Raw genomic sequence first — 56657 nt, 5'->3', positions numbered from 1 at the left:
CGGTGCATAGCCGCGCTGCGACTCCGGGTACATCCGGTCGTCGCTGGCCAGTTGCACGCCGCGAAAGCCGAAGCTGTCGAACATCGAGCCGTCGGTAAACGCATCGCCGATGACGAGCTGGCTCTTGAGCGGCGCAATCGAGCGCTGCATGTTCGTCTGCAAGGCCTGGTACTGCGTGCCTGTATGGTCGCTGTAGACGAGGCTGCCGTCATGGTGAAAGCGCCACGGGCCGATGTTCACGCCGGCATTCAGGCCCACGTAGGCCTGGGTGTACGAAACGCCCGCGCCGTCCGAGCGATACGCGTTGGCGTTGTACTGCACACGCGCGGCAGGCACCCCGTCGTCCCAATAGCGCGGATCGACATAGCCGCGAGCCGCACGGCTCATCGCAATCTGCGGCACGCTGATGTCGAGGCGCTGCTCGCCGTTGTCGAACGCGGCGGTGGCGCCCGGAATCAGCGTCGATAGCGGCGCGCATGCGCTGCCCGCGTTGTCCGCGAGAAGTGCGGTGGCCTCCGGCGAGAGCTTGCCCACGTCCACGCCGATGTGCTCCAGCATCGCGCGGTCAAAGCAAGGCTGTACGTCGCCGCGTCCGATCTTGCGCAGCACGGCCTGCGAGCGCCCCGTCCAGACCTCGTTGACGTACAGGTCCACGCGGTAGATGCCAGGTGCCGCAGCATTGCCCTGATTGAAGCGCGAGACGTCCAGCCGCGTTCCGCCCTGCTCATGCAGGAACGCATCGTTGAACTCGACCGAGGCGACCGTCGTATCGGCCGGCGCAGGCTGGGCCGCCCATGCACCGACGCTGGAGAACAAGGAAAGCGCCACCGCACTCACCGGACTGAGGCGCGACGGGATCGGGCAAGTACTTCGATACGAATGCATACAGTCGACTCAGAATTCTGGGCAACAGCCCGCCCTGCAGCTGTGGCAGCTGCATAAAAAGGCTGTTCGGAGTGAGGTGAAGGTCAGCAGCCGGTTACGACGTGTCCTTCCCGGCTGTTCCTAGTTGGCAGCGGATAACGGAGCCTCGCCGTCGATGGGGCCACCCCAATCGCTGATCGCGCGGTAGTGAACTTTCGCGCCCCCCGCAGGAATGCCTTCGCCCACCAGAGGAAACACCGCGCTTGCGCCGGGAGGGACCATGCCGCCGTCGTCGTTTTTCAGGGTCTTGCCACCCGCGCTGACTTCAAGGCTGGCAAACGAAACGTAGTAAGGCGTCGGGTTGCGTGCCTCGATCGCCGGCGTCTTCGCCGATTGCGTGATGCGCCACGAAAGCTGTGCCGGTGCATCGGCGGCTGCGCCTTTGAGGCCGGCCGGACGGTAGAAAAGCTTGATGCGCGTACGGAAAGCCAGTTGCAGCTTGTTGACGTCGGCCAGTTCGCCCGTCGGCTTGGGCGGCACTTCCAGTACGTTGAGCCAGAAGACCGATTCCTTGTCCTGCGGCAATGGCTCACCCGTATAGAGAATTCGCAGGGTCTGCGCTTTGGCGGGATCGATGCGCGCGGCGGGCGGCATGATCGTGAAAGGCACTTCGATGGAGGACGGAGTTTCCTTCGCGTTGCCCGTGTCCACCCACGACTGGACCAGTGCGGGCAGCTTGCCCTCATTGCTCATCTTGACCGTGGCTTCGCTGTCCTGCGAGTTGAAGATGACGCGTGTAGCACCGACTACCACCGACGCATGCGCGCCCAGCGACCCGATGAGGCCCAGTGCGAGCATCCCGGCAGCCAGCACGGATTGGATCGTTCCCTTGGCTTTCATTGCAGCATCCAGCTTTGAAGAGCAGGGGGACGCCCTTCGATCAGGCGTCGCCCCGCAGAGTCGATTAGTTATACGAGATGTCGTAAGTGACGGTCGCGGACACGGAGCCAGCGCCGGCGGCCCCCACCGTGGCGTGGTACTGCGAGTAGTAGTCCAGGTTGGCCGCACCGCTCACGATGGGGACCGACTTGGAGTTCTGCAGGCCCGCGCCGATACCGTCCGATGCACCGACCGTGATGACGCTCGCGTCCTTGTTCAGCAGTTCGACCTGCACGTTGCCGGCAGTGCCTGCATTGATCAGGCGGCCCGTGCCGAGGTCGACGGTGGGGCCGGCTTCAAAAAAGGTGTGCACGTTACCCGTGCCCGTGCAGTTGCTCAGTGCAATGCGAAAGCCGGTGCGGCCCGAGGTCTGGTCGACGGCCGCCAGGGTGGTCGTCGACACCGTCGGCATCGTCACGGTGAAGTTCTGGGGCGCCGTGCCACCGTTGATCTTGCAGGTGTTGGACGTGATTGCACCGGTGAACGTGATCGTGCCGTCGGGAGCAGCGTGCGCGAATTGCGAACCCATGGTGCCAGCGGCAATGATCAGAGCTGTGAAGAGCTTAACTTTCATAGTTAGTTGTCTTGTGAGTCGAAGAATATTGATGAGCCAAGGCGGACCTCGATGTTAGAACGCCGCCCGGATCCCACACTCCTCGGCGCCTGCCAGCGGAATTGCCATGCATTGCCCAAGAGTTGACGCATCGTATCGGCGCGCAGACTCAGGCTCTATAGAACAATTATTAAAATTGGCGAGCCCAATAGAAAAATTCCTAAGTTTCCGGGCGATGATGCTTGTCGACGGGTGCGGCCGTTCGCCACCGTTCGGTGGCCAATCATTTGATCGTTGTCGACTCTCGAAAGATGCCGTAAGGCATACGATGACCCCTACTGTTTCGTAGGGCTTATTCGAGAGGAGGCCGTGATGGTGGCGAGAGGGAAGAGTGATCGACTGAACTGGGGGACGATTGTCAGAGCGACGGTCGCAGCCACAGCGCTCTGCGCATCTGCGATGGTCTCGGCGGCAGAGGGCGGCGTGATTTCGTTTATCGGCTCGGTGGTCGAGCCGCCTTTCGAAGTAATGGCCGCGAGTGCTGATGCGTCGGTGACGCGAGTCGCGGCAACCGTATCCCGATTCGGCGCCGACGCATCGGCGACGACCGTGACGTTCGCCGTTCTCGCCGACAGCAGGCCGAGCGCCAAGGTGTCGATCGAGCCAGTCCAGAATGCAGCGGCGCGTACAGGGTCCGCCGCTTCTGGTTCCGTGACGTCCGTCTTTGCCGACGGCTCAGGCCAGAAGACGGCGCCCGACCGGAACGGTGAATATCACGTTGGACGTGCGGGCGGCGCGCTGTTGCTGACATCCGCGGCGGGCGTGAAATCCACCGTCGCTCCGCGTGTCACGGTAGTGAGCCAGTACAACTGAATCGAATGGATTGGCGTCGATGCTTCTCATCGACGAGGCGACGGCAGACCACGTTGGAACCCGGTGTGCAAACGCGGATGCAACGCTCGCGCAGCAACGAGGCGCAGGCGCGAATGCAATCGGCACGCTTGGCCTACACATGCAAAATGCCGTCGCAGGCGGAGAAACTCAGAAGCTATGCTTTAAGCCCACCGTGACCGACACCTGCTTGTCGGTCGAAGAATTCGGCAGATTGGGAATCTGCGCGTAGTTCGCGGCCTGCCCCGTCACAGGGTTCGTGCCGATTCCGCTTCCCGCCGCCTTCTGGAAAATCCCAACCGCGTAAAGCGTCGTGCGCTTCGACAAGCTGTACGTTGCGCCCAGATTCACCTGATGGAATTTCGGCGAGCCGCTTACATCGGTTTTCATCGAGTTGTAGATATACGCCGCGCCGAGCGTCAGTGCCGGTGACAGCGCATAAGTCCCGTTCACCTCGACGATATCGAATCGTGCATCCGCGCCCTGCGGACGCGTGGCGCTCGCGAAATACAGACTGTCGTCGAGCGTCGTATGCGTATAGACGAGGCCGATCGTCGCCGGCCCGATCGTGTACGAGCCGCCCGCGCCAAACGCCTTCAACGCATGCGCGTTCTGCAACTCGCAGTACATCGCCGTCGGATTTGAACACGCGAAGTCGCCGATATAACCCTGCTCGCCGCCGAGCGCCGCATCGAGCGGATTGTTCAGGTCGAGATAGCCGATGCCGAACGAGAAGGGCGCGTTGTTGTAGCTCGCGGAAACGGCCCAGCCGCGCTTCTGCGAGAAGTCGTCCGCGACGCCGCCCAGCGAGTACGTGCCGCTCACGGAGAAGCCCGCGAAGGTCGGGCTCACGTACTGCACCGCGTTGTTCAGATTGAGCGCGGCGTTCAGGTTGTCGACGTCGCCGATGTGCGAGCCATACAAGGTCGCCCACGTGATGCTCGACGCGTACGGCGCGAGCGCGTTCGTGTACGAGTCGAACTGTCGGCCGAAGGTCAGCGTGCCGTAACGCTCGTTGGTCAGACCGACCCACGCGTTCTGATTGAAGAGCGCGCCCGCTTGCACGAAGTTGCCGCTGCCCGTGAAGAAGCTGTTTTCGAGCTTGAACGTCACGGCCGTGCCGCCGCCGATGTCCTCGCTGCCCGTCAGGCCGAAACGCGACGGCGCGAGATTGCCGCCCGTGAACTGAAAGTTGTGGCCGCCGCCGATACTGCCGTCCGCATGCGTGACCTGCTGGTTGTTCGTGTACGTGATGCCGGCGTCGACGTCGCCGTATAACGTGATGCTGCTTTCGGCGTGCGCGATGCCGTGTGCGGCCATCGACGCGACGAGCGCCGCCACCGCCGCCGCGATCGTGCGCGGCGTCGTCGGATGCTTCATGTCTCTTCCCCTTTGTACTTGCCTTTGTCGTTGCAATCGCGTGACGCGGGCGCTTACGCGTAATTGATCATCACCGACTTGCTTTCCGTGTACTGATCGATGACGGCGCGGCCCAGCTCGCGGCCGAAGCCCGATTGCTTCATGCCGCCGAACGGCATCGCGTTGTCGAGCAGCGAGTGGCAGTTGACCCACACGGTGCCCGCCGCAATGCGCGGAATCAGCTTGTGAATCGCGGACAGATCGTTCGACCAGATGCTTGCGCCCAGACCATACGGCGTGTCGTTGGCGAGCTGCACGGCGCTGTCGATATCGTCGAAGGGCATCGCGACCAGCACCGGCCCGAAGATCTCTTCGCGCACGACGCGCATCGAGTGATTCGTATCGACCATCACGGTCGGCTCGACGAAGAAGCCCGGCTTGTCGATCGCCTTGCCGCCCGCGACGGCGCGCGCGCCTTCCGCGAAGCCCGAGTCGAGATAGCCGCATACGCGCTCGCGCTGCTTCGCGGACACGAGCGGGCCGATCTGCGTCGACGGGTCCATGCCCGCGCCGATCTTCAGGTTCTTCGCGATCTGCGCGACGCCGTCGATCACCTTGTCGAATACCTTGCCGTGGATATAGACGCGCGAGCCTGCCGTGCACACCTGGCCCTGGTTGAAGAAGATCGCGTTGGCGACGCCTTGCGCGGCCTTGTCGATATCGACATCGGGCAGCACGATCACAGGCGACTTGCCGCCCAGTTCCAGCGACATGCGCGTCATGTTGTCGAGCGCCGCGTGGCCGATCAGCTTGCCCGTCTGCGTCGAGCCTGTGAACGCGATCTTGTCGATGCGCGGATCGCGCGACAGCGCAGCGCCTGTCGTGTGGCCGTAGCCGGTGACGATATTGACGACGCCTTGCGGATAACCCGCTTCGACGATCAGTTCGCCGAGGCGCAGCGCGGTGAGCGGCGTGTCTTCAGCGGGCTTCAGCACGACGGTGCAACCCGTCGCGAGCGCGGGGGCGAGCTTCCATGCGGCCATCAGCAGCGGGAAATTCCACGGAATGATCGCGCCGACCACGCCGACGGGTTCCTTGCGTGTGTACGCGAACACTTCGCTATTCGGCATGTACGGCAGGCCCGCATCCATCACGTTGCCTTCGATCTTCGTCGCCCAGCCCGCCATATAGCGGAAGCACTGCGCGGCCATCGACACATCGAGCCCAAGCGCGACCATCACCGGCTTGCCGTTGTCGAGCGATTCGATTTCGGCGAGCTCGCGCGCGTTCGCTTCGACGAGATCGGCGAGTTTGAGCAGCAGACGTTCGCGGTCGGTGGTCTTCATCGTGCGCCACGGGCCCGCGTCGAACGCGCGGCGCGCGGCGGCGATGGCCTGCTGCACGTCGTGTTCGTTCGCTTCGGGCACGCGCGTGAGCACGCTGCCGTCGGCGGGATTCACGACGTCGATCGTGCGGCCCGACGAGGCATCCGTCCACTCGCCGCCGATCAGCATCTTCTTCGGCTTCGCGAGGAACGCTTGCGTCGAGTCGAGCAGCGCAAAGGTGTGATTCGTCTCCATGTCCGTTTCCTTGATTGAAGAGGTTCAGTAGCGGTCCGCGACGCCCGTGATGCCGCGCTCGTGCAGATCGCGGATCAAACGTGCGCGCACGGTTGCGACATCGGAGAAAGCAGGGCGGCGGTGCGCCGTGATTTCATCGGCCGTATAGGGCTTGAAGTCGTTCGGCAGCGCGTCGCGGTTCATCGTCGTGAGCAGCCAGTTCAGCACGTCGGCGAGTTCCTGATCGGAGAGCGCCGAGTTCGATGCGCCCGGCACGCGCATCACGTATTCGCGGCCTGCGGGCAGATGTTCGAAGTAGCCGAGCGAATTCGCGAGCGGTGGCACCTTGCCCGGGATGCCGCCGCCCGTCGCCGTGTGACAGCCCATGCAGTTGAGCACCCAATGCTGTTGCGCGAGCGCGGCATCGGCTTTGCTCTGCGCGTTTGCGGACGACGGCGGCGCGAGCGTCGCGACGCATGCAAGCAGCAGCATCGACACGCGGCGCGCGGCGACGATCCACGGTGCGCCCGCCGAAGCAGCCCGTGCGCGCTTTTGCGTGTGCCGTTGCGGGTACGGTTGCATGCGCTGTTGCATGAGCGGCGGCACGTGCACACGCTGACGGGCACGAGGCACGCGGACGACGTTCATAGGCCGAGTCCCTTCGTGACGACGGCGCGTTGCGCGTGAACGGCTGCGCTGTCCATCGTCTGCGCGCGGGCCGCCTTGATGTCGGCGGCCGTGAAAGGCTTTGCGTCGCGGTGCTGTGCGTTCAGATCGAACACGACGTAGTTCAGCACCTGAGCCAGGTCCTCATCGCTTGCGCTCGCGAAGCTCGGCATCTTGAAGTTGTAGCTCTTGTCGCGTACCTGGATCTCGCCGAACATGCCGTGCACCACCGTCGATGTCAGTTGCGCGCGCCCTTGCGCCGTCGTCGAGTACTTGCCCGGATATTCGGTGAGCGGCGGCGCGAGTCCGTCCTGACCCTTGCCGCCCGCCTGATGGCAAACGGCGCATTGCGCGTCGAACATGCTCTTGCCCGCAGGGTAATGCGCGGCCTGTTGCGCGTGCGCGATGCCCGCCGTCGCAAACGATGCAGCCGCCGCGATGCACGCGGCTGCGATTTTTCCAGCGTGATTTGCGTTCATTGCTTTGCTGCTCCCAGCAGGACCGAAACCGAACAGTGATAGTTCGAATTGCCGTTCGCCATGCACCAGTTGATGTCGTTGTCGAGCGACAGCTTGTAGAGCGGCCTCTCGCGCTCGTTGCGATTGCAGAAGCACTTGCCGCACGAAGTCTTGCCGCAGCAGTCGTTGTACGAAACGATGTAGTCGGAGCCGTCGTGCGGATTGCGGCAGGTGCCGATCCACGTGATCGGCGAAGGCGTCGTGCCTGGCGGGCAACTGCTCGACGTGCCGCCGCAGCAGCTGCACAGCCAGCCGTCGATTGCGCAGTACTTCCAGTAGTCGCAGCTCATAGGGTCGTCGCTCGCACCCGATGCTGCGGCTCCCGATGCGCCCGACGCCGACGACGCCGCATCGGCCGCATACGCGGTGCGATCGACGGGCAAGAGCGGCAGCATCGCCGAGCCGACCAGCACCTTGCCGAGCTTCGCCATCGCACTGCGCCGCGAACTGCGCTGCGCGACGCCGCGCGCCGACTTCTCGAACCATGAATCAAAAACGCCCATATGTTGTTCTCCGCTCAGGTTGAAAGAAGATTCGGCGCATCACACGTGCTGTGCGTGCTGGCCGTGGCGATGGTCGCCGTGCACGAACTCCTGCAGCGACGCGACACCGCGCTCCTTCGCTTCGAACAGGCTTTCCAGATGCTCGCGTGTGTTGACGAGACCCTTCGAACGCACCTTGCCGCTTTCATCGAGCAGGACGGCATACGGCAGCTTGCCGATCTGATACGCCATGCCAAGTTCTTGCGACAGCACATACGGGAAGCGCTCGAGGTTGTGCTTCCGCGCGAAGCGCGTGTGTTCGGCGAGATCGCCGTCGCTTGCGAGCACGATGTTGACGGGCGTCGCTTCGCTGGCCTGCAGCGACGGCAGCAAAGGCAGCAGCTTCTTGCAGACGGGGCACGTCGGCGACAGGAAGAAGAGCAGCGTGGCCTTGCCCTGTGCATCGATGCCGCCCACTTTCACTTGCGAGCCGCGAATGTCGGAGAGTTCGAACGTCGGTGCGATCGCGCCGACGGCGGGCCCTTTGTCGATCATCAGCGCGCCTGTGGGCATGATGCGTTCGTACAGAATGCCGACCTGGCGAACGAGAGCAAGACAGATCGCGCCGAGCGCGAGAACGGCGATCCACAACAGCGCGGTGGAAACGGTGAGAGCGGTTTGCATCATGAATTCCTCAAATGAGAGAGGCGCGGCACGTTGGCGAGCAGCACATCGAAAGTAAGCAGTGCGCAGACGATCAGCAGCACGGCGAAGAAAAGCGTCAGGTAGTCGAACCACACGATCGAACGCGCGGCGGGCTCGATGAATGCGGTGGCGGCGAGTGCCGCGAGCAACAATGCGCGCGCGACATGAAACCAGCCGATGCCGCGCGGCGCGTTCCCTTGCGTTGCGGCTCGCGTTGCGGCGAAGCCCGAGCAGCCGCAGTCGATATCGGTGTGGCCGCGCGCGATGTTGAACGCGAGGCCCGCTGCGAACACGAGCAACAGCGCAGTGAGCGCGATGGCGCCGAACATGCGCGTATCGGGGAACAGCAGCGCGGCGGCGCCGGCCGTTTCCGTGGCCGCGATGACGAACGCGGCGGGCGCCGTCAACGCATCGGGCAACAGTCGATAACCGGCGAGCGCCTGACGGAACACGGCGGGGCGCCGCCATTTGGCGACGGCGCCGAGCAGCACGACAATCGCCGTGCTGGCTTGCGCGCCCGTCGCAAGTACAGGATCGATCATCATCGCGGCCTCACGGATTGACGAGCAGCGTCGACGTATTGCCGATCTGCTTTTCGACGTTGCGCAGCTTGCCCGTGCGCGCATCCATCACGACGAGATCCGACGTGCCCGTGATGCCGTAGAAGAGCGGCTTGTCGTCGTCGCTGACCTGGATCGACGCGAGCGGGTCGATCTTCTGCTGCGACAGATCCCAGCGCGCGATGCGCTTCTTCGTCTGCAGGTCGTACACCCAGATTTCCGTGCCGGGATCCTTGTGCGAGCCTTCTTCGCCCTTGTGCATCGCGATGTAATAGCGATGCAGCTTCGCCTGCACGGCCGTCTGCTGCATGCCGACCGGACGCCAGCCTTCGGTGCGCTCCGCGTCTGTCAGCAGCGACCACGGCTTGCCGAACACGGGCTTGTCGCCGTGGAAATCCGCCGAGCGCACCATGCCGTGAAAAGTCGTGAACAGATAGCCGCCCTGATACGGCGACGCGTTGATAAAGGCTGGGTCCTTGTCGACGTCGATGAACGCATCGGACATCGTGCGCTTCGCTTCCTTGCCGTTCACATCGAGCGTGACGGTCAGCGCCTTGCCGCTTTCGCATAGCCCCGTGAAGCGGTCGTTGCCCGACGGATACGCGAGCACGCATGCCGCCATGTCGATCTCCGACAGCACCTTCTTCGATGCCACGTCGATCACCGTCACGGAAGCGGCGGGCGTGATGTTCGACACGTAAAGGCGCTTACCGTCCGCGCTGAACGTGGTGTTGTACGGCGTCGGAATGTGCTGGCCGTGCTTCGGCGGAATCACGATTTCGCCTGCGTGATCGAGCGTCGCGTTGTCGGTCAGCTCGACGACGTCGGTGCGCTCGCCGTGCGAGCCGCGCGCGAAATAGGTCGTCGAAACGAAGCTCGTCTTGTGATCGGGCGAAATCGCAAAGCCCGGCGCAAAGCCTGCGTCGATCTGGCCGAGCAGCTTCTTTGCGTCGGCGTCGTACAGATAGACGCGCGCATCCGTCATCGACGGCATCGAAATATCGACGACGAATACTTCGTGCGGATGCCACGGCGGCAGCTTCTGCACGGTCAGCTCTTCGGGCTTTTCGATTGCGTGCGCGCTGCCGATGCATGCAGCCGCGAATGACAGCGTCGCCGCGATGCACGCGGTTCGTCGCCTTGTTCTCATGTCGCCTCCAGTGATGATTCACGATGTGTGAGGCGACTTTAGATCGACGAAAAATCAGGCCAGTGCCGAAACCGGCAATGCGTGCGTGCCGATTTGGGATATTGGTAGTCTTGCTGAAAGAGATGTAGGGCGTGTGTTGGCTTGCGTTCGGTGGATTCGTCGGGGGTAAGGGTTTGTCACGAGTGGTTTGTCACCAGCGGCAAGCCTAATGCCCTCGACGGTCACGCGTCACGGTCACATCGCCGTATCGCCGCCGAGCGAAGGCGAGATCGTGCTGTCGCGGTTCGGATCGTCGGCGCTTTCGTTGACGCTTTCGTCGGCGCTTTCGTCGGCGCTTTCGTCGGCGCGAACGGCCGCAACTCAAAGTCGACTCATCGCGCCATGAGCGGGAATCGCGGCCGCGTTCGCGGTCTTGGGCTTGCGCACGATCCGCCTCGCGGGCAGAAAGCGCCAGACGAGCAGCACGAGTGCAAGCAGCGCGGGACACCAGCGGACATTGGTCGCGACGGGCGTCGGATGCGCGAACCGCGCGTCGGTCAGCGGCGCGCGCAGCGAATCGGCAGCGACCAGCCGCTTGTAGCCGAAGCCGAGATGCCCGGCGACGGCTTCGAGATACGTCTCCCGAAGCTCCGACAGTTCTTCGTGGCTCTCGGCCGTGGCGGGCGCGTCGGGCGTCGGCTGTACCTGGCGCACTTCGTCCGCGCGCCAGAAGCCGGTGCGCACGCCGTCGGCGTTCGTCTTCGGTATCGGCGCCGGCTGATCGCCGCCGACGCCGACCAGCCATCCATGCACGAGTCCTTGAGGAATATCGCGCACGCTCGTCTCGTTCGGCGCGACAGGGGGCGCTTCCTGGCCATCGGTGACGAAGACGATATCGGTGTTGTGGCCCAGCTCCGCAGCCGCGCGTATCGCCGAATAGAGGCCGCCTTGCGCGATCACGCTGCTATTCACCCAACGCATCTTGCCCGTGATCTGATCGAGCGAGGACAGCAGCGCGTCATAGTTGCTGCAAACCTCGACGGGCGCGAGCAACAGCAGCGAGCGCTGATTCGAGAACACGCTCCAGCCGATCTCCGATCCGCATGGCAAGTGCTGCAACGCATCGCTCATCGCGGCGCGCGCGAAGTCGAGACGGCTGACCGGCTTGCCGCCCATCGAGACGTCCTCGACATCCATGCTCTGCGTGATGTCGAACGTGACGACGTATCGGAAGATGGGGCGCGTGAACTGCACGGGCGGCATCCACACGGCGGCGGCGAGCAGCAGCGACGCCAGCGGAAGCTGCCACCAGCGGCGCCCCAGATGCGGCAGCGATGTGCGTCGCGGCGCCTTCACGGCAGTTCCTCCGGCGCCGCGCCGCGCACGTTGATGTTGTGCTGCTCCTTGATGTCCTTCTCGTCGTCGGCGGTGTCTTGAGCTTCCGGCGCAAGACGCAGCGCGCGTTCGAGGTTGTAGCGCGCGTCCCAGTCGCCGGGGTCGAGGCGCAGCACTTCGCGATAGCGCGCCTTCGCGCTTTCGAGCATCGGCGGCGAGCGCACGGGCCCTTGCGCGTCGTCGCCCGCGGCTTCGCGCAGATACATGTTGGCGAGATCGTAGAGTGCGATGCGGCCCGTCTCGCTAGATTGCGCGAGCCGCCCGAGATCGTAGTAGAGCTTGCCCGCTTCGGCATGCTGGCCCGCGCGCGCGAGTGCGACGGCTTGCGCGAGCCGCACGGCCGGGTCTTGCTGATTCGCGGCTGTCTTGCTCCACTGGCTCGGCGGCTGCGTGGAGATCGCGGCGATCTCGCGATTCGCGCCGGCCACATGCAGCAGGCGCACCGCGTTGTATCCGGCGACGGCCGCGCAGCACAGCGTCGCCGCGCCGAACATCAGGTGAATGGGCAGGCGCTTCACGACAGACTCCGCTTTTGCACGAACCAGATGCACAGCAGCAACACGCAGCAGAGCAACGCCGTTGCGAAACACCATGCGCTGCCGTCCTGTCGCGGCAGCCGCTCGACGAACGACACGGGCGCGTTCTCGTTGCGCGCGATGTCGGTCATTGCGCGCGCAACCTGTTGAGGGCTGTCCGCCTGGTACAGACGATAAGGTGTCGGCATCGACAGGAAGTAACGATGCAACTCGGCTTCCGGTGAATGGTCCGATGCGGCGAGCCGCGCATGCAGATCGGGGCTGTACACGCCGCTGCGCAGATAGATGAAATACAGCGCGACGCCATTGCGCGCGAGCCCCGCGCGAATGCGCTCGCGCGCAACGTTGTCGAGCAGCGCGCCGCCGTCCGATACCAGCACGATCGCGCGGCTGCTCGTGCGCGCGCGGCCGTCGAACAGCTCGACGGCTGACTGGATGCCACGATCGAGCAGCGTGTCGGGCATGCCGCGCCCGACGGCCGTCGCATTGATAGCGGCGTCGATCACCGTGCGATTGCGCGTGAAGGGCACGGCCAGCATCGGATGCGTGCCGAACAGCATGAACGCGAAGCGGTCGTTGACGCGCTGCGCGACGAATGCGCTGATCGCATCGCGTGCCATCTGGTTCTTCGTTTCACCCGCCGTCGGCGCGTCGGCGACATTCGCGCTGCCGGTGCCCATCGGCGCGTACATGCTGCCGCTTCCGTCCATCAGGATCAGGATTTCGGCGCCCGCTCCCGTGATCCGTTTCTGTTCGCCGGAGAAGCCTGGGCCCGCCAGCCCGACGATGACGGCCGCGAGCGCGAGCATCGCGGCCGCTCGCCAGACGAAGGCGACGACGCCGCCCGCGCGGTCGCGCGGCAGCCACGCGACGTACGAATACGGCAGCATGTCGATGCTCCGGCGCAGCAGCGGCAACGCAGCGAGCGGCAGCAGCGCGAGCGCCCACGGATAGAGGAAGTCGGGAGGCGTGCTCATCGGTGATGACGCTTTTCTGCGCGATAGAGCGCGCGGAACAGCTCGCGCAGCGAAAACGGCGTCGCGACGGGCAGGTCGCCGAAGAAGCGGTCCGACGATCGCTGGAAGAACTGCTCGATCTGCGGCCGAAGCTCGCGCAGATGAGGCGCGTTGTTCGTCAGGCCAAGGATCGAGCCGGCGTGCACGACGCGTCCCGCCGCTTCGTCGAGCGCCCGATGCAGGCCGCGCCATGCGTCGGGGTCCGCTTCGAGCGCGGCGTCGTCGTGCTGGCCGAAGCGGGCCCACGCCTTCGCGAACGGAAGCCGCATCGCGTCGCGCCTGTTGCGCGCGATCCACCAGCCCAGCCACGCGAGCAGCACCGCGACGGTCAGTGCGATCCAGACGGCCATCGCGCGTTCGAGCGGCGCAGTGGATTGCGTGGGAAGCAGCCGGTCGGGCTGAAGCGTCGCGAGGCGTCCCGCGTCGGCGACGCTCAAGGGCGCGAGCGGGCCGATCGACAGTGGACTCTCCGCGATATCGAGCGTCGCGCCCGACGTTAGACGCAATTGCAGCGGCGGCGTCGAAGTCACGGTCGGCGCGCGCGGCGAATTCATCACCTGATAGTCGAGCACGAGCCAGCGGCGGCCATCGGCATCGGTTCTAATCGACGGCGGGCGGCGTTCGAGCCACGCGTTGACGCGGCCTGTCGATGGCATCGCGGAAAGCGCCGCGTCGGTTCCGTGATCGTCGAAGAGAATCTGCTGGGTCAAGATGTCGCCGAGCACATGGCCGAACGCGCGAGGCTGTTGCACGGTGGCAGGTTTAGTCTGCGGTGCTTGTGGCGTTGGTTGTGACGTTGCGGGCGCTGCATGTGTTGTCCGTCCAGCAATGCTTGCGATCATCAGAACAGCTGCAAGCGCAACGAAGTGCGAGCGCGCGCGTTGCGCACATGCGCGCGAAGACTGCATCGACGACGGGACGTCAGCGCGATTCATGCCGTCATCTCGAGAAAGTAGCGGCTGAGCGCCTCGGCATTGAACGCGCCGCGATTGAAGAACGGACGGATGCCATGACGAGCAAACGCAGCGACGATTTGCGCTTGCCGTTCGGCGACGGCATTGCGCCAGCGGTTGCGGACCGAGTCGCGCATCCACATCGTCCGCGCCTCGCCCGATTCGATATCGGCCAGCGACATCCAGCCGTTCTGCGACGGCGGCTCGATTTCGGCGCGGTCCCAGATCACGATGGGGACGACCCACGCGTGAGTCAGCGTGTCGAGCAGTCCAGACAGCGCGTCGAGCGGCCAGTGAAAATCGGAGACGAGAAAGACGAGACACGCGCGCCCCGCAAGACGCGTGACGGCATCGCGCAAGCCGCCCGCGCGCGCGCCCGTTTGCGGCGGCGCCGCCGTTTGCGTAGACGCGCGCAGCAGTTCGCCCATCAGCGCGCCCATGCCGCGCGCGTGCCGCGCGGGCACGAAGAGATCTTCGCGCCCGGTATCGTCGAAGGCGATCATGCCGACGGGATCGCCGATGCGAAACGCGCTGTGTCCGAGGGCCTCGACGAACGTTGCGGCGACATCGAGCTTCGTGTGCGCGGCGCCGAAGCGCATCGACCCCGACACATCGACGACGGCATGCACGGCCACGGCCACGCGCTGCCGGTGAACGCGCACGAGCCACTCGCGCTGGACCGTGCGCACGCTTGCGCGCACATCGATCCGGCGCGGATCGGGATAGTCGAACAGCCGCGTGTGCGCCGCGAACTCCTGGCCGATGCCGACACTGGAGCCGCGATGTCCGCCGGGCCGCGCGCCCGATACGCGCATCGGCAGGCGGTACTGGAACTCTGTCAGCGTGTTCACGGCGCCGCGATCCTCGATACGATCTGCGCGATCAGCGCATCGGCGAGTTCCTGGCGGCGCAGTTCGTAGACGGGCGTGAAGTACACGCGATGGCCGAGCGTCGGCAGCAGCACGCGGTGAATGTCCTCGGGCATCAGATACGTGCGCCCTTCGAGCCACGCGACGACGCGCGCCGCGCGCAGCAGCGCGCTCATGCCGCGCGGGCTCGCGCCGGCGAGGATCAGGCGCTGCATGTCCACGTCCTCGAGCGCGATGTCGAATTGCGTCGGGTTTTCCGTCGCGCGCCAGATGTCGAGCGCGTAACGTTCGATCGCTTCGCTCGCGTGAATCGTGCGCTGAATCCCCGCCGCGATTGCATTGAGCCGTTGCCACGGCAGCACGTCGGGCGCGACGCGCGCGAGCAGCGCTTCCGTGTCGTGAAAGGCGGGGTCGAACACGAGCGCGCGACGCGCGGGCTGATCGTCGGGCGTCGACATGTTCAGCTCGAACATGAAGCGGTCGCGTGCAGCCGCCGCCAGCTCGAACGTTTCTTCTTTCTCGACCTTGTTGCGGTCGGCGAACACGGTCATGTGCGGGAAGCGGTATTCGCGGTCGAACGCAAACACGGAGCGCTCGGCCATCGCGCGCAGCAGCAGCGATTGCACTTGCGGACGCGCGCGGTTGATCTCGTTGAAGAAGAATGTCGCGAGCCGTTCGCCGTGCTTGATCAGCGGGCCCGGCTCGATGCGCGGCTTGCCTTCGGCATCGACATACGTGTGATACACGAGATCGCCCGGCATCAGATCGATCGTGCCTTCGACGCGCTCGAAATCGCCGCCGATCGCTCGCGCGAATGCGCGCAGGATCGTCGTCTTGCCGACGCCGACGCCTCCTTCCAGCAGCGCGTGGCCACGCGCGAACAGCGCGACGTTGATCAGACGGATGGTCTCGCGCTGCCCGATGACAGCGTTCTCCACCTGATGCTCGATATCGAGCGCGAGCTTGCGCCAGTCCTCGAGTAGCTCTTCGCTTTCCATCGGATTCGCCTCTGCGGTCGGCCGTTGTTGAAAGGCGACACGTACGCCAGCGGATCTGAAAGGAAGCGTCGGAGAGGGGCGTGCGCATCAGCGAAAGCGTGGCGCGCACGGTTCGTGCCAGGCGAACGTCGCGGCGCGCCGCGTGACTTCCTGCGATGGCACGTGCAGCGCGGGCGCGCGGCGGCAGCGTTCGCGGCAGGGGCAGTGTGTCACGCCGCCTGCTACAGAGTGCGCCAGGTTTGGCATGTGCGTGAATGGGTGTCCGCTTCGCAATCGCGTATGGATCGCGAGCGGACACCGTTACAACGGCGGCGGCAACGCGTGCCGCCGATCAGATCAGCGTTGTTCAGCGGAGACCCTCGCCGCTGTTTAGCCTCCACCCGCCGAAATGCGCGCCGATTCGCTGATGCGAGCGGATTCGTACGGCATGTCCAGCGACGGTTCCGCATGTTGGAGCACATACGCGCGCCGCATCGGCTTGAGCACGAACAGCGCCAGCAGCGCCGCGACGGCGGCCATGCCGGATGCGAGCATGAACACGGCATGCCAGCTTCCCGTCGCCGCCGTGACGATGCTCGTGAACGGCACGAGCAGCGCGGCCGTGCCTTTTGCCGTGTACAGCAGGCCTGCGTTGGTCGCGGCGAACTTCGGTCCGAAGGTGTCGCCGCAAGTCGCCGGGAAGAGGCTGTAGATCTCGCCCCACGCGAAGAACACGATGCCCGTCAGCACGACGAACGCAGTCGGACTATGGCCGAACTTCGACAGCGCGACAATGCCGATCGCCTCGATCGCAAACGCGACGAACATCGTGTTCTCACGGCCGATGCGGTCGGATACCCAGCCGAAGAACGGGCGCGTCAAGCCGTTGAGCACGCGGTCGATCGCGAGTGCGAACGTCAGCGCGGGCAGCGTCAGGCCGATCAGCGAAACGGGCGAATCGTGCAAGCCGAAGTCCTTGGCGATGGGGCCCAGTTGCGCCGTCGCCATCAGGCCGCCTGCCGCCATCATCACGAACATCAGGTACATGACCCAGAACACGGGTGCGGAGACCACTTCGCGAGGCGTCGCGTTGTGGACGCCGCGCTTGAGCGCGCTCTTCACCGCATTGCTCACATTGGCGAGCATGCTGGCGGGCGGCGCAAGCAGGAAGAGACCGAGCGCGAACACGACGATGCCCTGGCCGAGGCCGAACCAGAGGAAGGTGGCTTCGTATCCGCTGTGCTTGATCATGTTCGCGATCGGCACGACGGTCGCCGCCGAGCCCGCGCCGAATCCGGCCGCCGTGATGCCCGCTGCGAGCCCGCGGCGGGTGGGGAACCACTTGAGCGCATTGCCGACGCACGTGCCATACACGGCTCCCGCGCCGATGCCGCCGATGGCCGCCGCCACGTACAACAGCGGCAGCGACGTCGCCATCGAGTTGATCACCCACGCGAGCGCGCACAGCAGGCCGCCGCCGACCACGACCGGTTTAGGGCCGTACTTGTCGACGAGATAGCCCTCGATCGGCACGAGCCATGTCTCTGTCACGACGAAGATGGTGAACGCGACCTGAATGGCGGCGCGGCCCCAGTGGTACTTCTCGTCGATGGGATTGACGAACAACGTCCAGCCGTATTGCATGTTGGCGATCATTGCCATGCAGATCACGCCGAATACCAGTTGCACCCACGGTGATGCGTACCACGATGCCGCCTGTTCCTGATGCTCCGTCTTCATCTCTGTCTCCTTGGTCGACGGGAGCTGCGCTTTCGCGCTGACTCTCGTCCCATGCTTGATGGTTGCCAACTTGCTTGCCTAATAATTTGCGAAAGCTCTGACCACGCTTCCGATCACCGTCCGCTAAAAATGCAGCGCTGATAGATCCCATACGATATGTGATATATCAAGTAAGTCAAGTGAAAGCGGCAAGGGGTTTTCACCGAGTCGGTTCGTTTGATGAAAGGAAGTTGTAGGTCGTCTTGGCTTATGCTGGGTGAGCAAAAAAAAAGCCCGTCGGCTAGCACAGACGGGCTGAGGACATGCAACGAGACAGGCGTGTTCGCGCATGCCCTGTCGTTATAGATGAAAGTAAAACGTAATGGAAGTTTTTTGTTTGTAAGTGAGTGACGGGAAAATACTTGGGCGCGCAACGATGTTTGACGGGAGCGCCTGCTACGCTTGATAAGGCGCTCGTATCGACAAGCGGTTTTGTGAGGCGGCTTCGGCCATCGGTAGTTACCCTTCGTTGACGCTCGCCGAGTCCAACCGCTAAAGTGTTCGCAATCTGAAAGATTGTGCGATATACGAACAACGCGTGATGCGTGAATGTCGACGCCAAAAGGCGCGGTTTGCGCCGGTTGACAGGATCGAAGCGAAGCACGGAGATCGGTATCGTGCAATATTTCCAGGCACTTTAGGGCGACTGGACGCAGCACAGCAAGCTGCGCCATGTGTAGGAGACAGGCGATGAACCGCACTTCCGTCGTGAACGTTCAGACGTTCATCAACGAGCAGCCATTCGGCGGCTTTCAATGGCTCATTTTCTTCATGTGCTTCGTGATCGTCCTGCTGGATGGTTTCGACACGGCGGCGATCGGCTTCATCGCGCCGTCGTTGCTCACGGAGTGGCATCTTTCCAAGCCCGATCTCGCGCCTGTGCTGAGCGCCGCGCTGTTTGGCCTCGCCTGTGGCGCGCTCGGTTCGGGTCCGTTGTCCGACCGCCTCGGACGCCGCTCGCTGCTGCTCGGCTCGGTGCTCCTGTTCGGCTTTGCATGTCTCGCGTCGGCGTTCTCGTCGAGCATCGGTCAATTGACCGTGCTGCGCTTCGTCACGGGCGTCGGCCTTGGCGCTGCGATGCCGAACGCCGTCACGATGATGGGCGAGTTCTGCCCCGATCGCCGCCGCGCGACGGTGATCAATCTGATGTTCTGCGGCTTTCCGCTTGGCGCCGCGTTCGGCGGCTTTCTCGCCGCGTGGATGATTCCGCATTTCGGCTGGCGCAGCGTGCTGATGCTCGGCGGCGTGACACCTTTGCTGCTCGGTGTCGTGCTGCTCGCCAAGATGCCGGAATCGGTGCGCTTGATGGTGGCGAACCGTCATCCTGTCGAGCGGATTCGCGCGACGCTCGCGCGCATTTCGTCGGCGGCGCTGGATGCCGGTTCGTTCGTGATGACGGAAACCGCGCCGCAAACGGGTGGCAAGGGCGCGGGCGTCGTGCTGTCGCGTTCGTACATCGTCGGCTCGGTGATGCTGTGGGTCACGTATTTCATGGGCCTCGTGATCTTCTATGCGTCGATCAACTGGATGCCAATTCTGTTGAAGGATGCGGGCCTGACGCCGAAGAGCGCGACGCTGATTTCGGCGCTTTTCCCGCTGGGCGGTGTGGGCGCGGTTTTGTGCGGTGTGCTGATGGATCGCTTCAACGCGAACCGCGTGATCGCCGTGTGTTATGCGCTGACGGCCGTCAGCGTCTATTTCATCGGCCAGGCTGCGGGCAATGTCGGCGCGCTCGTGGCGATCGTGTTCATCGCGGGCGTGTTGATGAACACCGCGCAGTCGTCGATGCCGGCGCTTGCCGCTGCGTTCTATCCGACTGAAGGGCGCGGGACGGGCGTGGCATGGATGCTCGGCGTCGGACGCTTCGGCGGAATCGCTGGGTCGTTCCTCGTGGCCGAGCTGACGCGCCGGCATTTCACCTTCTCGGGCGTGTTCGCGACGATCGCGGTCGCGGGGCTGATCGCGTGCGTCGCGCTGCTGATCAAACAGATGGCGCGGCCGCATGGCGTCGATACGCTGCCGAATAAAGTGGAGTCGCTGGGGCATTGATAGAGACGCGAGCGTCACGCCGTCTTCGACCGTGGCGCTCTCTCCGATATTGACTTGTTACGCTGATGCAGTTAGATAACAGGTTCATTCCGTGTCGGAGCGCCGCAAATGAATCCGGAGGTCGATGCCTTTTTAAGCAAGAACAAGAAATGGCAGACAGAGTTCGAGAAGCTGAGAGCGATCATTCTCGACTGTCAGTTGACGGAAGAATTGAAGTGGGGCGTTCCCTGCTATACGTTCGATAAAAGAAACGTCGTTCTGATGCACGGATTCAAGGAATACTGTGCGCTTCTGTTTTTCAAAGGTGCGTTGTTAAAGGACGCGAAAGGCATTCTGATCGCGCAAACCGAGAACGTGCAGTCGTCGCGCCAGATACGGTTCACAGATGTGCGCGACATCGACGCGATGGCCGACGTCCTGAAGTCCTATATCCGCGAAGCCGTCGAAGTAGAAAAGGCCGGCTTGAAGGTGACTTTAAAAAAGACCGCCGAATTCGCCGTCCCAGAAGAATTCCAGAACAAACTGGACGAAATGCCCGAGTTGAAAGACGCTTTCGATGCGCTGACGCCGGGCCGGCAACGCGCTTACCTTCTCTATTTCTCCGCGCCCACGCAATCGAAAACCAGGGCGGCGCGAGTCGAAAAGTGCAGTCAGCAGATTCTCGATGGAAAGGGGCTGAATGACCGGTAATAAGCAATTCCACTTCACGAATAAAGAAGTGGAATTCATGGATCATTTGCCGCAAGACCCCACGCTTTAGCCGCTTAAACGTTTTCACCAGCGCCTGTTGAAACAGCGGCTCAAGTCATCGCGATACTTTGCCGTTAACGCGTGAGGCCTGCTCATCTGCGGGCCAACCGTCATGCGAGGCTGACAGTGCGCATGGCAGGCCTCGCCGGCCGTCCGGCACGGACCGAATCCGAACCCGAATCCGAACCCGAGCTTCGATAACAGGAGTCACCGTGATCCACCGTGGCCTCATCGGTCTGCTGACCCTGCTCATCGCGATGAGCACCCTGAGCAGCAACGCATTCGCACAAAGCAGCCGAAGCAGCGAAAGCAGCCAAAGCGGTCCCGACTGCTCGCGGCCGTTTACGCTCGCGCTGCACGACCACGGCCTACTGTATTCGCTGGAAACGAACACGGGCATCGACAAGGATTTCGCCGACGAAATGATCCGCCGCAGCGGCTGCGAGATCCGCGTGAGCCTGATGTCGCGCGCGCGCATCTGGAAGCTGATCGAATCCGGCGCGCTCGACTTCAGCCTGTCCGGCATCACGAACGAGGAACGCGACGGCTACGCGTCGTTTGCCTGGTACTTCAGCGACAAGTTCTACCTGCTCGTGCGCAAGGACGCGGGCATCCAGCAGTTGTCCGATTTCGAACACAACGACAAGTTTCAACTCGGCGTGATACGGAGCTTCCGGTATAGTCAGTCGGCCAACGAACTCGTCGATACGCTCGCCGCGGGCAATCGCGTCAGTCAGGCGGGCGGCCTGGAGCCGCTTTATCAGGCGCTGATGCGCGGCAGCATTCAGGGGATGATCATCGAGCCGTTCGACTATCCGGCGCTGGATGAGAAGCGCATCCGCGACATCACCACGATCATCGAATTCAACGACGCCGCCGTGCCGCACGGCCTCATCATGTCGAAGAAGGCGCTGTCGCCCGAGGAGCGGGAGAAGTGGCGCGCGCTCGTCGCATCGATGCGCGCGGACGGCACCGTGCGCCGCATCTTCAGAAAATATTTCAAACCCGAGCTGGCCGATTCGATGGTCGACTTCACGACACCGTGATGAACCGCGCGCGCCTCATCCTGTTGCCGCTGCTGATTCTCCTGACCGGGCTGGCGATCACCTGGTCCGTATGGGATCACGAGCGCCAGGCGGCGAGGCGCGAGCTGCTTTCGGAATTCAACTTCGCGTTGGGCGATTCCGTCAGCCGCATCGAGCAGCGGATGGCGACCTACGAGCAGATGCTGCGCGGCGTGCAAGGCATGTTCGCGGCGCGCGGTTCGCTCGATCTGCAGGCGTTTCACGGCTATATCGGCGCCGTCAACGCCGACGCGAATGTCTCGGGCGAGCAGGCTATCGGCGTCGTCCAATGGGTGCCCGCCGACAGGCACGACGCGCACATGGCCGACATGCGCGGGCGCTTCGGCCGCCGCTATGCGATCGATCCGCCCGGCGAGCGCGCCGGCTACGCGCCCGTGATCGGCCGCGAGCCGCCGCTCGCCGACGGCGGCACGCTGCTCGGCTACGATGCGTGGGCCAATCCCGTGCGCCGCCAGGCGATGGAGCGCTCGCGCGATTCGGGGCTCGCCGTGGTGTCGGGCAAGGTGCAGCTCGCATCGGATGCGGGCGCGCCGCCGCTGCCCGGTTTCGTCATGTACCTGCCCATCTACATGCACGGGCAGCCGCAAGATACCGTCGACGAGCGCCGCGCGCATCTGCTCGGCTGGGTCTATGCGGCGTTCCGCATGCGCGATGTGCTCGCGAGCCTCTATGGCGAACAGCCGCCCGGTCTCTATCTGTCGATCTACGACGGCACGCAGCCGTCGTCGGAGTCGCTGCTCTACCGGTCGTCGGAGCCGAAGAGCCGCGAGGTGATTTCCGCGAACGAATATCTCGTCGTGGGCGGCCACGACTGGACGCTGTCAATGACGGCGCAGGACGACTTCAAGGCGCGCTTCGGGCATAACGCGAAGCTGCTGATCGCCTGCACGGGCACGGGGCTCTCGCTGCTGCTCGCGCTGCTCGCGTGGAGCCTCGCGAGCGGCCGCAGCCGCGCGATGCGGTTCGCTTCGAAGATGACGGCCGAGGTTCGCGAGAGCGAGGCGGAGCTGCGCATTGCCGCCGTCGCGTTCGATTCGCTCGAAGGCATGATGGTCACGGACGCCAAAGGCACGATCCTGCGCGTCAACTCGGCGTTCACGCAATGCACGGGCTACACGGCCGAAGAAGTGGTCGGCAAGAACCCGCGCATGCTCAGCTCGGGCCGCCATGATCCCGCGTTCTTTCGCGAGATGTGGGACACCATTCAACGTGTCGGCGGCTGGCAGGGCGAGATATGGGACCGCCGCAAGAACGGCGAAATCTATCCGAAGTGGCTGACGATCACGGCCGTGACCGCGCAGGACGGCCGCGTCACGCATTACGTCGGCACGCACTACGACATCACGGAGCGCAAGCTCGCGGAAGAGCAGATCAAGGAGCTGGCGTTCTTCGACGCGCTCACGCATCTGCCGAACCGCACGCTGCTGCGCGACCGGCTCAGGCAGGTGATCGCGCTGAGCGCGCAGAACCATACGCACGGCGCGCTGCTGTTCGTCGATCTCGACAACTTCAAGACGCTCAACGACACACTCGGTCACGACAAGGGCGACCTGCTTCTGAGCCAGGTCGCGTACCGGCTGCTGTCGGCCGTGCGCGAAGGCGATACGGTGGCGCGCATGGGCGGCGACGAGTTCGTGATCGTGCTGAGCGACCTGAGCCGCAACCGTGACGACGCAGCGGCCGAAACGGAGGCTGCCGCCGAAAAGGTGCTGGTGGCGCTTTCCAGAACGTACCATCTCGACGGCACGGAATTCCGCACGACGGCGAGCATCGGCGCGACGCTCTTCACGGGACACGAAACGTCCATCGACGAGCTTCTTAAACAGTCCGACCTCGCGATGTACAAGTCGAAGGAAAGCGGGCGCAACGCGATCTGCTTCTTCGATCCGGCGATGCAGACCGTCGTGATGGAACGCGCGGCGCTGGAAGCGGCGTTGGGCCGGGCGATCGACGAAGACCAGTTGCTCGTCCATTACCAGGCGCAGGTGTTCAACGGCGATCGCGTGACGGGCGCCGAGGCGCTCGTGCGCTGGCAGCATCCCGAGCACGGGCTGATTCTGCCCGCCGAGTTCATTCCGCTCGCGGAAGAGACGGGCCTGATTCTCGCGCTCGGCGACAAGGTGCTGGAAATGGCCTGCCGGCAGCTCGCGCGATGGGCGGCGCGCCCGGACAGGGCGCATCTGTCGATTGCCGTCAACGTGAGCGTGCACCAGCTTCGCGAAGTCAATTTCGTCGCCAGCGTGCTCGATGTGCTGGCGCGCACGGGCGCCGATCCGAGCCGCCTGAAACTCGAGCTGACGGAAAGCGTGCTGGTCGACAACGTCGAGGACATCATCCGCAAGATGTCGTTGCTGCGCGCGAAAGGCGTGGTGTTTTCGCTCGACGACTTCGGCGTCGGCTACTCGTCGCTGTCGTATCTGAAGCGCCTGCCGCTCGGGCAATTGAAGATCGACAGGTCGTTCGTGCGCGACGTGCTCGACGATCCGAACGATGCCGTGATCGCGCGCGCGATCGTCGCGCTCGCGCAAAGCCTCGGGCTGGGCGTGATCGCGGAGGGCGTCGAGACGGAAGCGCAGCGTCGGTTTCTCGCCGACGCGGGGTGTCACGCGTATCAGGGCTATCTGTTTTGCCGCCCGCTTCCCATCGAAGGCTTCGAGGCGTTCGCCGATACCTTCGATTCGCAGCAGTGGGCCGTGGCGACGCCCTGAGGTCCGTCTGTTTGCTGCGTGCCTGACGACCCCGCCCGCCGACTGAAGCGCGATGCCTGGCCATCCGGCTAACTGCTCATCGCGGGCGGAGTTGATAAACTCTGTGGATTCAATTGCGCGCTTCACGCGTCGTGCCGTTGTGCGTGAGGCGCTTCGTCATCCACGAGGAAAAGCACATGATCGATTTGCGCAGCGATACCGTGACCCGGCCGAGCAAGGACATGCTTGCCGCGATGACAGCCGCCGAAGTCGGCGACGACGTCTGGGGAGACGACCCGACGGTCCAGCGTCTGCAAGCCACCGTCGCCGGGCGCGCGGGCAAGGAGGCAGGGCTGTTCTTCCCGAGCGGCACGCAGAGCAATCTCGCCGCATTGATGGCGCATTGCGCGCGCGGCGACGAGTACATCGTCGGGCAGGCCGCGCACACGTACAAGTACGAGGGCGGCGGCGCGGCCGTGCTCGGCAGCATCCAGCCGCAGCCGATCGAGAACGCGCTCGACGGCTCGATTCCCCTCGACAAGATCGTGGCCGCGATCAAGCCCATCGACAATCACTTCGCGCGCACGCGCCTGCTCGCGCTCGAGAACACGATCGGCGGCAAGGTGCTGCTCGCGGGCTATGTCGCCGAAGCCACGCAGCTTGCGCGCGAACGCGGGCTGTCGACGCATCTCGACGGCGCGCGCGTGTTCAATGCGGCCGTCGCGTCAAAGCAGCCGCTCGATGCGCTGTGCGCGCCGTTCGATACGGTGTCGATCTGCTTTTCGAAGGGGCTCGGCGCGCCCGTGGGTTCGGTGCTGGTCGGCAGCAAGGCACTGATCGACGTTGCGCACCGCTGGCGCAAGGTGCTGGGCGGCGGCATGCGGCAGGCGGGCCTGCTGGCGGCGGCGTGCCAGTATGCGCTCGAGCACAACGTCGAACGTCTCGCCGAAGACCACGAGAACGCCGCGCGTCTCGCCGCGGGCCTCGCGCAGATCGATCAGGTGAAGGTGCAGTCGCACGCCACCAACATGGTGTTCGCGCAGTTTCCGCAGGAGCATTGCGCGCCGCTCGAAGCGTGGCTCAAGGAACGCGGCATCCTCACGCAGATGCTGTACGCGTCGCGTTTCGTCACGCACATGGACGTGTCGCGTGCCGACATCGATACGTTCGTCGCAGCTGTGAAGGGGTATTTCGCGCGCTGATCGGCGGGCTGCGCGCTGCCGTCGTGTCGTGGACCGCACGGCGTGCCGTGTTGTCCGCGGCGCACGCGCGCATTGACGCCTATCGCTCCTTCGCCGCCGTCATGGTTGCGGCGGCGGTCTGCGCGCGATGCGACGGCGCGAAGAGCCGCAAGCCGCTCGCGATGCTGGCCGCGCCGGCGAACACGGCGCCCGTCGCGAGCGACAGCGTCGGGCCATGGCGTCCCGCGATGCTGAAGCTCAGCGCGACGAGGGCCGCGCCCGTCGTCTGCCCGATCAGCCTCGACGTCGCGATGATGCCGCTCGCGCCGCCGCTGCGATGAGGCGGCGCGCTCGCCATCAGCGCTTTCAGGTTGGGCGACTGGAAAAAGCCGAAGCCCGCGCCGCAGATCGCCATGCGAATCGTGATGTCGAGCACGGGCGGATGCGGCGGCAGCATCGCGAGCGAGGCCATGCCGCCGCATAGGATCGCGAGGCCGATCGCGCCCAGCAGTCCCGGCGGATAGCGGTCCGACAGCCGTCCTGCAAACGGCGCCGCAAGCGCGACGATCACCGGCCAGGGCGTCATCAGAAAGCCGGTCTCGACCTGGCTGCGATGCAAAACATCCTCGAAATAGAACGGCAGCGAGACGAACGCGAGCCCTTGCGCGGCGAACGAGCACACGGCCGTGAGCGACGAAAGCGCGAACACGGGTAGCTTGAACAGATCGACGGGCAGCATCGGCGCGGGGTGGCCGGCTTCGCGGCGCATCAGCAGCGCGCCGAACACGATGGCGACGGCTGCCGCGCCCAGCACGAGCGTCGACGGCGCGCGTTGCGCCGCTTCGCCCAGCGCGAAGATCAGCGCGGCAAACGTGATGACATTCAACAGCGCCGCGACCCTGTCGAATTGATGCGTGCCGCGCGGCGTGCGCGGCAGTCCCGGCAGCGCGAACGACAGCGCCAGAACGCCGAGTGGCACGTTGACGGCAAAGAGCCACGGCCAGCTGGCGACGGACAGGATCAGCGACGCCACCGTCGGTCCCACGGCGAACGACACGCCCACCACGAGCGCATTGAGCCCCACGCCGCGCCCCAGCTGATGCGGCGGGTACATATGCTTGATCAGCGCCGTGTTGACGCTCATGATGGCGGCCGCGCCGAGTCCCTGCACGACGCGGGCGCCCGCGAGCACGGGCAGCGTCGGCGAGAGCGCGCACGCCAGCGAGGCCGCCGTGAACACCGCGATGCCGCAAATGTAGATGCGCCGGTGTTCGACGATGTCGCCGAGCGCGGCGAGCGGCAGCAGCGTCGCGACCATCGCGAGCTGATACGCGTTGATGATCCACACGGACGCGGCCGGCTTCGCATGCAGATTCGCGGCCATCGCGGGCAGCGCGGTGTTGGCGATCGCGGTATCGAGCGAGGCGAGCGCGACGGACAGCATGATCGCCGCCAATGCATAGCGGTGACGGGTGGACATCGGCGCGTCGGCGACGCGCGCCGGGGAGGGCGTGATCTCGGACAAGGACGGCTCGGCTAAGGGCGGGAATGGCGCAACAGGCGCGCGCCGGGCAGCAGCGGCACTCGGCGCGAATGTAGCGATTGTTGCAGAGCCGCGCGGATCGTGCTCGAAGGCAGGCAGAAATGACCTGTGTGAAAGGTGGTTGCAAGGGGCGCTGGCTTGCGAGACGCGCGTGCTTTACCAGAACCCGCGCGGCTGCGTGTGATGCAACTAACCGCCAAGCCCGCGCCGCGCGGATGAGTTTGGGGTGCGATAGCGGGGAATGAGCCGACTCGCTGCGTGATCCAGCGACCAACAGCCCGCCATCCAGCCGCGGCCGCCGATTTCAGCTACACGATGCCAGCAGGATCGACAGCTTGCGGATATGTGCCCTGAATGCTTCCGTCAAGTCGCGGTCATGACCGTCGCTCAGATGCGGTGCCTCGGCCAGTTCGACCTGGCCGTGAAACTCGTCGGAAACCTTGCGCCGCGCGTCGGGCGGGAGCGCGCGGATGAGGGACACGATCAGCAGTTCCTGCGCGTGGATCATACCGAGCACGGATTGTGCGTTCATTTCGACCTCCATCGGAGCGCGGCGACGCGAGCGGCTGGGCAGCGAGACGCAACGGGACGGGGAACGGCGCAACAGCCGATGCTGTCTCCGATCCGCCTTGTTACTCATCCATACTAGTGCAAGGATCAGAGCCGTCTGCACCCGCATCGTGCGAAACGCAAAGACGACAGGCGACATGCGGATGGAATCTCAAGCCGGCGATCATGGAACTGTGCCGCTGTCGCTGGTGTCTGCTTGGATAGATACCGGGCGCAATCCTGCACAAAGACGCAGGAAAGCAGCGCACGAACCCAGTGACACAACCCACGGCGGCAGACGCGGGATCGCGCAAAATGTCCTACTCTGCTTATTTATCCACCAGACCGGCTCGCGCCGCCCGCGCACGAGAGGCATGCAATAAAGCGCGCGCCGCGTCGATTTACCGGAGGTTTCGATGACAGCGGTGGATCTGGAATTCGACCAGCTCAACAGTACCGTCGATGCGCTGCGGCGCTCGATCTCCAACCGCATGATGTACGGCGTCGGCAAGGACGCCGTGACCGCGCGCCCGCAAGACTGGCTGCATGCCGCGGCGCTCGCTGTGCGCGACCGGCTCGTCGCGCGCTGGATGAAAACCACGCGCCTGCAATACGAGCAGGATGTGAAACGCGTGTACTACCTGTCGATGGAATTTCTGATCGGGCGCACGTTCACGAACGCGCTGCTCGCGCTCGGCATCTATGACCAGATGAAGGAAGCGCTGGCGGGTCTCGGCGTCGATATGGAATCGCTGACCGATCTCGAGCCGGATGCGGCGCTCGGCAACGGCGGCCTCGGACGGCTCGCCGCCTGCTTCCTGGATTCGATGGCGACGCTCGGCATTCCGGGCTTCGGCTACGGCATCCGCTACGAATATGGAATGTTCAGGCAGCAGATCGTCGACGGTGAGCAGATCGAAACGCCGGACTACTGGCTGCGCGCGGGCAACCCTTGGGAGTTTCCGCGCCCCGAAGTGCAGTACATCGTGCATTTCGGCGGGCGCACGGTGCAGCGCGACGGCCACGTCGAGTGGATCGAAACGCAGCACGTGAACGCGATGGCCTACGACACCGTGATCCCCGGGTTCGCGACGAGCGCGACGAACACGCTGCGCCTGTGGTCAGCGCGCGCGACGGAGGAACTCGATCTGTCGGCGTTCAATCAGGGCGACTATCGCCGTGCCGTCGATGCGAAGAACATGTCGGAGAACGTATCGCGCCTGCTGTATCCCGACGACTCCACGCCCGCCGGCCGCGAGTTGCGCTTGCGTCAGGAGTACTTCTTCGTGTCGGCGACGATGCAGGACCTGATCCGTCGTTACCAAAGAACACACAGCACGTTCGGCCGCTTCGCCGAGAAGGTCGCGGTGCATCTGAACGACACGCACCCGGTGCTCGCGATTCCCGAACTGATGCGTCTGCTCGTCGACGTGCATCACGTGCCGTGGGCGAAAGCATGGAAAGACGTGCAGCAGATGTTCTCGTACACGAACCACACGCTGATGCCCGAAGCACTCGAAACGTGGGACGTGGAGGCGCTCGCGCGCCTGCTGCCACGCCACCTCGAAATCATCTTCGAGATCAATGCCGAGTTTCTCAAGCACGTGAGCGAGCATTCGGGCCATGACGTGGACATGATCCGGCGCATTTCGCTCGTCGACGAATACGGGCAACGGCGCGTGCGGATGGCGCATCTCGCGATCGTTGCGAGCCAGAAGGTGAACGGCGTCTCGAAGTTGCACTCGCAACTGATGACGCGCGATATCTTCGCCGACTTCGCGCGCATGTTCCCTGAGCGCTTCACCAACGTGACGAACGGTGTGACGCCGCGCCGCTGGCTCGCGCAGGCGAGCCCGTCGATGTCGAAGCTGATCGACGATCAGATCGGCACGCACTGGCGGCGCGATCTGTTCGAACTGTCGAAGCTGCGCGATCTGCGCAACGACGCGGCGTTCATCGACGCGTTCCATGAAGCGAAGCGGCAGAACAAGATGCGCCTGATCCATCGGCTTCAGCAGCACACGAAGATGGCATTCGATCCCGAAGCGCTCTTCGATCTGCAGGTCAAGCGCATTCACGAATACAAGCGGCAATTGCTGAACGTGCTGCACGTGATCGTGCGCTACAACCGCATTCGCTCGCATCCGGAGCGCGACTGGGTGCCGCGTGTCGTGATGTTCGCGGGCAAGGCGGCGTCCGCTTACCGGATGGCGAAGACGATCATCAAGCTGATCGGCGACGTGGCCCAGAAGGTGAACAACGATCCGCTGATCGGCGACAAGCTCAAGGTCGTGTTCGTGCCGAACTACGGCGTGAGCGTGGCCGAGCTGATCATTCCCGCCGCCGATCTGTCCGAGCAGATTTCGATGGCGGGCACGGAAGCGTCGGGCACGGGCAACATGAAGCTCGCGCTGAACGGCGCGCTGACGATCGGGACGATGGACGGCGCGAACATCGAGATCTGCGATGCCGTCGGCCACGAGAACATCTTCATCTTCGGGCATACGGCCGATCAGGTCGACGATCTGCGCGCGATGGGGTATCGGCCGCGCGAGATCTACGAGCACAACCCGGAGCTGAGGGTGGCGCTCGATCAGATCCGCACAGGGTTCTTCTCGCCGGATGATCCGCTGCGCTTCTCGGATATCTTCCACACGCTCGTCGATTGGGGCGACCACTACATGGTGCTCGCGGATTTCGCGGCGTTTGCGAAGGCGCAGGAAGAGGTCGACAGACGCTACGTCGACCGGCGCGGCTGGACGTCGAGTGCGATCGAAAACGTCGCGGGCATGGGGCAGTTCTCGTCGGATCGCACGATCGCCGAGTACGCGCGCGATATCTGGAACGTGAAGCCCGTCGACATCGAGTGATGATCAACTCGTTCGGCTCGTTCGACGATTGAAAAAGCCGCCGCGCGATTCGTCATCGCGCGGCGGCTTTTTACGTTGGCTTCGTATGTTGGCTTCGGCCGAAGCGTGCGTGTTTCAGCCGCCCATCCGTTCGATTTCCCGCGATGCGCGCAAGCCGAGCTTGCCGTTGGTGAAATCGAACAGCACGTCGATGCCTTGCAGCGACATCAGCCCGATCACGATACGGTTCGCGCCCGGCGCGGCTTTCACGATGGCCGTTTGCGCATCGTTGAAGCGATGCGCCCAGTCGCCGACGCCGAGCACCACGTCGTAGTTGCCTTGCGCAAATGCCTTGTGCTCGTCGGTATCGCCGGCCCAGTCGGGTGCCTTGTCGGTCTCGACGCGAATCATGTCCGTGCCGCCCGTCGAAAAGACGACAGGCGCGCAAAAGCGCATCTTGTTGGCCACTTGCACGCAGCCTGTCGGCCATTGCGTCGAGCCGTCCTTCGCGATGGAGAACGGCACGAGCGTGAAGCCCCTGGTCAGCGTGTTCGATGGACTCAGAACGAGAAACGGGCGATTGAGATTCGAGCGCACCAGATAGCGTTGGCCGATGTTCGCGGGCAGCGCGCGCATCGGCTGCGTGCAGCAGGCGTCGCGCGGCTCGTCGGCGCCGATGCCCAGGATGCCCGAGAACGCCCAGCCGAATTCGCCCGTGTAGCCGTCCTGCGCGACGCAGTGCTTATTGGTCTTCAGACAGCTGACTTCGTCGACGGCTTGCGCGGCGACATCGACGGGCTTCGTGCCCGCGATGCTCAGCGGCACCTTGACGACGGCGCCGGAAACCTGTGCGTCCGTCGCGAAGGCAAGCGAGGTCCGCGCGCCTGCTGCCGGATAGTTCGAGCGCGGCAGGACGGATGACAGCACACGCACGCCGCGCGTGCCCGTATCGAGCATCAGATAGACGGCCTTGCCGTCCATCTGCACGGGCAGGCCGATCGACGTGCGGCCGTGCGTGTCGCTGCGCTCGGCGTTCAGCGGCACGAGCAGGCCGTCGCGCCCTTCGTTGATGAGGCTCGCTTTCAGCTCGGGCGGAACGGGCGTCGAGATCGGCGTGGAGCAGGCCGCGAGCGTGAGCACGGTCAGCGCGCCGGCAAGGCGGGTCATGCGCCGGAAGCGGTGAACGGACAGCGAGGCAAACAGCGGGACAAACAGCGGGACAGGCATCGCACACACCTTGCAGAAAATGCGTGGTCCCGGCGACAGCCACGCTCCGCGGGGCAGGCGTGGCGCTTCAGGTTTCGGCGAATGCGGACGGATGGACGGCTCCCGTCCGCGACGCGCGCTTGGCCTGGCGCGAGGGCACGCGAGATGACAGGACCGCCGACTCTACGCGCGCGGTCTGAGCTACCTGCAAAAATGTGTGTACGTGCCGCGGTATCGCGCCTGTTCGCTGCGCGGCGTTCAGTGGTGCCGTGCGATCGAATGCGTGACGCAGACCGCGTGCACGCGGCCGATGGTGGCGCGGCGCAGCGCGCCCGCGAGTGCGCCGACCACGTCGCCGACGCTGCGCGCTATCACATCAACGCGAAAGGTGATGCACTCGTTGCGTTTGTCGAGGTCGATCACGAAGAGACGCGAGCCTTCGCTAAGCGCTTTCTGCAATGCGCGGCGGCCCGACGCCGACGATGTGCCGGGCACGGTCACGTCGATCGTCACGAGGGACAACGCCGGTTGCTGCGCGAGATTCGTGGCCTGCGTGCGGCGGGAAGCGGCGCGCGATGAGGCGAGGATGGGTTGCGATTGCATCGTCGATGCGCCGCCGCGGGATTGGCGGCGCGGCTGTTGAGACGCGTCCACTGTAGCGGGCGGCATCTCAAGCTCGTGAAAAAAGGAACCGCGCGCGCCGTCAATTTTCCGTAAAGACGGCGCGTGTCTGCGTGGGCCGTCAGCTTTTCTGCGCGGCGGCGGCGAGCGCCTCGCGGACCGTCTGCGCGACGCGCTCGACGAACGGCAGGTCGATGCTCGACAACGCTTCGCGTTCGGCCTCGCCTGTCTGAACCATCAGGCAATGCGTGACATCCTGCGTGCGCCACGTGAGCCAGCCGACCACGATCAGCATCACGCCGCACACGATACCGGCCGGCGATGCATAGATGCCGCCCGCCACCGCGCCCGCTGCGCCGATCAGCGAAATCGCGTACGGCAGGACCTTGTTCTTGGGCACGGTGACGACGCGCACGTTCTGGATGTCGCGCAACGGAAAGACCTGGCCCGCCGCCGACAAGGCATTGCGCGTGACCGAGACGCCGCGTTCATTGAATGGAATTTCCATCTTCACAGATTCAGGCTGAGGGAAAGGGCGCAGCGTAGCAGATCGCGCGGCGGGCCGGTTGGCACGCCACGTTCGGGAACAGGCATTGCGGCGTTGGGTCGCGGCCGCTTCGATGACAAGTGTTGGAGGCTTGGCAGCGTGTCGCTTGCGAATGCGTTCATGTACGCATCGCGGCAGGAATTCCCGCATGCCCATAAAATCATTGCGCGCTGGAGCAACGGCTGGCGCATTGTTTTTTGAACGTAGCTGGCGCGGCGTGGGATGTTTCCATGTGGCCGCGCCTGAAGGATGTAGCCGGGATGGAAGAAGTTTTCGTATCGAGATCGAGCGCGGTCGCACGCATTCTGACCGCGCGGCAGGCGCTGCTGAAGGATTCGGATGACGCCCATGGGTTGACTGCGGGCGAAAAGGAGGCGCAGCTCGAACGGCTGGACCGGTTGCTCTTCGACGTGCGCGCGGGCCGCACGCAGGACTTCATCATGCCGACGCCGAACGGCGAGATACGGATATTCGTGACGCCGGATTAGCGCAGCGCCATAAAGCGCGGCAGGGGCAGTGGCGCATCAGAAAAAGAAAACGCCCCGCAAGCGGAGCGTTCTTCATCCAGTCCAGCTCTGCCTGAGCGAAGCGCGCAACGGCGCCTCGCTTCGCGGCACAGCTTAGAACTTGTGGCGCATGCCGACGCGGAACGCCAGCTGGTTTTGCGAACCCGAACCCGACGTGTTGAAGTACGACGTCGACGAACCGATCTGAGCCTGGATCGGCGTGGTGCCCGTCTTGCCCGATGCGTCCTGGTAGATGGCGAGCGCGTAGACATCGGTGCGCTTCGACAGCGCGTAGTCGACGCTTGCGTCCACCTGGTTGAAGTGGCCCGTCGTCGCACCCGTCAATTGCGAGTACGTGTAGCCGAGGCCAGCCGCCAGCGCCGGCGTGAACGCGTACTTCACGCCGCCTTCATAGTTGTTGAACGTCGTCGAACCACCCGTGAGCGGCTCGAAGTGCGTGTTCGTCCACAGTGCGTAGAGCGTCGCCGGTCCGATGATGTAGCGGCCGCCGAGGCCGAACGTGCGCAGGTCGCGCACGGTGCCCGTGCCGACGTTTGCGATCGTCGTCGAGAAGGCCGGCGTTGCCTGGCTCGGGAAGCGGATGTCCGTGTACGCTGCGCCGAGGCCGATCGGGCCGTTCGCGTAGTTCACGCCGAAGCTGTATGCGCGCGACGAGCCTGCGACGGGATTGGCCGCCGTGCCCGTTGCCGGTGCGCCGGCGAATGCCGTCGAGTTCGAGAAGCCGTACATCGCGCCGAACGTGAGGCCCGCGAAGTTCGCGCTGCTGAACTTGACTGCGTTGTTGATGCGGCTCGACGTCAGCTGGTCGACGTCGTTGATGTGGTAAGCGTAGTTACCGGCAACCGTCAGGCCGCCCGTCGAATAGTTGCCGCCCAGGTAGTCGGTCGAGAACGAGTATTGACGACCGAACGTCAGCGAGCCGATCCCGTCCTTCGACACACCGACATACGCCTGGCGGCCGAACAGCGCGCCGCCTTGACCCAGCGTGCCGTTGCCGCTGTTGAAGCCGCTTTCCAGCACGAACAGTGCCTTCAGGCCGCCGCCCAGGTCTTCCGAGCCGCGCAGGCCCCAACGGCTGCCTTGCGCGACGCCGTCGTCATACTTGAACAGCTTTTCCGAGCCGCCTGATGTGGTCTTCGAGTGATTCGCGTAGCTGATACCAGCGTCGATCAGGCCATACAACGTGACGCTGCTTTGTGCGTGTGCGGAGCCTGCAAAAGCCGAGGCGAGTAGAGCGGTGGTAAGTACTTTTTTGTTCAAAGCTTTCTCCGGATTTGAAAAGTTGCGATCGCGAGCCCGGCTCTCCGGCAGGTCGCGCGACGGGCGCAAATTTATAGGGAGGAAGCGAAAGCAATATGACAGCAAATATTTCTAATGAATTTGTCGTACAAATGCGACAGGTGATCATTCGCGTATGAACGGCTTGTACGCGAACCTGTGCATATGCGTTGTGCCGCGCCGCTGACAGGCGTAGAAGCGCTTCAGGCGCTGCATACAGAATCGCCCGCGCGAGGCGGGCGATTCGTTGCGAAGCGAAGCGGCGCTCGCCGCACGCATCGTTATGCCGACAGCAACTGCCCCGTGCGGTATGCCTTCGCGCCCGCAACGCGCGCGATCTCCATCCCGGCCTGGGCAAAGCGCGACAGATGGCGCGCGTACATCACGCCCGCCACATTCGTCTTGAGCGTGACGACGCGGTTCGTCAGCGGATCGACGATATCGGCGATGGGCTCGCCCGCGTCGACCCACTTGCCCACTTCCTGGCGATACACGACGACGCCGCTCGTGGGCGTCACGATCGGCTCGGTGCCCGCGAGCGGCGTCGCGGCGAACTCGAGCGGCGGCAGCGGCGCGGCTTCGCCTGCGATCACGCCGCGATGCGTCAGGTATTCGATGATGCCTTGCGCGTCGTGCTCGGCGAACTCATATGAGACGTCGCGCTGGCTGCGCAGCTCGACCGTCACCGAGATCGAGCCGTTCGGAATCGGGAATCGGTCGCCGGCGCGCGCGCGCAGTTCGGACCAGCAGAAGCTGTGAATCTCGTCGAACGGATTGCCGACGGAATCGACTGCGAGCAGCGACGCCTTCGAATCCAGATAGCGCGCGAGCGGCTCGACGTCGGGCCACAGATCCGGGTTCGTGTACAGATGCAGCGCCGCTTCCCAGTCGCAATGCAGGTCGAGCACGATGTCCGCGTCATACGACAGCTGTTGCAGCGCAAGACGCTGCGATTCGATTTCGGTGCGCGGCTTTTGCGCGTCGAGCGCTTCGCGCATCGCCTGACGGACGATCGCGCGGTTCTCGTCCGCGTCGCCCGTCAGACGTGCTTCGATCACGGGCTCGATCAGGTCGAACAGGTTGTAGAAGTTGCGGTTGAAGTTCTGCGCGGTGTTCGTTTCGAAGCGGCCGGCGAGCAGGCCGAGCACATGCTGGTTCAGCCCGATCGGGTTCGCGACGGGCACGACGACGACTTCGCCGCGCAGCTTGCCCGCGGCTTCGAGCGCTTCGAGCTTGCGGCGCAGCGCCCACGACACCAGCATGCCGGGCAGCTCGTCCGCGTGCAGCGACGACTGGATGTAGACCTTCTGGCCGCCGCCCGGACCGTAGTGGAAGCTCGTCAGGCTGCGAGCGGTGCCGAGGGTCGGGGAAATCAGCGGATGATTGTGGGTTTGCATGATCGATGTGGCGCTGCGGACGACGCGCAGCGCGCGCTGTAGTTGCAAAGGAATGAGGCTTAAAACGGTGGCGCGCACAACAAATCAACGAATCGCGCCGATGAACCGTTCGATCTTAGCCCATTTGGGCGGCGCGGGCGAACGCCCGCCTTCGGGCCGGACCTTGCCTGGGCCTTGCCTGAGCCAAAAACGAAACGGGCTCCGAAGGGAGCCCGTCTGCGTAGCGTCGCGAGGCGCGACGTTGCGCGCCTCGCGCGATGCGGCGACGATCAGCCGCCGTACACGTCGAAATCGAAGTACTTCTTCTCGATCTTCTTGTACGTGCCGTCCTTGATGATGTCGGCGATCGCCTTGTCGACCTTCGCCTTCAGGTCGGTGTCTTCCTTGCGCATGCCGATGCCGGCGCCTTCGCCGAGGATCTTCTTGTCTTCGAGATCCTTGCCGACGAACTGGAAGCCCGCGCCGCGCGGCGTCTTCAGGAAGCCGATCTCAGCCTGCACGGCGTCTTGCAGCGCTGCGTCCAGACGGCCCGAGATCAGGTCGGCGTAGACCTGGTCCTGGTTCTGGTACGGCACGACCTTCGCGCCCTTCGGTTCCCAGTAGGTCTTTGCGTACGTTTCCTGGATCGTGCCCTGTTCGACGCCGACCGACTTGCCCGACAGCGATTCCGCCGTCGGCAGGATGTTCGAGCCCTTCTTCGCGACGAGGCGCGTCGGCGTGTTGAACAGCTTCGACGAGAAAGCGATCTGTTCGGCGCGTTGCGGCGTCATCGACATCGACGACAGCACGCCGTCGAACTTCTTCGCCTTCAGAGCCGGGATCATGCCGTCGAAGTCGTTCTCGATCCACACGCACTTCGCCTTCAGGCGCGTGCAGATTTCGTTGCCGAGATCGATGTCGAAGCCGACCAGCTTGCCGTCGGAGCCCTTCGATTCAAACGGCGGATAGCTGGCGTCGACGCCGAAGCGGATGGTGGTCCAGTCTTTTGCGTGTGCGCCGATCGAAACGGTGGCGAGCAGGGCAACCGTCAAAGCCGCAAGCAGTTTTTTCACTGATGTACTCCCGGGAGTGGTTCGAAGTGTCCCGCATGCGGTTGTGCCGCTGCGCGACGATGCCCGGCCGTTGTGTCCGGGCTTGTCTAATGGCCGCTGGCCAGCCGCCAGCAGCGCGCGCCAAGCTTAACAAATCAAAATATTTGCGGTGCTAGTGAAACACCGGATGGCACAGGAGTATTGCCTCTAAAGGGCATTTATGTGATATGGGGCAAGAAGAATAGCTGAAAGCTAATCGACAGCCGTCGATGGGCGGCGCAAGGCGGCGGGAGGCCCTTAGGGAGAGCGTTTGCCGCTCATGCGGCAGTGCGGCAAACGCTTTTCGCTCAATGACCTGAGCGGGCCGAACCGGGCCGGGTGGCCCGTGCAGAGGGCGTATCGAACACCGCGTATCGAGTAGCGCGCATCAAACGATCCGCTCGCCCGCGCGGTACGTCGCGCGCGGCACGGGCAATGCATCGAGCATCGTCACGCGGACAAAATCCGCGCGCAGCCCGGTTTCGATCGCGCCGCGGTCGTGCAGGCCGGCCGTGCACGCCGGTTCCGCCGACACGGTCGCCATCGCTTGCGGCAGCGTCCAGCCCGCCTTGTCGACGAGCTCGAAGGCGGCCGTCAGCAGGCTTGACGGCACGTAATCGGACGAGAGGATATCGAGCAGCCCCGCCTTCGCCAGCTCCAGCGCCGACACGTTGCCCGAGTGCGAGCCGCCGCGCACGATGTTAGGCGCGCCCATGATCGTCGCGATGCCGTGACGATGCGCGGCTTCGGCGGCGACGCGCGTGGTCGGGAATTCGGCGAGCACGATGCCTTCTTCGGCGGCCTGTTGCACGTGCTCGACGAGCGTGTCGTCGTGGCTCGCGACGGGCACGCCCAGCGCCTTGCAGCGCTCGACGATCTCGCGGCGATGCTGGTCCGCGAAGCGCTGCTGCTCGTCTTCGAGCGCGACGAGCGTCGCGGCGACGTGTTCGTCCGTCATCTTGCCGTGGCGCTCCTGGAAGCGGCGCCATTGGTCGCGGTCGTGCCATTGGCGCTGGCCGGGCGTGTGATCCATCACGGACGCGAGACGCAGCAGCGGATGGTCCTTCAGCGTATCGAACACTTCGACGACATCGGGCGTCGCGATCTCGCAGCGCAGATGCAGGAAGTGCTCGGCGCGCAGCAGCTTGCGCTCCGAGAAGCGGTGCAGCGCCTGCGCGCAACGCGTCTGCGTGTCGCGCCCGCGCAAGCCGACGCTCGAGCGCGAGCCGATTGCGAGCGCATCGAACACCGTCGTGATGCCGGCGGCCGCCACCTGCGCGTCGTGGATCACGAACGCGGCATCCGTATTCCATTCGACGCCAGGGCGCGGCACCAGATGCTTCTCGAGATTGTCGGTATGCAGTTCGATGAGGCCGGGCAACAGGTAGTCGCCGTCCCAGTCCTGGGCGCCGGCGGCGGACGTGGTGCCGCGCGCGACGTCGCGAATCGCGCCGTCTTCGACCTGCACGACGCCGTTGAAAACTTCGTCCCGCGTCACGACGCGAGCGTTCTTGATCAACATCTGGATGCTCCGTATCCGATCGATATCAGTGTAGTGCCGGTGTGTGACGTAGCGGTGGACGCAGTTCGAGCCGTCGCGTGGCGACTTTCGCGCGCGTGTCTTCGTCGTGGAAGATGCCGACGATGGCCGCGCCGCGCTCGCGCGCTTCGACGATCAGGTCCGCGACGATGTCGCGGTTTTCCGCATCGAGCGAAGCCGTCGGTTCGTCGAGCAGCAGCACGGGATGTTCCGCGATCAGGCCGCGCGCGATATTCACGCGCTGCTGCTCGCCGCCCGAAAACGTTGCGGGCGCGAGCGGCCACAAGCGTTCAGGCACATTGAGCCGCGCGAGCAATGCAGCGGCGCGTTCGTGCGCTTCGTTGTCGTCGACGCCGCGCGAGACGAGCGGCTCGGCGACGAGATCGAGCGCGCTCACACGCGGAATCACGCGCAGGAACTGGCTCACATAACCGACGACGCTGCGCCGCAAATACAGCACGTCGCGCGGCTCGGCGCCCGTGATCCGCACGTGCTTTGCATCGTGTGCTTCGTCGCGGATCGCGATCGTGCCCGTGCTCGCCAGATAGTTGCCGTACAGGCAGCGCAGGAACGTGCTCTTGCCCGCGCCCGACGGCCCGACCAGCACGACGCATTCGCCGCGCTCGACGTCGAGCGACACGCCCGCGAGCGCTTCGATCTGCACGCCGCCCTGGCCATGCAGCGTGAACGTCTTGCCGATATCGACGGCGCGCAGCATCAGCGCGTTGTTGTCGACGAACGATGTTTCGATTGACGTTGTCATCATGCGATAGACCTTGTTGTGAGCCTCACACGGGCAGAACGGAAGAGACGAGCGTCTGCGTGTATGGGTGCTGCGGATCGTCGAGGACTTGATCCGTAAGACCCGCTTCGACCACTTCGCCGCCTTGCATCACCATCAGCCGATGCGCGAGCAGGCGCGCCACGCCGATGTCGTGCGTGACGATCAGCACGGACAGATGCAGCGTCGACGTCAGCGTGCGCAGCAGATCGAGCAGACGTGCCTGCACGGATACGTCGAGGCCCGCCGTGGGCTCGTCCATGAACACGAGTCGCGGGCCCGTCACGAGATTGCGCGCGATTTGCAGACGCTGCTGCATGCCGCCCGAAAACGCCGACGGCAATTCGTCGATACGTGTTGCGTCGAGCTCGACGCGCGACATCCATTGCGTCGCCGTATCACGGATCTGGCCGTAGTGGCGCGCGCCGACGGCCATCAACGGCTCGCCGATATTCGCGCCCGCCGACACGCCGCTGCGCAGCCCGTCGCGCGGATTCTGCTGCACGAAGCCCCACTCGGTGCGCATCAGCAGACGCTTGCGCGGCTCCGACAATTCGAGCAGATCGAGTGTTTCGCAGTGCGCGCTCGCGTAGTGCAGCGTGCCCGCATCGGCGGACGTGCGCAGTGCGAGCGTGTTCAGCAGCGTCGATTTGCCCGAGCCCGATTCGCCGACGATGCACAGCACTTCGCCTGGATACAGATCGAAGCTGACGTTGCGGCAACCGTTGCGGCCGCCGTATTGTTTGGTGAGCGCGCGTGCGCTCAGAAGCGGCGTCATGCGCTTTCTCCTTCGTTGTGTTCCCCGATTTGATCGATCCCTTGCTGTTCGCGGCGCTCGTGGCAATAGTCGCTGTCCGAGCAGACGAACATGCGCTTGCCTGCGTCGTCGACGATCATTTCATCGAGGAAGCTCTCCGTCGATCCGCACAGCGCGCACGCATGCTCCCAACGTTGCACCTCGAACGGGTGATCGTCGAAATCGAGGCTTTTTACCGGCGTGTACGGCGGAATCGCGTGGATGCGCCGCTCGCGTCCCGCGCCGAACAGTTGCAGCGCGGCGTTCATGTGCATCTTCGGGTTGTCGTACTTCGGGATCGGCGACGGCGACGCGAGATAGCGTCCGTTGACGATCACCGGGTAGTCATACGTCGTCGCGATGCTGCCGTGATGCACGATGTCCTCGTACAGCTTCACGCTGATGAGCCCGTAGTCGGCGAGCGCATGCAGCTTCTTGCACTCGGCCACGCGCGGTTCGAGCCGGAAGAGCGGCTCGGGCATCGGCACCTGATAGACGAGAATCTGCTTGTCGGTGAGCGGCGTTTCGGGAATGCGGTGACGCGTCTGCACGATGGTCGCCTCGCTCGTCTTGCGTGTGGTGCTGACGCCCGTCGTGCGCGCGAAGAAGCGGCGGATGTTGACGGCATTCGTTGTTTCGTCGGAGCCCTGGTCGATCACTTTCAGCGTGTCGTCGCGGCCGATGATCGATGCCGTCACCTGAATGCCGCCCGTGCCCCAGCCGAACGGCAGCGGCATTTCGCGCGACGCGAACGGCACCTGATAGCCCGGCACGGCCACCGCTTTCAAAAGCGCGCGTCGGATCATGCGCTTGGTCTGTTCGTCGAGATACGCGAAGTTGTAGCCCTCGGCGGCGCTATCGGGCGCCGAAGTTTGCATCGTCGTGTCGGGCGCGTTCATGCCGCTTGCTCCTCTTTGTCCTTTTTGTCGTCCTGATCGCTGTCGTCGCGCTGATCGCGTGCCGCGTGCTTCGCGCGCAGGCGGCGCACGAGTTCGAGTTCGGCCTGGAAGTCGACGTAATGCGGCAGCTTCAGATGCTGCACGAAGCCGGATGCCTCGACGTTATCGCTGTGCGACAGCATGAATTCGACGTCCTGCGTCGGCGAGCCGAGCGTTTCGCCGAGCTCTTCGGCGCGCAGCGCGCGATCCACCAACGCCATCGCCATCGCCTTGCGCTCCGAGTGACCGAACGCGAGACCGTAGCCTTGCGTGAAGGTGGGCGGCACTTCGCTGCTGCCCGCGAACTGGTTGATCATCTGGCATTCCGTCACGTCGATTTCGCCGATCTCGACGGCCTCGCCGAGTTCGTCGAGCTCCATCTCGACGGCCACCGTGCCAAAGCGGATCTCGCCCGCGAACGGATGCGAGTGCGCGTAGCCGCGCTGGGTCGCATAGCCCATCGCGAGCAGAAAGCCTTCGTCGCCGCGCGCGAGATTTTGCAGGCGCGTCGCGCGGCTCGCGGGAAACGACAGCGGCTCGCGCGACAGATCGCCGGGTTCGGGCGCGCTTTCGGACACGCTTTCCTGTTCGATCAGGCCTTCCTTGTCGAGCAGCGAGACGACGCGCGGCATCGCTTCCTCGCTTGCGCTTTCACTGCGCTTCGAGGGCGCGGCGCTATCGCCGTCGCGTTCGGCGAGCAAGGTGAAGTCGAGCAGACGCTGCGTGTAGTCATACGTCGCGCCGAGCATCTGGCCGCCGGGCACGTCCTTGAACGTCGCGGAGATGCGCCGCTCGATGTGCATGTCTTCCGTGTCGACGGGTTGCGTATAGCCGAAGCGCGGCAGCGTCGTGCGATAGGCGCGCAGCAGGAAGATCGCTTCGACGAGATCGCCGGCTGCCTGCTTGATCGCGAGCGCGGCGAGCTCTTCGTCGTAGACCGAGCCTTCCGTCATCACGCGTGCGACGGCGAGACGCAATTGCGTGCGGATCTGCGCGACGCTCAGTTCGGCGAACTGCGTATCGCCGCGGCGCGCCTTGTCGAGCAGACGCCACGATGCTTCGATCGCGCGTTCTCCACCTTTGACGGCAACGTACATTAGTTCAGCTCCACTCGGGTTGTGCGCGGCAGGCCGATCAGCGTGTCGCCGCAGACGAGATAACAGTCGATGCCGCACGGAAAGAGCGGCGCGAGTTCGGCGCGCTCGCGCCAGAAGCGCGCGGGCAGGCCGGAAGGCGCGATCGTGTGCGTGTCTTCGATGCCGGGACCGCGCAACGTGATGGGCGCACCTTGCGTCAACGAATCGACGCGCACGAGCAGCGTCACCGATTGCTCCGGTGTTTCGGGCGCGCCGGGCGCGAAGCTCGTAAGCGGCGGCAGCGTGCTGGCGTCGTGCACATAGGCGAACGCGGCTTCTTGCGGCTCGTCGACGAGCGGCGCGCCCGTATGAAAGCGCAACGCCGAGCCGAGTACGGCATCGGGCTGCGAGAGCCACACGGGCGTCGAGTAGTCGCACAGCGCGAGCAGCGCGGCGAAAGCAGCGAGATCGGCGCGCGCGTGCGGCAGGTTGTTGCGCGCGTCGCTGCGCGAAGCGGGCAGCACGTTGTCGATCGTGCCGACCTTGCCCGGACGCGACAGCGCGTCGAGCAGCGTGCGGAACACCGTCTGCGTATCGTGGACGGGATCGGCGAAGCCCGGCGTCAGCATGGAGAGCGCGATCTGCGCGGATTGAGGGGAAGGGTTCATCAGTCGCCTCGGACCATCGTGAAGAATTCGACGCGCGTCGATGCGGCGTCCTGTTGACGTTGCGCGCGTTTCGCCGCGAGTTGCGTAGCGAGCGGCGCGATCAGCTGCTGCTGCAGACGTTCGTGGTGCTGCGGCGTTTGCAGCAATGCGTCTGCGATAGCAGCGAGTTCGGCGCGGCGGCGGTCGCGTCCCAGATGACACGCGACGCCGACGGTTGCGCCTTCATCCGCATCGTTATTGATCGTGCGCAGACGCAGCGTGGCGCGCGTGACGGTCGCTTCGCCGAGATTGAACGCATCGCCCGTGCCGCCGATGCGCCCGCGCACCATTGCAAGCCCGATCTCGGGCGGGCGCAGCCAGTCGAAAGCGGGGAACGGCGTGCCTTCCATCGCGCGGCTCAGCGCGGTTTCGAGATCGGCGCGCGGCGTGCGGGCGAGGACGGCCATCCATGCGCGGCGTGCGGCGTTGGCAGAGGCAGGGGAGGCGGTGGCAGGAGGAGAAGCGGGGGCGCTCATCGGGATTTCCTGGAAGTGGACGGTCAGTGGCAAGTGCAGACATTTGAGCATCTATTCGTCTAAACGTCTAGACGTTTAGAGCTAAAATGTCGCTGTCTCGTGACAGAAGGCGCGTTTCATATTTCCGCCACGGCTCGCAGACTACAATGCACAGAACGCTTATTTGAACCGAAGGGAATGACAGCACCATGACATCGAACGACGACGCGGCGCCGGGCACGATGCTCGAACGGGGAGCGGGCGTTGCCGTATGGCGGCAGATCGAGCAGATCCTCGCGAAGGAGATCGCGGCAAGCGGCTTCGGCGAGGACGGACGTCTGCCGAGCGAAGGCGAGCTTGCGCGGCGCTTCGACGTGAACCGCCATACGATCCGCCGCGCGATGCTGGGTCTCGCCGCGCAAGGACTCGTCAGCGTCGAGCAGGGACGCGGCACGTTCGTGCAGCCGGGCGCCATCGACTATACGATCGGCCGCCGCACGCGTTTTACCGAGAACCTTCGACAGCAGCATCATTCGGCGGCGGGCACGATGCTGTCGGCGGCGCGCGTGAAGGCCGATCCGACCGTCGCGAAAGCGTTGGGCCTGCGCGCGGGCGCGTTCGTGTATCGCATCGAGTCGCTGTATGAAGCGGACGGCGTGCCGCTCACGTTCGCGCGCAACTTCTATCCGGCCGCGCGTTTCGCGGATCTGCCCGACGTGCTCGAACGCGTGGGCGGCATCACGAAGGCGATGGCCGAATACGGCGTGACTGATTATCTGCGCAAGTGGAGCCGTATCGGCAGCGTGCTGCCCGAGCCGGAAGTCGCGCGGCGTCTCGGCATCAACCGGCAGCAGCCTGTGCTGTGGGTCGAAAACGTCGACGTCGATACGGAAGGCACGCCGATCAAATACGGCTTCACGCACTTCGCCGCGGATCGCGTGCAACTGATGGTCGAGCACGACGTATGAGTGCGGCCACGATGAATGCATGGTCCGCGCAGGCGCGCTTTGCAATCTATTACGCGCCGGCGCGCGCGTCGGGCTGGTGGGATGCGGGCTCCGCGTGGCTCGGTCGCGATGCCGAAAGCGGCGCTTCGATTGATTCGCAAGAAGCGCTCGCGCTATCCGAAGCGCTTGCGCAACTGACGGCATCGCCGCGCCGTTATGGCTGGCACGGCACACTCGTCGCGCCGTTCCGTCTTGCCGATGGCGCGACCGTCGCCGATCTGCTCGAAGCTGCGGAAAACTGGGCGCACACGCAAAGGCCGTTCGCATTGCACGTCGAAGCGGCGACGCTGGGCGACTTCGTGGCGATGCGTCCCGCGACACCATCGGCTGACGAACGCATGCGCGCACTCGCCGCCGATGCGCTGCGCACGTTCGCGCCGCTGCGTGAGAAGCCATCCGCCGCCGACACCGCGAAGCGCATGCAGGCGCCGCTGACGGAACGCCAGCGCGAACTGCTCGTCGAATGGGGATACCCGTATGTGCTCGACGAGTTTCGTTTCCACATGACGCTGTCCAATTCGCTCGACAATGCCGCTGATCGCGCCGCGATCGTCGCATGGTGGCATCGCGAGGCGCAGCGTCTCGGGCCGTTGTCGATCGACGGCGCAGCGATCTTCGTCGAGCCTGCGCCGGGCGAGCCGTTCATGCTGTGGCAGCGGCTCGCATTTACAGCAGAACAAGAGGAGTGAATGAACGCATGAAGGGCCGTTTGATCTATGTGATCGGACCATCGGGCGCGGGCAAGGATTCGCTGCTGCATTTCGCGCGCGATCACGTCGCGGGCACGCCCGTTGTCTTTGCGCATCGCTACATCACGCGCGGCACGGGGCACAACGAGAATCACATCGCGTTGACGCGCGAAGAATTCGCCGCGCGTTCGGCGCAAGGCCTCTTTGCGCTCGAATGGTCGAGTCACGAGTTGCACTACGGCATTGGCATCGAGATCGACGCGTGGCTCGCGCGCGGCTGCACCGTCGTCGTCAATGGGTCGCGTGCGTATCTGTCGCGTGCGCTGAAGCGCTATCCGCATCTCGAAGTCGTGCATATCCATGCAGCGCCGCATATTCTCGCGCAGCGTCTCGCGTCGCGCGGACGCGAGACGCAGGAGCAGGTCGAGGCCCGCCTCGCGCGCCAGGCGCCGTTCACGCTGCCCGACGGCGCGCATCTCACGCATATCGACAATTCCGGCACGCTGGAAGCAGCCGGGCAGGCGTTCGTCGACGTGCTGAAGAACGAAGCGCGAGCGCAGCCGTCGTGTGAGTCCCGGACCGATGCGCCCGTTCCCGATGAAAGCGTTAAGTAAGTCAAAGGCACGGCCGTCTTACGGGAAAGGCCTCGCGTTGCTATAGTCTGCGGATTGACGCTGCGCGCGAGACGCGGCAAAAGAACCGGAGCAAACCCGCGGAGCACCCCTGATGACCGACGCCACCCCCCTGACCGAAATCGCCGACCTCGAACCCGCTGCCGCTTCACTGCGCGACATCCGCCGCCACATTCACCACCATCCCGAACTCGCGTACGAGGAAGTCGCGACGGCGGCGCTCGTCGCCGAAAAACTGGAGGCGTGGGGCTGGAAGGTGACGCGCGGGGTCGGCCAGACGGGCGTGGTCGGTACGTTGAAGGTCGGCGACGGCACGCGCAGCATCGGGCTGCGCGCGGACATGGACGCACTGCCCATCGTCGAGCAGACGGGCTTGCCGTATGCGAGCGGCACGCACGGCAAGATGCATGCATGCGGTCACGACGGCCACACGACGATGCTGCTCGGCGCCGCCGAGCATCTGGCGAAGACGCGCCGCTTCTCGGGCACGGTGCATCTGTACTTTCAGCCGGCCGAGGAAAGCGGGATCGACAGCGGCGCGAAGAAGATGATCGACGACGGCCTGTTCGAGCGCTTTCCATGTGACGCGGTGTTCGGCGTGCACAACCATCCGGGCGCGGAGCCGGGCAAGTTCCTGTTTCGCAAGGGCGCGTTCATGGCGGCGGGCGACAAGGCCACGATCACGATCGAAGGCGTCGGCGGCCACGCGGCGCGCCCGCATCTCACCGTCGATCCCATCGTGATCGCGTCGAGCATCGTGATGGCGCTGCAAACCATCGTCGCGCGCAACGTGAACCCGGCGCAGCCCGCCGTCGTGACGGTCGGCACGATGCACTCGGGCGTCGCGAACAACGTGATTCCGTCGAGCGCGAAGCTCGAATTGAGCGTGCGCTCGTTCAGCCCGGAAGTGCGGGCGCTTCTGAAGCAGCGCATCATCGAACTCGCCGAAGCGCAGGCCGCGAGCTATGGCGGCAAGGCGCACGTCGACTACATCGAAGGCTATCCCGTCGTCGTCAATACGGATGCCGAAACGGAGTTTGCGATTCAGGTCGCGCGCGAACTGGTCGGCGCTGAAAACGTCGAGCCGAATGCGGACATCCTGATGGGCAGCGAAGACTTCGCGTTCATGCTCGAACAGCGGCCGGGGTCGTTCCTGCGCCTGGGCAATGGCGTCGGCGAGGACGGCTGCATGGTGCACAACCCGCACTACGATTTCAACGACCGCAATCTGCCGATCGGCGCCGCGTACTGGGCGCGTCTCGTGGAGCGCTATCTGAGCCGTTGACAGGCCGTTGATGGACGGGCGCGTTTGAATCGGTGTTGCGCGCGCGGCTCAGCTTTCGCGATTCGCTGAGGCAAAGACGCGCGTCGCTCGCGCTCTTCACGATGCGCAAGCCGCGCGCAATCGCGATCAGCCGCGCAGCGCGACCATATCCGATACGGATTGCGCCGCTTTTTGCAGCGGTTCGAGAAACGCCTTCACCATCTGCTTCGCGGAATTGCGCTGCGCGTTGCCGCTGATGTTCATCGCCGCGATGATCTGCCCGCGCCGGTTGCGGATCGGCGCGGACAGCGAAATCAGCCCGCCTTCCAGCTCCTGATCGACGACGGCCCAGCCCTGGCTGCGCACCTGCGCGATCGCCTTTTTCAACTCGTTCCTGTCGGTGATCGTGCGCGGCGTGTGCGCGACGATGGGCGAGGCGTCGAGGGTCGCGTCGAGTGTCGCTTCGTCGAGCGACGACAGCAGCACGCGTCCCATCGACGTGCAATACGCCGGCAAACGGCTGCCGATCGACAGATTGATCGTCATGATCTTGTGCGTCGGCACGCGCAGCACGTAGACGATCTCCGTGCGGTCGAGCACGGCCGCCGAACAGCTTTCGTGCACCTGTGCCGACAGTTCTTCCATGAAGGGCTCGGCGAGATTCCAGAACGGCATCGACGTCAGATACGCGAAACCGAGGTCGAGAATCTTCGGCGTCAGGCGAAAGAGACGCCCTTCGGCCTCGACGTAGCCGAGCGTTTGCAGCGTCAGCAGAATGCGGCGCGCGCCCGCGCGCGTGAGGCCCGTCGCCGATGCGACGTCGGTGAGCGTCTGCTCGGGCCGCTCGGCGTTGAACGCGCGGATCACCGCGAGGCCGCGCGCGAACGACTGCACGTACGAGTCGCCCGGTTTGTCGGGCGCGTCCCCATCGTTGACGGAAACGGCTTGTGACGCTGGTGGGACTTTGCTCATGGGCCTATGCACGATACGTTCAAACGTTGGGACAGCCTTCGTTGGCCTGCGGAAAGCCGTGACGATAGCGCAAGCGCCCGGATTCGCCAACTTCGCCGCGGGTTCCCCGCGCCGGCCGTTCCTGCCGGCTTCTGCCGTTTTGAGCGACACCTTATTGCGGATTCCGACGCGCGCTCGCGCGCCGCCGCGCTTGACAGTCTTTCCGCCACCCGCCTATCATCAAACCTGAATTGTTCGATATGTGATCGTTTGTTCGAGTATAGAACAAACTTCGGTTCATCGGCACATTTTCCCGGCGCTCCCCATGCGCCGACGCTGGCGCCTTCCACGATACGCCAGCCTGCCATTACTGGAGACATCTCATGACGGAAGCTTTCCTGTGCGACGCGATTCGCACGCCGATTGGCCGCTATGCGGGTTCGCTGTCGTCGGTGCGCGCCGACGATCTGGGCGCCGTGCCGCTCAAGGCGCTGATGGAGCGCAACAAGGAAGTCGACTGGAGCGCGATCGACGACGTGATCTACGGCTGCGCGAACCAGGCGGGCGAGGACAACCGCAACGTCGCACGCATGTCGCTGCTGCTGGCGGGCCTGCCGAAGGATGTGGCGGGCTCGACGGTCAACCGTCTGTGCGGCTCGGGTATGGATGCCATCGGCATCGCGGCGCGCGCGATCAAGTCGGGGGAGGCGGGGCTGATGGTCGCGGGCGGCGTCGAGAGCATGAGCCGCGCGCCGTTCGTGATGGGCAAGGCAACGAGCGCGTTCTCGCGCCAGGCCGACATCTACGACACGACGATCGGCTGGCGTTTCGTCAACCCGCTGATGAAGCAGCTGTACGGTGTCGACTCGATGCCGGAGACGGGCGAAAACGTCGCCACCGACTACAACATCAGCCGCGCCGATCAGGATGCGTTCGCGATGCGCAGCCAGCAGAAGGCGGCGCGCGCGCAGCAGGACGGCACGCTCGCGCAGGAAATCGTCCCGGTGACGATTCCGCAGAAGAAGGGTGACGCGATCGTCGTATCGAAGGACGAGCATCCGCGCGAGACGAGCCTCGAAGCGCTCGCGAAGCTGAAGGGCGTCGTGCGCCCGGACGGCACGGTGACGGCGGGCAACGCGTCGGGCGTCAATGACGGCGCGGCTGCTTTGCTGCTCGCGAACGAAGAGACCGCGAAGCGTTATGGCCTGACGCCGCGCGCACGCGTGCTCGGCATCGCAACGGCGGGTGTCGCGCCGCGCGTGATGGGCATCGGACCGGCGCCCGCGACGCAGAAGCTGCTTGCGCGCCTGAACATGAGCATCAACCAGTTCGACGTGATCGAATTGAACGAAGCGTTCGCATCGCAAGGCCTGGCCGTGCTGCGCGCGCTGGGTGTCGCCGATGACGACGCGCGCGTGAATCCGAACGGCGGCGCGATTGCATTGGGCCATCCGCTCGGCATGAGCGGCGCCCGGCTCGTGACGACAGCGATGTATCAGCTGCAACGCACGCAAGGCCGCTTCGCGCTGTGCACGATGTGCATCGGGGTGGGGCAGGGCATTGCGATCGCGATCGAACGCGTTTGATCGTTTGATCGTTTGATCGTTTGATCGGCTGTCGAGCATCGCATGGCGAGTCCGTCATGCGATGCGCCACGCGGCGTTCAGAACGTCAGATCGTGCAGCTTGCGCATGCCATCGAGCAGCCATTGAAAGATCGACTGCTCCGACTGCGCGACGGGTGTCGGCGTGCCGAGCTTGCCTAGCGTATCCTGGCGGCGCGACAGCAGCCGGCACATCAGCTTTGCGACGTCGGGATTGTCCTTGAGCAGCGGCGTCACGTCGTCTTTCTTCAACTGATAGACGACGGCGTGCGTCAGCGCCGAAATCTTCACGCGCGCGGGCATGCCCGCGAGCAGCCCCGCTTCGCCCATTGAATCGCCGGGACCGAGGCGGTTCACTTCAACGGGACCGGACGCGCTTTCCGCGACGACCGACAGCACGCCCGAATCGACGATGCTCAGATTGTCGGGCACGGTTTCGGGCGTGAGCACGATGTCGCCGCGGTCATATTCATGGCGCGAAAGCAGGGGCGCGAGCCGCGCCAGCTCTTCGGGCGTCAATGCGGCGAACAGTTCGACGCGCCTGAGCAGGCTGATCCTGCGATCGACCTGCGCCGCGGGCGCGGCGGGCGCATACGGGACGCCCGGCGGTCTCAGCTCGACGCCCGCCGCCGCGAGATGCCGGTAGCACAGGTCGTAAAGCTCGTTCGTGACAGCGAGCTTCTTGCTCATGTCGTCGACGTAGGCCGTCGCTTCGTACTGGATCGACGTGACGGTGGTCCTCTTCACGAGCGCATACGGCGCGGGGTCCGCGATCACGGCGCGCACGCCGGCCAGCGCGCGTTCGAGCGCGGCCAGCACGACGCCCGGGCGCGCTTCGGGCGTGATCTCGAGCGTGACGGTCACGCCATGCAGCGTCGGCGGGCGGCTGCTGTTCGTGATCTTCGCCTTGGCCGCGACCGCGTTCGGCACGATGACGATGTTGCCTTGCGACGTCAGCAGATGCGTTGCGCGCCAGTTCATCTCCAGCACCTTGCCCTCGACGCCGTCGATGGAAACCCAGTTGCCGATGTGATACGGCTCCGTCGTGTTGATCACGATGCCCGCGAACACATCGCTGAGCGTGCTTTGAATCGCAAGGCCCAGCACGATCGCAAGCGCGCCCGATGTCGCGACGAGTCCGCGCACGGGCAACTCGAGCACGAAGCCGAGCGCGGCGACGACGGCAGCCAGAAACACGAGCGCGCCGAACACATCCTGAAAGAGCCGCTGACGGCGCCAAGTCCTCGGCAGGAGCAGCGTGTCGAGCGCCATGCTGAGCAGGCGCGCGCCCATGAGCCACCAGATGATTTCGAGCACCTGGCCGATCACGTGCAGCGGCCGCGAATTCAGATAGGGCGCCTGCGAGAACGGGCTCAGGTTCGAGCTGAACAGCAGCGCGCTAAAGGCCGCATAGATGCAGAGCCGCACTAGCAGACGCGCGACTTCGTTTCGGGGTATCGCGCAACGCCACACCACCACATCGAGCGCGACGAGCGCAAAGCCGATAATCAGCGGATTGTTCACGCGCACTCCATGGCGGGACGGAACGATGAAGAAACGTGCGAGCCGGTTGCCGCGACAGTAGCACGGCCTCGTGCAACGCGGCGCGATGGCGGATGCGATGCCGCGATCGCTACGAGCACGAGCCCATTTTTTACGACATTTTTTCTTGTTGCGCATCAGAGCCGTCCCTAGACTGCAGGCATCGATCGTTGAACGGAGAGGCCATGCAGAAGCGGCACGCAGTCGTCAGCCGGAACGCGCACTGTTCGGGCATTCGCCACGAAACCGGCGGCATCGTGCGGCGTTTCGATCCCGCGCGCGACTCGTACGCGCAACTCACCGCGATGCTGCATCGCGCGTTCGCGAGGCTCGGGATGATGGGACTCAACTGCACGTGTGTCGATCAGTCCATCGCGGTGACGCAGCAGCGCGCATCGGCAGGCGACTGTTTCGTTGCAGTCTGCAACGGCAAGATCGTCGGCACGATGACGCTCTATGCGCGCGACGCCGAGTCGCCGTGCGAGCTTTATCAGCGCGACGATGTGGCGAGCGTGCGCCAGTTCGGCATCGATCCGATGTGGCAAGGGCGCGGCATCGGCAAGTCGATGCTGACGTTCGCCGAGCATTGGGCCGCGACGCGCGGCTTTGCCGAGCTTGCGCTCGACACGCCGGAGCCCGCTGCGCATCTGATCGCGTTCTATCGCGCGCAAGGCTTTCGCATCGTCGATACGCATCACTTCGATGGCAAGCGTTACGACAGCGCGATACTCAGCAAGCCGCCCGTTGCCGTCCGCATGATGGCGACGTGGTCGCGGCGTCTGGAATTGCCGCGCGCAGTGCCGCGCGCCACGAACCGGCGCGCGGCGTGAGCGTCATCGGGCGCGTGCGCCGCGGGATGCTGCCAATTTCCCGATGGAACCGGCTCGACATGTCAAAAGTTCTGTTGAATGCTGCGCGGATTGCGCCACGGTGCCGCGCGCAGCATGGCCGCGTGCACAGGCATACGGAAAATTATCGCCGTGCTGTCGATTCACTGCCGCCTCGCTCGTCGTGTGTGTAGAACCGGGCAACGACGCGAGATATGCCTACGTTCTCACGAAACCGCGAAAGGAGGCTGCAATGAATTATGTGGACGGATTTGTCGTCGGCGTAAAGGAGGAGAATCGCGAAACTTACCGTAGGCATGCCCAGATTGCCGCGGGCGTTTTCAAGGAATACGGCGCGCTGAATGTCGTCGAGTGCTGGGGCGACGACGTGCCCGAAGGCAAGCTCACGTCGTTTCCGATGGCCGTCAAGCTCGAACCCGGCGAGGTGGTGGTGTTCTCTTGGGTCGTGTGGCCGTCGCGCGCGGCACGCGACGAAGGGATGAAGAAAGTGATGGCCGATCCGCGCACGCAGCCCGATGCGCTGCCGATGCCGTTCGACGGCAAGCGTCTGATCTACGGCGGCTTCGAAGTGATCGTCGACGTGTAGCGCGAGACGTCCCGCGTGCGGCGCGCTTGAGCTAGAGCGTTTCGGTGAACATGGGCGTCGTGCCGTCGGTGCTCTCGTAGTACTCGGCCGACGCTTGCGCTTTCTGTGTGCCTTGTCCGAGCCGGACGATCGTGAAGCCGTGCATGTAGACCTTGTTCGCCTGTTTCAGCAGGACGTTCTGCAGCGCGGGCGGATTGACGACGCGCGGGTCCGGCGCGTTCTCCGGGCCATTGACGAGCACGGGCACGGCGCCGTGTCCGATGCACCGTCCGCGCGTCAAGCCGAGGTACGGCTGATACACGCTCAGGCTGTGTTCATGGCCCCAGAACCACGCGGTGATCGGCTGCTTCGCAGCCTGCGAAAAGCGTCGAAAGCTCGCGAGCAGCCGCGGGTTGTACGCAGTCAGCTTGCCGTCCGTCTGCGGCGGTCCGATCTGCGAGAGCGCGGAAAACAGCTGGTGATGCGAGAGGAGAATCGTCTTGCCGCTGAATTCGGCGATGCGCTCGACGATCCAGTCTTCTTCGTCCTGCTCCAGAAAGGTCACGACGTCGGTCACCGTGAACGGGTTGTAGTCGTGCAGGCCCGTGTCCATCGCGATGAACTGCCAGTCGTCGTTGCGCAGACAGAAGAAGCTGGCGGGCTGCAGGCGCGCGTGATCGTTGAGCGTGTCGATCAGCCCGTAATAGCCGGCGCCGCCCGAGTACATGTCGTGATTGCCGGAGAGCGTATAGACGGGCACGTCCTTCGTATCGCGCGAAAGCACGGCATCGACGATCTTCCTGAAGTTCGCGTCGCACTCCTGCGGCGTGCCCGAGTAGTAGATGTCGCCGAGATGGATCACGACGTCCGGGCTTTGCAGCGCGGCCTGTTTCAGCAGATCGGCGGCGACCTGGGTGCCCGTGCCCCAGTCTGCGATCAGCACGACTGTCGCGCCCGCTTTCAGCGGAACCGTGACGGGTCCGATCGCGGCCGCGCGCCGGTAGGGAATCGCGGCGCGCTTGCCGTCCGCGCCGAAGTACTGCATGTAGTTTTCAATGACCGTGAGCCACGCGGGGTCGCAGACGTTGTAGCGGATATCGTTCTGGATGCTTTCGGCCGTCGCGTTGTCGCCGCGTGCGCGTGCTTCCATCAGATCGAGTCCCATCTTCGCGCACGTCCACGCGTCCTGCGCGATCTCTCCCGGCGCGACATCGGGCAGCGACGCCTCGCCTTGCGCCTTCAGTTGCGCGATCGTCGCGGCGGCGTTGACGAGCGGGTTGTCGAGGCCCGGCCGCGACGTGAGACCCGTGGAAGGCGTCGTCGTGCGCACGACTTCATCGACGACGGATTGAAACATCGAGACGAACTGATCGCGGAAACTTTCGGGCTCGGTGGCCATGACGCTCTCCCGTTCAATGCGGATCGGCTTGTTACGCGAAAGCCGCAAGTAAAGTTGTGGTGTCGACGCTATCGACAGGCTTAAGGATCGTTCCGGCAACACCAAGACGATTGGCTCGCCGCAATTTGCACAAAAGGCGCTGCGCGATCAGATATCGCCGGGCATTTTTCTGACTGCAATCGGCGGGACACTGCGGGACACTTTTCAACTGCGCGTGGGCTCAAGCTTTTCGCGGCGATGCCGTTATCGTGACTGGCCATCCCTCTGCAAAGCCTTCACCCAAGATGCGTTTGACGAAGCTCGAGTCAGTCCTTTCAGCCGTAGCGGTATTCGCCGTCGTGAGTTTCAGCGGATGGCTCCAGGGCGAAATGAAGCACGCCGCGCGTGAGCGCAACCGGCACGACATCGGCACGATCGTCGATGCGGCGTGCGCGAACCTGACGGCCGCCGAACTCGAATCGAACGACAACGGCCAGTTGCAATGTGGCGCGGTAATGCTCGAAGCGCCGCGCGAACCGTCGGCGGCAGCGGGGGCGTTGACGGCATCCGTGAACGGCGCGGCGACGAGCGTCCCGAATCCATAAGCTGCGACAGCACGCCCCCTGTGCTCTCCGCCAGACGGGACGCGCCGCCCGTCGACAATACCTCACACACTGATATACTGAATACGTCACCAGTCCGCGTGGCGATGGATGCCCGCGGCACGATACGGGCGCGGCGCATCCGGCCGCTTGAACAACCACGGTGTTCAAGACACCGACCCATCAGAGGCGATGCATGTCGTCAGAACTGGACAGCCGGCCAGCGGCAACACCGTTCACCCTGTCATTGCAACCCATCGGGACCAGCGCGAGCCTGCGCGATCGCGCGTACGCAATGCTGCGCCAGGCGATCGCCGACGCGGACATTTACGCGTCGCGCGAAGAGATCCGTCTCGACGATCGCGCGCTGAGCGAATCGCTCGGCGTGAGCCGCACGCCCGTGCGCGAGGCGATGACGCTGCTCGAGCAGGAAGGCTTCGTGCGCACGATTCCGCGCCGGGGCATCTACATCGTGCGCAAGAGCAAGCGCGAGATCGTCGAGATGGTGCAGATGTGGGCCGCGCTCGAAAGCATGGCCGCGCGTCTCGCGACACTGCATGCGACGGACGAGGAGATCGCGCGGCTGCGTCATATGTTCGACCAGTTCCGCGATTCGACGCCCGCCGAGCATATCGCCGAGTACTCGGACGCGAATATCGCGTTCCACCAGGCAATCGTCGAACTGTCGAAGTCGCAGATCATTCTCGACACGATCAAGAACATTTTCATTCACGTGCGCGCGATCCGCCGGATGACGATTTCGCAGAGCGACCGCGCGTCGCGCTCGATCGTCGATCATCTGCGGATCATCGAAGCACTCGAAAAGCGCGACACCGAACTCGCCGAGCGCCTGGTGCGTCAGCACTCGCTCGATCTCGCCGCCTTCATCGAGGCGAACTGCGATTTCCTCGACTGAGCGCAGCGCGCTTTCAGCAGTACCGCTCTCCGCTCTCTAGCGGACATCCGTTTCGCGGATGTCCGCATCTTCCCTCATTGCCAAGCGGCAAGCTCGTCTGCGCGTCCCGTGCGATCGCATCCATAAACGATTGCCTATCGGTTCGATAAGTAACTTTAATTATTCGCAATTCGCTACACGCGCTTAGCATGGGTTCGCCCGGAATAAGCCTTTGGGTTAAGGGTTAACGCTTGCTTTTGTGCTTCGATGTGCATCGCATAGGGGAAAATCCGCAGCCCGTTGGAATAAAAATGAAAAGACCGCAGCCTGTTTGAATGGTTAACTACGCAGGTCTGTCGAAAGTCACCCAATGCCGGGTAGAAGAAAACGAGTAAGGCGCTTGCGGGCGCAACGATCCTGGATCGCGCAGTCCGCATCGAAAACATTAGAACGCAACATTTTGCATGCGACGGGCGTAAGCGCTAAAGCGCCGACTCCCGTCGACAGCGGAGACGATGCACATGAATGGAAACACCCGACAGGCGACGGGAAGCGGTTTCTTTTCGAACCGTTGGTGTCAGCTGATCATCGGTATGCTATGCATGGCGCTGGTCGCAAATCTTCAATATGCGTGGACGCTCTTCGTCGCTCCGATGAATGCGCGGCACCACTGGGGCGAAGCATCGATTCAGCTTGCCTTCTCGATCTTCATTCTCACTGAAACATGGCTCGTGCCCGTCGAAGGGTGGCTCGTCGACCGCTTCGGTCCGCGTCCCGTCGTGGCGGGCGGCGCGCTCTGCGCGGGCCTTGCATGGGTGCTGAATTCATACGCGACGACGCTGCCTGAACTCTACGCGGCGTCCGTCATTGCCGGCATCGGCGCGGGCGGCGTGTACGGCACGTGCGTCGGCAATGCGCTCAAGTGGTTCCCGGACAAGCGCGGCCTCGCCGCGGGGCTGACGGCGGCGGGCTTCGGCGCGGGTGCGGCCGTCACCGTGATCCCGATCGCAAACATGATTACGCGCTCAGGTTACGAGCACACGTTCCTGTTCTTCGGCATCCTGCAAGGCGTGTGCATCTTCGTGCTCGCGCTGCTGCTGAAAAAGCCGGTCGCGCGCGCGGCAAACAACGTGAAGCGCAAGTTCGCCGTGACCAAGGTCGATTACACACCTGGCCAGATGATCAAGGCGCCCGTGTTCTGGGTGATCTATCTGTGTTTCGTCGCGGTTGCGGCGGGCGGCCTGATGGCGACCGCGCAAATCGGGCCGATCGCGAAGGACTGGGGCCTCGCGAAGCTGC

At 64.4% G+C, this 56657-nt stretch carries 54 protein-coding genes (1 of these 54 running past the window's edge); 18 read left to right on the top strand and 36 right to left on the bottom strand.

All coding sequences use genetic code 11. The features are described from left to right. From BN2476_RS14035 to BN2476_RS14025, 3 genes are all read right to left on the bottom strand, one after another. Nucleotides 1-828: the beginning of a fimbria/pilus outer membrane usher protein gene (locus tag BN2476_RS14035; RefSeq protein WP_500043641.1), read on the bottom strand. The gene continues 1713 nt to the left of window position 1, outside the view; 828 of the gene's 2541 nt are visible here — the first part of the coding sequence; its start codon is at nucleotides 826-828; its stop codon lies beyond the left edge, outside the window. A 177-nt stretch (nucleotides 829-1005) separates the two neighbouring features. After that, the gene (locus BN2476_RS14030; RefSeq protein WP_087734782.1) at nucleotides 1006-1764 is read right to left on the bottom strand and encodes a fimbria/pilus periplasmic chaperone; all 759 of its coding nucleotides are present in this window, start codon (nucleotides 1762-1764) and stop codon (nucleotides 1006-1008) included. A 64-nt stretch (nucleotides 1765-1828) separates the two neighbouring features. After that, a complete protein-coding gene (locus tag BN2476_RS14025; protein ID WP_087734781.1) occupies nucleotides 1829-2377 on the bottom strand; it encodes a fimbrial protein in 549 nt (182 codons plus the stop codon). Between the two features lie 462 nt (nucleotides 2378-2839). Here BN2476_RS14025 and BN2476_RS14020 point away from each other — a divergent pair, with 462 nt between their 5' ends. Beyond that, nucleotides 2840-3229 (top strand): hypothetical protein, encoded by a 390-nt coding sequence (locus BN2476_RS14020; RefSeq protein WP_143810961.1) that lies wholly within the window; start codon nucleotides 2840-2842, stop codon nucleotides 3227-3229. A 168-nt stretch (nucleotides 3230-3397) separates the two neighbouring features. Here BN2476_RS14020 and BN2476_RS14015 read toward each other — a convergent pair whose 3' ends face one another. The 15 genes from BN2476_RS14015 to oxlT (BN2476_RS13945) form a co-directional block, all read right to left on the bottom strand. Further along, nucleotides 3398-4627, bottom strand: coding sequence for a porin (locus BN2476_RS14015; RefSeq protein ID WP_087734779.1), 1230 nt, complete (start codon nucleotides 4625-4627; stop codon nucleotides 3398-3400). A gap of 53 nt (nucleotides 4628-4680) precedes the next feature. After that, nucleotides 4681-6186, bottom strand: a complete 1506-nt coding sequence (locus BN2476_RS14010) for an aldehyde dehydrogenase family protein (RefSeq protein ID WP_087734778.1) — start codon at nucleotides 6184-6186, stop codon at nucleotides 4681-4683. Between the two features lie 24 nt (nucleotides 6187-6210). After that, nucleotides 6211-6813 (bottom strand): c-type cytochrome, encoded by a 603-nt coding sequence (locus BN2476_RS14005; RefSeq protein WP_087734777.1) that lies wholly within the window; start codon nucleotides 6811-6813, stop codon nucleotides 6211-6213. After that, nucleotides 6810-7310, bottom strand: coding sequence for a c-type cytochrome (locus tag BN2476_RS14000; protein WP_087734776.1), 501 nt, complete (start codon nucleotides 7308-7310; stop codon nucleotides 6810-6812). Before BN2476_RS14000 ends, BN2476_RS14005 begins: the two co-directional genes overlap by 4 nt. Continuing rightward, the gene (locus BN2476_RS13995; RefSeq protein WP_087734775.1) at nucleotides 7307-7852 is read right to left on the bottom strand and encodes a methylamine dehydrogenase light chain; all 546 of its coding nucleotides are present in this window, start codon (nucleotides 7850-7852) and stop codon (nucleotides 7307-7309) included. The genes BN2476_RS14000 and BN2476_RS13995 overlap by 4 nt, the downstream gene beginning before the upstream one ends. 39 nt (nucleotides 7853-7891) lie before the next feature. Beyond that, a complete protein-coding gene (gene mauD, locus BN2476_RS13990) occupies nucleotides 7892-8518 on the bottom strand; it encodes a methylamine dehydrogenase accessory protein MauD (protein WP_087734774.1) in 627 nt (208 codons plus the stop codon). Further along, the gene (locus tag BN2476_RS13985; protein ID WP_087734773.1) at nucleotides 8515-9081 is read right to left on the bottom strand and encodes a MauE/DoxX family redox-associated membrane protein; all 567 of its coding nucleotides are present in this window, start codon (nucleotides 9079-9081) and stop codon (nucleotides 8515-8517) included. The genes mauD and BN2476_RS13985 overlap by 4 nt, the downstream gene beginning before the upstream one ends. Before the next feature lie 7 nt (nucleotides 9082-9088). Next, nucleotides 9089-10246, bottom strand: a complete 1158-nt coding sequence (locus BN2476_RS13980) for an amine dehydrogenase large subunit (protein ID WP_087734772.1) — start codon at nucleotides 10244-10246, stop codon at nucleotides 9089-9091. Between the two features lie 360 nt (nucleotides 10247-10606). Next, nucleotides 10607-11488 (bottom strand): vWA domain-containing protein, encoded by an 882-nt coding sequence (locus tag BN2476_RS13975; RefSeq protein WP_235850823.1) that lies wholly within the window; start codon nucleotides 11486-11488, stop codon nucleotides 10607-10609. Nucleotides 11489-11577: 89 nt separating this feature from the next. Then, a complete protein-coding gene (locus BN2476_RS13970) occupies nucleotides 11578-12138 on the bottom strand; it encodes a tetratricopeptide repeat protein (RefSeq protein ID WP_087734770.1) in 561 nt (186 codons plus the stop codon). Beyond that, the gene (locus tag BN2476_RS13965) at nucleotides 12135-13133 is read right to left on the bottom strand and encodes a vWA domain-containing protein (protein ID WP_087734769.1); all 999 of its coding nucleotides are present in this window, start codon (nucleotides 13131-13133) and stop codon (nucleotides 12135-12137) included. The genes BN2476_RS13970 and BN2476_RS13965 overlap by 4 nt, the downstream gene beginning before the upstream one ends. Then, nucleotides 13130-13924, bottom strand: coding sequence for a hypothetical protein (locus BN2476_RS13960; RefSeq protein WP_235850821.1), 795 nt, complete (start codon nucleotides 13922-13924; stop codon nucleotides 13130-13132). The genes BN2476_RS13965 and BN2476_RS13960 overlap by 4 nt, the downstream gene beginning before the upstream one ends. A gap of 179 nt (nucleotides 13925-14103) precedes the next feature. Beyond that, nucleotides 14104-14976, bottom strand: a complete 873-nt coding sequence (locus BN2476_RS13955) for a DUF58 domain-containing protein (protein WP_087734768.1) — start codon at nucleotides 14974-14976, stop codon at nucleotides 14104-14106. Then, a complete protein-coding gene (locus tag BN2476_RS13950; protein WP_087734767.1) occupies nucleotides 14973-15992 on the bottom strand; it encodes an AAA family ATPase in 1020 nt (339 codons plus the stop codon). The genes BN2476_RS13955 and BN2476_RS13950 overlap by 4 nt, the downstream gene beginning before the upstream one ends. 369 nt (nucleotides 15993-16361) lie before the next feature. Next, nucleotides 16362-17711: an oxalate/formate MFS antiporter gene (oxlT, locus tag BN2476_RS13945; protein ID WP_087734766.1), complete on the bottom strand. Its 1350-nt coding sequence runs from the start codon at nucleotides 17709-17711 to the stop codon at nucleotides 16362-16364. Between the two features lie 729 nt (nucleotides 17712-18440). Between oxlT (BN2476_RS13945) and BN2476_RS13940 the strand changes: the two genes are divergently transcribed. The 5 genes from BN2476_RS13940 (at nucleotide 18441) to ltaE (ending at nucleotide 25523) form a co-directional block, all read left to right on the top strand. After that, entirely contained in the window at nucleotides 18441-19799 is a 1359-nt protein-coding gene (locus tag BN2476_RS13940) for an MFS transporter (protein WP_087734765.1), read from the top strand. 108 nt (nucleotides 19800-19907) lie between these two features. Beyond that, nucleotides 19908-20489, top strand: coding sequence for a YdeI/OmpD-associated family protein (locus BN2476_RS13935; protein WP_087734764.1), 582 nt, complete (start codon nucleotides 19908-19910; stop codon nucleotides 20487-20489). Between the two features lie 272 nt (nucleotides 20490-20761). Continuing rightward, the gene (locus BN2476_RS13930; RefSeq protein WP_087734763.1) at nucleotides 20762-21595 is read left to right on the top strand and encodes a substrate-binding periplasmic protein; all 834 of its coding nucleotides are present in this window, start codon (nucleotides 20762-20764) and stop codon (nucleotides 21593-21595) included. Continuing rightward, a complete protein-coding gene (locus tag BN2476_RS13925) occupies nucleotides 21595-24342 on the top strand; it encodes a bifunctional diguanylate cyclase/phosphodiesterase (protein ID WP_087734762.1) in 2748 nt (915 codons plus the stop codon). Before BN2476_RS13930 ends, BN2476_RS13925 begins: the two co-directional genes overlap by 1 nt. A 176-nt stretch (nucleotides 24343-24518) precedes the next feature. Further along, nucleotides 24519-25523 (top strand): low-specificity L-threonine aldolase, encoded by a 1005-nt coding sequence (gene ltaE, locus BN2476_RS13920; protein ID WP_087734816.1) that lies wholly within the window; start codon nucleotides 24519-24521, stop codon nucleotides 25521-25523. A gap of 79 nt (nucleotides 25524-25602) precedes the next feature. On the opposite strand, the gene BN2476_RS13915 is transcribed toward ltaE, so the two are convergent. Together BN2476_RS13915 and BN2476_RS13905 are read right to left on the bottom strand one after the other, a co-directional pair. Then, on the bottom strand, nucleotides 25603-26982 hold the full coding sequence (locus BN2476_RS13915) for an MFS transporter (protein WP_087734761.1): 1380 nt from the start codon (nucleotides 26980-26982) through the stop codon (nucleotides 25603-25605). A gap of 367 nt (nucleotides 26983-27349) precedes the next feature. Continuing rightward, entirely contained in the window at nucleotides 27350-27577 is a 228-nt protein-coding gene (locus BN2476_RS13905; RefSeq protein WP_087734815.1) for a hypothetical protein, read from the bottom strand. A 433-nt stretch (nucleotides 27578-28010) separates the two neighbouring features. On the opposite strand from BN2476_RS13905, the gene BN2476_RS13900 reads away from it, so the two are divergent. After that, complete coding sequence (locus BN2476_RS13900; RefSeq protein WP_087734759.1) at nucleotides 28011-30464, top strand: glycogen/starch/alpha-glucan phosphorylase; 2454 nt, start codon at nucleotides 28011-28013, stop codon at nucleotides 30462-30464. A 114-nt stretch (nucleotides 30465-30578) separates the two neighbouring features. On the opposite strand, the gene BN2476_RS13895 is transcribed toward BN2476_RS13900, so the two are convergent. From BN2476_RS13895 to BN2476_RS13885, 3 genes are all read right to left on the bottom strand, one after another. After that, the gene (locus BN2476_RS13895; RefSeq protein WP_235850820.1) at nucleotides 30579-31670 is read right to left on the bottom strand and encodes a hypothetical protein; all 1092 of its coding nucleotides are present in this window, start codon (nucleotides 31668-31670) and stop codon (nucleotides 30579-30581) included. 237 nt (nucleotides 31671-31907) lie between these two features. Then, nucleotides 31908-32252, bottom strand: a complete 345-nt coding sequence (locus tag BN2476_RS13890) for a hypothetical protein (protein WP_087734813.1) — start codon at nucleotides 32250-32252, stop codon at nucleotides 31908-31910. 139 nt (nucleotides 32253-32391) lie between these two features. Next, nucleotides 32392-32778, bottom strand: a complete 387-nt coding sequence (locus tag BN2476_RS13885) for a DUF6232 family protein (RefSeq protein WP_087734758.1) — start codon at nucleotides 32776-32778, stop codon at nucleotides 32392-32394. 299 nt (nucleotides 32779-33077) lie between these two features. Here BN2476_RS13885 and BN2476_RS13880 point away from each other — a divergent pair, with 299 nt between their 5' ends. Further along, nucleotides 33078-33305: a hypothetical protein gene (locus BN2476_RS13880; RefSeq protein ID WP_087734812.1), complete on the top strand. Its 228-nt coding sequence runs from the start codon at nucleotides 33078-33080 to the stop codon at nucleotides 33303-33305. A 132-nt stretch (nucleotides 33306-33437) separates the two neighbouring features. Here BN2476_RS13880 and BN2476_RS13875 read toward each other — a convergent pair whose 3' ends face one another. From BN2476_RS13875 to phnG, 10 genes are all read right to left on the bottom strand, one after another. Then, a complete protein-coding gene (locus BN2476_RS13875; protein ID WP_087734757.1) occupies nucleotides 33438-34604 on the bottom strand; it encodes a porin in 1167 nt (388 codons plus the stop codon). Nucleotides 34605-34903: 299 nt separating this feature from the next. Next, complete coding sequence (locus BN2476_RS13870; RefSeq protein ID WP_087734811.1) at nucleotides 34904-36019, bottom strand: succinylglutamate desuccinylase/aspartoacylase family protein; 1116 nt, start codon at nucleotides 36017-36019, stop codon at nucleotides 34904-34906. Nucleotides 36020-36288: 269 nt separating this feature from the next. Further along, complete coding sequence (locus BN2476_RS13865) at nucleotides 36289-37071, bottom strand: ABC transporter substrate-binding protein (protein ID WP_087734756.1); 783 nt, start codon at nucleotides 37069-37071, stop codon at nucleotides 36289-36291. Nucleotides 37072-37477: 406 nt separating this feature from the next. Continuing rightward, a complete protein-coding gene (locus BN2476_RS13860; RefSeq protein ID WP_087734755.1) occupies nucleotides 37478-38611 on the bottom strand; it encodes an alpha-D-ribose 1-methylphosphonate 5-triphosphate diphosphatase in 1134 nt (377 codons plus the stop codon). A gap of 25 nt (nucleotides 38612-38636) precedes the next feature. Then, on the bottom strand, nucleotides 38637-39392 hold the full coding sequence (phnL, locus tag BN2476_RS13855) for a phosphonate C-P lyase system protein PhnL (protein WP_087734810.1): 756 nt from the start codon (nucleotides 39390-39392) through the stop codon (nucleotides 38637-38639). A gap of 25 nt (nucleotides 39393-39417) precedes the next feature. Beyond that, nucleotides 39418-40188 (bottom strand): phosphonate C-P lyase system protein PhnK, encoded by a 771-nt coding sequence (gene phnK / locus BN2476_RS13850; RefSeq protein ID WP_087734754.1) that lies wholly within the window; start codon nucleotides 40186-40188, stop codon nucleotides 39418-39420. After that, nucleotides 40185-41105, bottom strand: coding sequence for an alpha-D-ribose 1-methylphosphonate 5-phosphate C-P-lyase PhnJ (locus tag BN2476_RS13845; RefSeq protein WP_087734753.1), 921 nt, complete (start codon nucleotides 41103-41105; stop codon nucleotides 40185-40187). The genes phnK and BN2476_RS13845 overlap by 4 nt, the downstream gene beginning before the upstream one ends. Next, the gene (locus tag BN2476_RS13840) at nucleotides 41102-42241 is read right to left on the bottom strand and encodes a carbon-phosphorus lyase complex subunit (RefSeq protein ID WP_087734752.1); all 1140 of its coding nucleotides are present in this window, start codon (nucleotides 42239-42241) and stop codon (nucleotides 41102-41104) included. Before BN2476_RS13840 ends, BN2476_RS13845 begins: the two co-directional genes overlap by 4 nt. After that, nucleotides 42241-42888, bottom strand: a complete 648-nt coding sequence (gene phnH, locus BN2476_RS13835) for a phosphonate C-P lyase system protein PhnH (protein WP_087734751.1) — start codon at nucleotides 42886-42888, stop codon at nucleotides 42241-42243. Before phnH ends, BN2476_RS13840 begins: the two co-directional genes overlap by 1 nt. Continuing rightward, on the bottom strand, nucleotides 42888-43403 hold the full coding sequence (gene phnG / locus BN2476_RS13830) for a phosphonate C-P lyase system protein PhnG (RefSeq protein ID WP_087734809.1): 516 nt from the start codon (nucleotides 43401-43403) through the stop codon (nucleotides 42888-42890). Before phnG ends, phnH begins: the two co-directional genes overlap by 1 nt. Before the next feature lie 188 nt (nucleotides 43404-43591). Between phnG and phnF the strand changes: the two genes are divergently transcribed. From phnF to BN2476_RS13810, 4 genes are all read left to right on the top strand, one after another. Further along, nucleotides 43592-44350 carry a phosphonate metabolism transcriptional regulator PhnF gene (phnF, locus tag BN2476_RS13825; RefSeq protein WP_087734750.1) on the top strand — a complete coding sequence of 253 codons (759 nt, stop codon included), beginning with the start codon at nucleotides 43592-43594 and terminating at the stop codon, nucleotides 44348-44350. Continuing rightward, nucleotides 44347-45078 (top strand): DUF1045 domain-containing protein, encoded by a 732-nt coding sequence (locus BN2476_RS13820; RefSeq protein WP_087734749.1) that lies wholly within the window; start codon nucleotides 44347-44349, stop codon nucleotides 45076-45078. The genes phnF and BN2476_RS13820 overlap by 4 nt, the downstream gene beginning before the upstream one ends. Nucleotides 45079-45086: 8 nt before the next feature. Beyond that, nucleotides 45087-45692 carry a phosphonate metabolism protein/1,5-bisphosphokinase (PRPP-forming) PhnN gene (gene phnN, locus BN2476_RS13815; RefSeq protein ID WP_087734808.1) on the top strand — a complete coding sequence of 202 codons (606 nt, stop codon included), beginning with the start codon at nucleotides 45087-45089 and terminating at the stop codon, nucleotides 45690-45692. A 112-nt stretch (nucleotides 45693-45804) separates the two neighbouring features. Next, entirely contained in the window at nucleotides 45805-46995 is a 1191-nt protein-coding gene (locus tag BN2476_RS13810) for a M20 aminoacylase family protein (protein WP_087734748.1), read from the top strand. A 126-nt stretch (nucleotides 46996-47121) separates the two neighbouring features. Here BN2476_RS13810 and BN2476_RS13805 read toward each other — a convergent pair whose 3' ends face one another. Next, nucleotides 47122-47946, bottom strand: coding sequence for an IclR family transcriptional regulator (locus BN2476_RS13805; RefSeq protein ID WP_087734747.1), 825 nt, complete (start codon nucleotides 47944-47946; stop codon nucleotides 47122-47124). A gap of 362 nt (nucleotides 47947-48308) precedes the next feature. Here BN2476_RS13805 and pcaF point away from each other — a divergent pair, with 362 nt between their 5' ends. Then, complete coding sequence (gene pcaF, locus BN2476_RS13800) at nucleotides 48309-49511, top strand: 3-oxoadipyl-CoA thiolase (protein WP_087734746.1); 1203 nt, start codon at nucleotides 48309-48311, stop codon at nucleotides 49509-49511. 77 nt (nucleotides 49512-49588) lie between these two features. Here pcaF and BN2476_RS13795 read toward each other — a convergent pair whose 3' ends face one another. Continuing rightward, complete coding sequence (locus BN2476_RS13795; RefSeq protein WP_087734807.1) at nucleotides 49589-51052, bottom strand: mechanosensitive ion channel family protein; 1464 nt, start codon at nucleotides 51050-51052, stop codon at nucleotides 49589-49591. A 203-nt stretch (nucleotides 51053-51255) separates the two neighbouring features. Between BN2476_RS13795 and BN2476_RS13790 the strand changes: the two genes are divergently transcribed. Together BN2476_RS13790 and BN2476_RS13785 are read left to right on the top strand one after the other, a co-directional pair. Continuing rightward, the gene (locus tag BN2476_RS13790) at nucleotides 51256-51900 is read left to right on the top strand and encodes a GNAT family N-acetyltransferase (RefSeq protein ID WP_087734745.1); all 645 of its coding nucleotides are present in this window, start codon (nucleotides 51256-51258) and stop codon (nucleotides 51898-51900) included. Nucleotides 51901-52150: 250 nt separating this feature from the next. Continuing rightward, a complete protein-coding gene (locus BN2476_RS13785) occupies nucleotides 52151-52504 on the top strand; it encodes a DUF1428 domain-containing protein (protein WP_087734744.1) in 354 nt (117 codons plus the stop codon). A gap of 31 nt (nucleotides 52505-52535) precedes the next feature. Here the strand turns inward: BN2476_RS13785 and BN2476_RS13780 are convergent, their stop codons facing one another. Then, nucleotides 52536-53882 carry a metallophosphoesterase family protein gene (locus BN2476_RS13780; RefSeq protein ID WP_087734743.1) on the bottom strand — a complete coding sequence of 449 codons (1347 nt, stop codon included), beginning with the start codon at nucleotides 53880-53882 and terminating at the stop codon, nucleotides 52536-52538. Between the two features lie 368 nt (nucleotides 53883-54250). Between BN2476_RS13780 and BN2476_RS13775 the strand changes: the two genes are divergently transcribed. The 3 genes from BN2476_RS13775 to oxlT (BN2476_RS13765) form a co-directional block, all read left to right on the top strand. Continuing rightward, the gene (locus BN2476_RS13775) at nucleotides 54251-54466 is read left to right on the top strand and encodes a hypothetical protein (protein ID WP_235850819.1); all 216 of its coding nucleotides are present in this window, start codon (nucleotides 54251-54253) and stop codon (nucleotides 54464-54466) included. A gap of 193 nt (nucleotides 54467-54659) precedes the next feature. After that, nucleotides 54660-55379: a GntR family transcriptional regulator gene (locus tag BN2476_RS13770; protein WP_087734741.1), complete on the top strand. Its 720-nt coding sequence runs from the start codon at nucleotides 54660-54662 to the stop codon at nucleotides 55377-55379. Nucleotides 55380-55879: 500 nt separating this feature from the next. Continuing rightward, on the top strand, nucleotides 55880-56657 hold a 778-nt coding region (gene oxlT, locus BN2476_RS13765), incomplete at its 3' end, for an oxalate/formate MFS antiporter (protein WP_087734806.1).

Origin of the sequence: Paraburkholderia piptadeniae (assembly GCF_900007165.1) — a bacterium.
GTDB lineage: Bacteria > Pseudomonadota > Gammaproteobacteria > Burkholderiales > Burkholderiaceae > Paraburkholderia > Paraburkholderia piptadeniae.
This window is presented reverse-complemented; position numbering and strand designations above follow the sequence as displayed.

Bases quoted from the DNA above. Each gene is read 5' to 3' on its own strand.
- BN2476_RS14030 (WP_087734782.1), bottom strand. From the start codon at position 1,764: ATGAAAGCCAAGGGAACGATCCAATCCGTGCTGGCTGCCGGGATGCTC.
- BN2476_RS14025 (WP_087734781.1), bottom strand. From the start codon at position 2,377: ATGAAAGTTAAGCTCTTCACAGCTCTGATCATTGCCGCTGGCACCATG.
- BN2476_RS14015 (WP_087734779.1), bottom strand. From the start codon at position 4,627: ATGAAGCATCCGACGACGCCGCGCACGATCGCGGCGGCGGTGGCGGCG.
- BN2476_RS14010 (WP_087734778.1), bottom strand. From the start codon at position 6,186: ATGGAGACGAATCACACCTTTGCGCTGCTCGACTCGACGCAAGCGTTC.
- BN2476_RS14005 (WP_087734777.1), bottom strand. From the start codon at position 6,813: ATGAACGTCGTCCGCGTGCCTCGTGCCCGTCAGCGTGTGCACGTGCCG.
- BN2476_RS14000 (WP_087734776.1), bottom strand. From the start codon at position 7,310: ATGAACGCAAATCACGCTGGAAAAATCGCAGCCGCGTGCATCGCGGCG.
- BN2476_RS13995 (WP_087734775.1), bottom strand. From the start codon at position 7,852: ATGGGCGTTTTTGATTCATGGTTCGAGAAGTCGGCGCGCGGCGTCGCG.
- mauD (WP_087734774.1), bottom strand. From the start codon at position 8,518: ATGATGCAAACCGCTCTCACCGTTTCCACCGCGCTGTTGTGGATCGCC.
- BN2476_RS13985 (WP_087734773.1), bottom strand. From the start codon at position 9,081: ATGATGATCGATCCTGTACTTGCGACGGGCGCGCAAGCCAGCACGGCG.
- BN2476_RS13980 (WP_087734772.1), bottom strand. From the start codon at position 10,246: ATGAGAACAAGGCGACGAACCGCGTGCATCGCGGCGACGCTGTCATTC.
- BN2476_RS13975 (WP_235850823.1), bottom strand. From the start codon at position 11,488: ATGCCGCCCGTGCAGTTCACGCGCCCCATCTTCCGATACGTCGTCACG.
- BN2476_RS13965 (WP_087734769.1), bottom strand. From the start codon at position 13,133: ATGAGCACGCCTCCCGACTTCCTCTATCCGTGGGCGCTCGCGCTGCTG.
- BN2476_RS13950 (WP_087734767.1), bottom strand. From the start codon at position 15,992: ATGGAAAGCGAAGAGCTACTCGAGGACTGGCGCAAGCTCGCGCTCGAT.
- oxlT (WP_087734766.1), bottom strand. From the start codon at position 17,711: ATGAAGACGGAGCATCAGGAACAGGCGGCATCGTGGTACGCATCACCG.
- BN2476_RS13940 (WP_087734765.1), top strand. From the start codon at position 18,441: ATGAACCGCACTTCCGTCGTGAACGTTCAGACGTTCATCAACGAGCAG.
- BN2476_RS13935 (WP_087734764.1), top strand. From the start codon at position 19,908: ATGAATCCGGAGGTCGATGCCTTTTTAAGCAAGAACAAGAAATGGCAG.
- BN2476_RS13925 (WP_087734762.1), top strand. From the start codon at position 21,595: ATGAACCGCGCGCGCCTCATCCTGTTGCCGCTGCTGATTCTCCTGACC.
- ltaE (WP_087734816.1), top strand. From the start codon at position 24,519: ATGATCGATTTGCGCAGCGATACCGTGACCCGGCCGAGCAAGGACATG.
- BN2476_RS13915 (WP_087734761.1), bottom strand. From the start codon at position 26,982: ATGTCCACCCGTCACCGCTATGCATTGGCGGCGATCATGCTGTCCGTC.
- BN2476_RS13905 (WP_087734815.1), bottom strand. From the start codon at position 27,577: ATGAACGCACAATCCGTGCTCGGTATGATCCACGCGCAGGAACTGCTG.
- BN2476_RS13900 (WP_087734759.1), top strand. From the start codon at position 28,011: ATGACAGCGGTGGATCTGGAATTCGACCAGCTCAACAGTACCGTCGAT.
- BN2476_RS13895 (WP_235850820.1), bottom strand. From the start codon at position 31,670: ATGCCTGTCCCGCTGTTTGTCCCGCTGTTTGCCTCGCTGTCCGTTCAC.
- BN2476_RS13890 (WP_087734813.1), bottom strand. From the start codon at position 32,252: ATGCAATCGCAACCCATCCTCGCCTCATCGCGCGCCGCTTCCCGCCGC.
- BN2476_RS13885 (WP_087734758.1), bottom strand. From the start codon at position 32,778: ATGGAAATTCCATTCAATGAACGCGGCGTCTCGGTCACGCGCAATGCC.
- BN2476_RS13880 (WP_087734812.1), top strand. From the start codon at position 33,078: ATGGAAGAAGTTTTCGTATCGAGATCGAGCGCGGTCGCACGCATTCTG.
- BN2476_RS13870 (WP_087734811.1), bottom strand. From the start codon at position 36,019: ATGCAAACCCACAATCATCCGCTGATTTCCCCGACCCTCGGCACCGCT.
- BN2476_RS13860 (WP_087734755.1), bottom strand. From the start codon at position 38,611: ATGTTGATCAAGAACGCTCGCGTCGTGACGCGGGACGAAGTTTTCAAC.
- phnL (WP_087734810.1), bottom strand. From the start codon at position 39,392: ATGACAACGTCAATCGAAACATCGTTCGTCGACAACAACGCGCTGATG.
- phnK (WP_087734754.1), bottom strand. From the start codon at position 40,188: ATGACGCCGCTTCTGAGCGCACGCGCGCTCACCAAACAATACGGCGGC.
- BN2476_RS13845 (WP_087734753.1), bottom strand. From the start codon at position 41,105: ATGAACGCGCCCGACACGACGATGCAAACTTCGGCGCCCGATAGCGCC.
- BN2476_RS13840 (WP_087734752.1), bottom strand. From the start codon at position 42,241: ATGTACGTTGCCGTCAAAGGTGGAGAACGCGCGATCGAAGCATCGTGG.
- phnH (WP_087734751.1), bottom strand. From the start codon at position 42,888: ATGAACCCTTCCCCTCAATCCGCGCAGATCGCGCTCTCCATGCTGACG.
- phnG (WP_087734809.1), bottom strand. From the start codon at position 43,403: ATGAGCGCCCCCGCTTCTCCTCCTGCCACCGCCTCCCCTGCCTCTGCC.
- phnF (WP_087734750.1), top strand. From the start codon at position 43,592: ATGACATCGAACGACGACGCGGCGCCGGGCACGATGCTCGAACGGGGA.
- BN2476_RS13820 (WP_087734749.1), top strand. From the start codon at position 44,347: ATGAGTGCGGCCACGATGAATGCATGGTCCGCGCAGGCGCGCTTTGCA.
- phnN (WP_087734808.1), top strand. From the start codon at position 45,087: ATGAAGGGCCGTTTGATCTATGTGATCGGACCATCGGGCGCGGGCAAG.
- BN2476_RS13810 (WP_087734748.1), top strand. From the start codon at position 45,805: ATGACCGACGCCACCCCCCTGACCGAAATCGCCGACCTCGAACCCGCT.
- BN2476_RS13805 (WP_087734747.1), bottom strand. From the start codon at position 47,946: ATGAGCAAAGTCCCACCAGCGTCACAAGCCGTTTCCGTCAACGATGGG.
- pcaF (WP_087734746.1), top strand. From the start codon at position 48,309: ATGACGGAAGCTTTCCTGTGCGACGCGATTCGCACGCCGATTGGCCGC.
- BN2476_RS13790 (WP_087734745.1), top strand. From the start codon at position 51,256: ATGCAGAAGCGGCACGCAGTCGTCAGCCGGAACGCGCACTGTTCGGGC.
- BN2476_RS13785 (WP_087734744.1), top strand. From the start codon at position 52,151: ATGAATTATGTGGACGGATTTGTCGTCGGCGTAAAGGAGGAGAATCGC.
- BN2476_RS13780 (WP_087734743.1), bottom strand. From the start codon at position 53,882: ATGGCCACCGAGCCCGAAAGTTTCCGCGATCAGTTCGTCTCGATGTTT.
- BN2476_RS13775 (WP_235850819.1), top strand. From the start codon at position 54,251: ATGAAGCACGCCGCGCGTGAGCGCAACCGGCACGACATCGGCACGATC.
- BN2476_RS13770 (WP_087734741.1), top strand. From the start codon at position 54,660: ATGTCGTCAGAACTGGACAGCCGGCCAGCGGCAACACCGTTCACCCTG.